This is a genomic window from Vibrio vulnificus CMCP6 (assembly GCF_000039765.1).
GTDB lineage: Bacteria > Pseudomonadota > Gammaproteobacteria > Enterobacterales > Vibrionaceae > Vibrio > Vibrio vulnificus_B.
This window is the reverse complement of record NC_004460.2, coordinates 1,153,430-1,211,100: the sequence shown is the minus strand read 5'-3', so window position 1 is coordinate 1,211,100 and position 57,671 is coordinate 1,153,430. Positions and strand designations below refer to the sequence as shown.

Below are 57,671 nucleotides of genomic sequence, written 5' to 3'. Positions count from 1 at the left end.
ACACGCAAATCGTGATTGGTTTGAAGGGGCAGGCGGAGTTTGAAGTGCGAGGGCAGGGTAATCTTGTTGGACCGGGTCAAGGCTGCATCGTTACGGCCTGCTCTGATCACGCGTTTGGTGGCGTGATTGGTCAGTCGGATATTTTGGTGCTGAATATGCCCGTACCCAATGATGATGATCCGCTGCTGCTGCAAAAAATCAATCAAATTGAAAAATCTCACCTTTATTTTCAATTGGATGCGCAAATTCAAAAGTTGATCCAGATGTTGGTGCATGAAATGCAGTCCAACCCCGAGGATCTTTTATTGAGCCGAGCTTGCAACGATACCGTGATGGCGTTGATGCAACGTCATATGTCGGCGTTCGAGACGCCAAGAAAAGAGTCGCGTTTTGATCTCGATGCGATTGATCGCTATATCGAAACCCATCTGAGCCACAAGATCAGTGTAGCGCAGCTTGCTGGCAGTGTTTTCCTTGGTGAAAGCCAGTTCCACAGCCTCTTCAAAGAGCAAATGGGCATTACACCGCACCAATACGTGCTCGGTAAGCGCATCGATATGGCCAAAGATCTGATTGAAAAAGGCACATTAAGCTTGGGGCAAATTGCCGAGCTGACCGGTTTTTCCGGTCAAAGTACCTTTACCCACTCCTTTACTCGCTTACAGGGTGTTTCACCTTCTCAATACAAAAAGCAATTTGGCGTTAAATAAGTTGCTTTTTACGACACAATATTTTGCCTAAATTCGTGTAATCATGTAGTTGTTTTGTTAAAAAAGCGAGTTTTTAGCAAAAAGCTCGGAGTTTTTGACAAGTAATCCTCTCAGGCTCAAAATACACTGCCAGCCATTGTGTAGCCCCGAAGCGGTTTTCGGGGATGAGATTGAGGAAAACGCATGTTTACAGCAACAGATGTGTTAAAGCCGGAGTTTGTCGCGCAGCCGCTCGATAAGCTATGGGCATTGATCTCCCCATTGTATATGGTGGACGAATCTCAATGGCTGGAGCAGCTCCTGCCACTGGCAACCCCTTCAGCGGAAGAAAAGCAAGCGATCGCCAGCCGAACGACTCAGTTAATTGAAGCGATTCGCGCCGACAAGAAGTCGATTCAATTGATCGATGCACTGTTGTTGGAATACAGCCTAGACACGCACGAAGGCATTTTGCTGATGTGTTTGGCAGAAGCGCTGATGCGTATTCCGGATGCGGCCACGGCTGACGCTCTGATCAAAGATAAAATGAGCGTGGCAGATTGGAAATCGCATCTTAAAAATTCTGAATCTGTGTTTGTCAACGCCTCGACATGGGGCCTCATGCTGACAGGTAAAGTGGTGGGCTTGGGTGATGATGAAACGCAAAGTGCTAGCCAAGCGCTCAATCGCTTAGTGAACAAGCTTTCTGAGCCAGTGATCCGCAAAGCCATGTATCAGGCAATGAAGATCATGGGTCATCAGTTCGTTCGTGGTCGCACCATCGAAGAGGCGCAGAAAAATGGCCGCCCGATGCGCGATAAAGGCTTCACTTACTCTTTTGACATGCTGGGTGAAGCGGCGCTGACCACTGCGGATGCCAATAAATACTTCAAAGATTATTTGATGGCGATTGAAGCGGTGGGTCGTGAAACGTATGGTAACGACACCAGCCCCGCGCCGTCGGTATCGATCAAGCTCTCTGCCTTGCATCCTCGCTATGAAGTGGCCAATGAACACCGCGTGATGAGCGAGCTGTTTGATACGTTAGCACAACTGCTTAAACGTGCTGTCGAGCTAGACGTTGCGATTACCATTGATGCGGAAGAAGCCGACCGCCTAGAGCTCTCTCTCAAACTGTTTGAAAAACTCTACCGCAGTGAAACGGTCAAAGGCTGGGGTAAGTTTGGCCTGGTGGTGCAAGCGTATTCCAAACGCGCTCTGCCGGTGTTGGTGTGGCTCAATGCGCTGGCTAAAGAGCAAGGCGATTTGATCCCGCTGCGTTTGGTGAAAGGCGCGTATTGGGACAGCGAAGTGAAGTGGTCTCAGCAGCGCGGTTACGATAACTACCCGGTTTACACTCGCAAAGAAGCTACCGATGTGGCGTACTTAGCGTGTGCTCGCTTCCTGTTAAGCGATGACGTGCGCGGCAACATCTTCCCGCAATTTGCTAGCCATAACGCGCAAACCGTTTCCTCGATCGCCACCATGGCGACTCACAGTGACTACGAGTTCCAACGTCTGCATGGCATGGGCGATTCACTTTATAACCATGTGATGGAACAGTATCGTCAGCCAGTACGAATTTACGCGCCAGTGGGCAGCCACAAAGATTTGCTGCCATACCTAGTGCGTCGTCTGCTGGAAAACGGTGCCAACAGTTCGTTTGTACACCGTTTGGTTGATGCGCGCTGCCCAGTGGCAGAGCTCACCAAACATCCAGTAGAAGCACTGACCTCATTTGAAACACTGAACAATACCAAGATCCCATTGCCAGCGGCGATTTTCCCTGAGCGTAAAAACTCCTATGGCGTTAATGTGGATATCGAAAGCGAAGCCAAGCCGTTTGAAGCACAGGTCGAGTCCTTCTTGAGCAAGCAGTGGTTAGCGGGCCCAATCATCAATGGCGCTTCGCTGGCCGAAAGCATGATCAAGGACGGTCAAGCGGAAAGTGTCACAGCGCCGTATGATCGTCGTATCCAAGTGGGGCAAATTGCGTTTGCTAACCTTGATCATGTTTCCCAAGCGATCGACATCGCACAAGCGGCTTTTGCGGATTGGAATCGCACACCGTTGGTGGAGAAAGCGCGTTGCCTAGACAACCTCGCTGATTTGATGGAAGCCAACTTGGCTGAGCTGGTGGCGCTTTGTCACCAAGAAGCGGGCAAGACACTGCATGACAGTATTGATGAAGTGCGTGAAGCGGTCGATTTCTGTCGTTACTACGCCAAACAAGCGCAAAATCTGCAACCTTTTGAGTTAGAAGGCTTTGATGGCGTGAAACGCGTTGCCAGCCGTGAAGGTTTGGGGGTATTCGTCTGCATTAGCCCGTGGAACTTCCCACTGGCGATTTTCCTTGGTCAAGTGACCGCGGCGCTCGTGGCGGGCAACACGGTCGTAGCGAAACCGGCGGAACAAACCAGTTTGATCGCGGTGCGTGCGGTAGAGCTCATGCTACAAGCAGGTTTCCCAGCAGGCGTTGTTCAACTGATCCCTGGTCGTGGTGCGGATATTGGCTCGGCGCTCACCTCTCACCCAGCCATTGCAGGGGTGGCGTTTACGGGCTCCACCGCCACGGCGCAACGCATCAACGTAACTTTGGCACAACGTGAAGCCAAACCGGTGCCGTTTATCGCCGAAACCGGTGGTCAAAACGCGATGATCGTTGATAGTACTGCGCTGCCAGAGCAGGTGGTGCGTGATGTGATTCGTTCTGCCTTTGCTTCTGCAGGTCAACGCTGTTCAGCACTGCGTGTGCTGTTTGTTCAGCAAGACATTGCCGATCGAGTGATTGGCCTGATCCAAGGGGCAATGAATGAACTGAGTGTTGGTGTGCCGCATCGACACAAAACCGATGTGGGGCCAGTGATTGACGCGCGCGCGAAAGAAAAGCTGCTGCTGCATATCGAGCAGATGAACCAAACTCAGAGGCCGATTGCGCAACTGACACTGGCGGACGATTGTCAGCATGGTGATTTTGTCGCACCAACGGCATTTGAAATCTCAGGTATCGACGTGCTTAAAGAAGAGCAGTTTGGCCCGATCCTGCACATTGTGCGTTTCAAAGCGTCTGAACTGACTCGCGTGGTGGAACAAATCAACCAAACGGGCTTTGGTTTGACCATGGGTATTCACAGTCGTAACGAAACCACCTACCGCTGGATCGAAAAACACGCTCGAGTAGGGAACTGCTACATTAACCGTGACCAAGTGGGTGCGGTGGTTGGCGTGCAGCCATTCGGTGGTCAGGGCTTATCGGGGACTGGGCCAAAAGCAGGTGGTCCACACTACTTGTATCGCTTTACCCAAGTGCAATTTAACCAGACTGAGAACGCATAAGGAGCAACATCATGGTTCATCAAGTGACGAGTTTTTCGGATGCTTTCTCAGCATGGGAACAGTGGAATCTGACCAATTTTGATTACAAATGTGAGCACTTGCTTGCATTTAAAGCCGCTCTGGATGGGAAGCATGCGCTGGTTGCCAAGGTGGTTTCTTACCACTTGCAACAAGCCTCTTCGCTATTGGCTGATGCTCACCTTTTGGTTGGGCCTACCGGAGAAACCAACGAGTTGTACACCGCGGGCCGTGGGGTGGCGCTGGTGATCGTTGAAAACGAGCAAAGCGATTCAGAGCAAGCTCTGTACAACGCTTTTGCTTTAGTGACCTGTGCGCTGATTGCTGGTAACAGCGTCATCGTTTGCAGTGATAACTCAGAGTTCAACGGCTTGCTCAGCAGCGCCCTTGAACAGACGCATTTCCCTTCCAACCTAGTACAAATGGTCGCCTACGATGCGCTTTTACAGCTCATCGACCGTGATGTACGCAGTGTCGGTTACGTGGGTAATGCGCAGGTTGAGCATGAGCTCAATCTACAATTGGCCAAACGTGACGGTGCTATCGTCGGTTTGGTTTCTGCAACGGATCAAGCAGGTGCTCTGCTTGCTCATGATCCGCATCTTTCGCTGCGTTTCATTACCGAACGTACGCGTACCATAAATATTACCGCAGTGGGTGGTAACGCAACTCTACTCGAGTTGGGGAACGATACTCACTAACCTTTCCATGCTCCCCCACGCCGTTTGGGGGAGCCAAGGAAGGATTATTATTCTAATGAGGACTATCTAATGATAGAGAGTAGCTTCGCTATTACGGGCACTTTTATTGCCTATTTGATTCTTATGGTGGCGATCGGGGTTTACGCCTATAAGAAAACGTCTAGCTCAAGTGATTATTTCTTGGGTGGTCGTAGCTTAGGTCCATGGCCAGCGGCGCTGTCTGCTGGGGCGTCGGATATGAGTGGTTGGTTGTTGTTAGGCCTACCAGGTTACGCTTACGCCGCGGGTATCGAGTCGTTCTGGCTTGCTGGTGGTTTGTTGGTGGGTACTTGGGCAAACTGGCTAGTCAGTGCCAAGCGTCTTCGTACTTACAGTATTCAAACGGATGCACTTACATTGCCTGAATTCTTGTCACGTCGTTTCGATGACAAATCAAAACTGATTCAGACAATTTCTGCTTTCTTCATTCTGTTGTTCTTCCTTTTCTATACCAGCTCAGGCCTGGTTGCAGGGGGCAAACTGTTTGAAACTGTGTTTGGTCTAGATTACAGCACTGCGGTGATCATCGGCACCTTGTGTGTGGTTTCGTACACCTTGTTTGGTGGTTTCCTCGCGGTTTCTTGGACGGATTTAGTGCAAGGCCTGTTGATGGCGGCGGCATTGATGATTGTTCCTATTGCAGTGATGGAAGGGGGCTTTGGCCAACTGGCGACCGACATGCACAACATTAACCCAGAGCTACTGACGCTGTGGAACGATGCCAAAGGCGAGCCACTTAGCGCAATTGCGATTATTTCACTGGTCGCTTGGGGTCTAGGTTATTTTGGTCAGCCACATATTTTGGCGCGTTTTAAAGCCTCTCGTACTAACCGCGAACTGGGTACGGCTCGTCGTATTGCGGTGGGTTGGACTGCGCTATCGATGGCAGGTGCGATTCTGGTTGGTTTGGTTGGCCTTGTATGGGTTAACGGCCATCCGGGTACTGAACTGGCCGACGGCGAGAAAATCTTCATGCTGCTGGTGAACACCGTGTTCCACCCAGTGATTGCCGGTATCTTGTTGGCGGCGATTCTAGCCGCGGTCATGAGTACTGCGGACTCTCAACTGTTGGTTTCGTCTTCAGCATTGGCGGAAGACTTCTACAAGCAAGTGATCAAGCCAGACGCAAGCTCGCAAGAAATCGTGATGGTGGGCCGTATTGGTGTGGTGGTGATTTCTATCATCGCGCTTATCCTCGCCATGACACCAGATAGCTCGGTATTGGGCCTTGTCTCTTACGCTTGGGCTGGTTTTGGTGCCGCCTTCGGTCCCGCTGTTGTGCTAAGCCTTTACTGGAAAGGTATGAACCGCAACGGCGCGCTGGCGGGTATCCTGATTGGTGGTATCACTATCGTGGTTTGGAAACAATTGACTGGCGGTTGGTTTGACGTGTACGAAATCGTACCGGGAATCATCTTCTCAACCATCGCGATTGTTGGTGTGAGCAAACTCACTGGTGGCGCTGACAACACCGTTTTAGAGCAGCACCGTGAGTTTGAGAAAAAGTTGGTTGAGCTAGAGTAATCTTGATCTCGTGTTCAACAAGAACGAACACGATACTCAATTTACATTGTAAATAATCGAGCCCCTCGCTGGTGATACTGGTGAGGGGTTTGTTTTTTAACTACCGACAGAATCTTTTCTTGCCGCTAACAAATCCACGAAATGTTTGCTTTATTCTTGCGTTCAATCCGCACGGCATTGGGCGACAAAGATCGCAATTTGTTGAAGTTGCAGAACTATTTTTTGTACCTAGAGCACAAAAATTAAAAAGCGCTTTTTGAGTGTGGAATTAATTTGGTCAAAATGTGTCAATTGTCATTAGCAGCATTCGTACATCAGGGGAAGGGTCATGCCAGAAATCTATTGCTCAGCGTGTAAAAAAACAACCGCACACAAAGTCGTTATGCGTCGTTGTCAGACAGAGCAGAGTGATACGTTTTCAAGTCGGCTACAAAGTTTTACCCAACTGATGACTAAGTTTGTTTCCGGTGAGCACTATTACCACATGGAACCTCAGCATTTCTGCCGTTACTGTAATACGCAGAATACAGCAACGGTGAAATCCCTTTCACCGCAAATGGTTCAACCGATCGGTTAGACCTTCTTACTTAAGCGAAATCGCTTTCGAGCTCAGTACACTCACGGTTGACCTCTACAGGCCAACCGTAACTCATATACTCTTTCTCTAGTGCGTTCGCCACATCAGTGGAAACGTAAAGGGTCGTCCACTCGCCGATGCCAAAAGGCTGGTATTTAATCATGACGGTTTGCATGCTTTCTCCTGTGTTCAATCGCTTTAAAGTGCCGGTTGAAACTGACGAGTAAAGTAGATTGACAGCAGCTTGAGTTGTTATAAATATTGCTGCGTAAAAACGACATGGGAATATCATTCTGTATAATGCATTATGATTCATATCGTCTGCCTGCATTATCTCTGTTTAGAATAAAGACTCTTTTCTTTCTGGCTCATTAAATTCATCGAGAAGTTCAATAACTGACAGAAAAATAAGAAAAAAATCTTATTAACCATCGAAAAATATCTCTACTGAATAACTCCCTACATTTCATTAAACTCTCAGCTATTGATAGCGAACTGGGTTAGCCAGTAAACTGGCAAAAAAAATGATAAGGGACGAAGGATGTCTGGTTACCCGTTGGATCGCATCGATCTGCAAATCTTACGCATCTTGCATTTAAAAGGCCGTTTGCCGGTGGTTGAGCTGGCTAAGCAGGTCAACTTGACCACCTCACCGTGTTCTGAACGAGTCAAACGTTTAGAGAAAGAAGGGTACATCAAGGGGTATCACGCTGAACTCAATGCCGAAAAGTTGGGCTTGGATGTTCAGGTGTTTATTCATATTCGTCTTGATCAAACCAGCTTTTCCATCTTTGAAAAGTTTGCCAAAGCCGTCGCCGATATGCCGGAGATTGAAGAGTGTTACTCATTGTCGGGCGATTTTGACACTATGATCAAAGTGCGTGTCAAAAGCATGAAGGCGTATCAAGAGTTTATGTCGAGCAAGCTCGGTACTCTGCCGGGGGTGATTCAAACGCGTAGCGAAGTGGTGATTGAGGAGCACAAAACGGGCTTTGGTGTGAACCCAGAGCTGTTGTCGACCTTGTACCAAAAGTAACGCGACAGGTCAGCGGTGCGGGATATACCCCAGTGAGGGGGCAAGTCAGCGCCAAAATAGAAGAGGGAAGCACTGGGCTTCCCTCTGTTGTTTCTGCTGCGGTCAGTGGCTAAGCAACGACGGAAGTGATGACACCAATCAGGCCGCCAAACACGCCACCCCAAACCACAAGCCAGCCCAAATGCTGTTTGATCATCTTCTGCACCATCTCTTTCACCAACTTAGGCGTCAACTCGTTAAGACGCTGATCAATGATGTTTTCAATGTTTTGTTGGATCTCTTCCATCATCGCGGGCGCTTCGAGTTCTTCTTTCAATGCCTGCTTGATGGTGTCGCTGTGGCTGAGATCCACCATGGCTTGCTGCATCTTCTCGACAAATGGTTGTTTGAGGGGAATCAAGGCTTCTGTGCCGCCAAACATCGCCAACATGCCCCCAAATTGCGATTGGGCGATAACATCAACCAGCGAGTCGAACGTTGGGTTGAAATCGACTTTGGCAATGATGGGCTCAAGATTGAAGCTCTTGCCACCGGCCATCTCTTTGCTGAGAAACTTATCGATGTTCTCGCTGGTAAAAAACTGTTCCATCATTAGGTTTTTGATCGCCGCTTTAAACTCCTCAAAGCGCGCAGGAATGACGCCTGAGCCGTATAACCCCGGCACTTTTTCAAACAGCATATGAATCGCTAGCCAGTTGGTAATGGCGCCAGAGAAGGCAAACAAGCCAGCATAAAGAAGGTAGTCGTTTTTCAGCGCGAAACCTGCTGCCAAAGCCGCTAAGGCAATCACGTTGGTCAATAAGCTTTTGTTCATTTTATCGTGTTCGTTTTTATCGTTGGTTATTCGGATGGCGGAATTCTAATCCTAATTGGTGCTGGTTGCCACAGGGTTGATGCGGATGACGTTGTGGCTGTTAGTCGTTAGAGTTGGTTGAAAATTATTCAATTCATTGCATTTGTATTGGCGATATTTTGAGATCGGAACTTTATTTTTATAAATATAAAATTGCGTTTTATTTGAGCGAGCGTAGGGTGGCTCTTATTAATAATTATCACAACAACAATAACGTGGCTGACAAATGATCGGCCATTCCCCTACACATCCACCCGACAGAGGACCTGTTAATGAAAAAAACCACGTTTCCTTCTTCCGTTCCGTTTTTCCTGCTTTGCTTGCGGCTCCTATGAGTCTGGCGAATGAAGTGATGACCTTATCACAGCGCGTTGCTCCAGATTTCGCCCAGCAAGCATCTCGCAACGCAGACAATAAGGGCCAGACGCTTTCTGGGCTGGCAACGCAGTATCGCGATGCCTTGTTGGCCGACGGAAGTTGGCCAGACATCGACTATACGATCGTGGCGACGGATGAGAAGCCGATCCGAGAGCATTTAGATCGCATTCGAGTGCTGGCCGCTGCCGAACATTTGTTTCCCCAAACGGGTTACGCGCAAGCAGCGATTGAGGCGATGTATTATTGGTATTCCGCCGATCGAACCAATAAAAATTGGTGGTGGAACGAGATTGGTAAACAACTTCGTTTGGGGCCTGCTGCGCTGATGTTAGGCAGTGCACTGCCGAGTGATTTAAAAACGTTAATTCAAGGCGATATGCCGAGTGCGCCGTACAAAACGGGCGCCAATCGAACCGATCTTTCCAAAGCGGTCATTTTTGGTGGTTTGCTGGCGAATGATGCTGCGCAAGTTCAGCGTGGTTTAGAGGGGATTGCGGAAACCATAGTGATCACCGAAGCCGAAGGGGTACAAGCGGATTACTCATTCCAACAACATGGTGCACAGTTGTATACCGGTGGTTATGGGGAAGTGTTTTTTGATACCGCGTCATTTTGGGCTTATCACGTACGAGATTTGCAATGGAAGTTCTCTCCAGAGCAAATTGATCTGCTCAGCGATTATTTCTTGGAAGGGGTCCGTTGGATGAACAGCCACGGAACGTTAGACTATAACGCCCGTGGTCGAGGAATCAGTCGTGTTCAAGTCGTGGACAAATCGACGTTGCAGCAGCAAAGTCAGTATATTGCCGCTTTGTCACCTCAACGTGCTCAGGAAGCGGAGCAGTTTCGTCGTCATGTTGCAGGAGAGGGGGCTGGTTTCGAAGGCTTTAAGCAATTTTGGCGCTCTGACTATGCAAGCAAGGTTGGGGAAAATCACTTTATTGGCGTAAAGATGAACTCATTGCGTATAGAGCCAACGGAAGCGGGCAACAATGAAAACTTATTGGGCAATTGGCTCGGCTTTGGCAGCATGTTTATCATGCAAAGAGGTGATGAGTACCACAATCTCTTTCCCGTGTGGAACTGGGCTTTGGTTCCGGGTGTGACTGCCCCTCAGTTTGCGGAGAAACCCGCCGACTGGGGAAGCATCGTGATGAACACGAGCTTTGTTGGCGGCGTTTCTGATGGTCGTTATGGCGTTGCAGTGATGGACATGAATGCCTATGGCACGCAAGCGAAGAAAGCGTGGTTTAGCTTCAAGGATGAAATGGTGGCGCTAGGCGCTGGCATAGCCTCAACGAGAAATGAGTATGTCAATACATCGGTCAACCAAACTCGATTAAAAGGACCGGTGACGGTCGACGGTGCGGTGTATGAAAAAGGCAGTCGCGCCTTGGTCAATGCGTCTTGGGTGCATCATGACGGCATTGGCTACGTTTTCCCTGCGTACTGGTACGGGCATATGAACAACCAAACCCAATCGGGTAATTGGTACGACATCAATCGTGGTCAGGCGAATGAAGTGGTGTCCGATGAGGTGTTTATGTTGAGAATTGGCCACAGTTGGCAGCCAACAAACGCCAGTTATCAATACATCATTGTGCCGAACCGAACGGCATCTCAAGTGGAGGCTTACGCACAGCAATCCCCGATCGCGGTACTGAGTAACAGCAACACTCTGCAGGCGGTGCATCATCAAGGTTTGAACGTCACCGGCGTGATTTTCCATCAACCCGGGAGTATCAATTTGCACGACGGTTCGACCTTGTCGGTCAGCCAAGCTAGTGTGGTGCTGATTGATCAATCGGCCGCGGATCCGGTCGTGACCTTATCAACGCCAGGGCAAGGCACACAGGTACAAGTGAGCTTTGACAAGGGAGGAGTGAGTAAACACACCACAGTGCAGACGTCTTCAGAGCCAAGATGGATGGGCAAGGGCGTGTTGGTCGACTTTTCCGCTCCTGTCTTACCTACACCTCCTCAAACGGTGATGGTTTCACAAGATGCGTTTGTCCGCGATGGTCAATATGCCAGCCAATCTTTTGGCAGCAACAGTTATCTTGTGGTGAAGAAAGACGGCACGGGTTACAACCGAAAAACGGTGCTGCAATTTGATCTGAGTGGACAAGGGATCGACTCGACCACCAACGCGACGCTGCGATTGCATGTGCGTAATGTCAATAGCGATGTGGAGCGAACGGTGACAGTCTCACGCTTGGCGAGCAGCGACTGGCTCGAGTCCAACATCAGTTGGGCATCGTTACCCGCTAACGTGGCCACGGGTCCGAGCGTTGGCATCACCCCCGCAGATATAGACCGCTGGGTTGAGCTTGATATCAGCGCGTTGATGCAATCTGGGGTTGTGAGTTTGGTGCTTGAGAATCTTGGTAGCGCCAGTGGCAAATCTGATGTCAGTTTCTCCAGTCGAGAAAGTGCCCAAGCGCCACAACTGGTTCTGTCGCGCTCGCAGTAGTCGCAGGTTCAGTGATTTATTTCGATAAAAGAAGAGCCCGATGTTTTCATCGGGCTCTTTGGTTTAGTGCGGTTATTTAACGTGTACGCGGGGCTGTGATATGACGCTCCAGCGCTGCGGCGAACTCGGTGACTTTTTCTGGATAGAGTTCGGCAAGGTTATTTAACTGCCCCAAATCATCGTGCAAATCGTACAACTGAGGGCGAGAGAGGTTGCCTTTTTCATTGCCAGTGTACTGGCAGATGAAGTCGTCATCATGTGGCGGGATATAGGCATAACGTTGGTCTCGGAAGACTTTCTTATATTGCATGCCTTCCAGCACCATTTCGCGGCGTCCTTGGTGTTCTTTGCCCAGTAAGGTCTCGAGCAGCGGTTTGCTATCAGGCGCTTCCTGCTCTTGCAACTCAATGCCGGTTAGCTGCGCAAAGCAGTGGTAGAGGTCCACTTGGTTGAACAGGGCATCCGTTTCTCCATCGACAATGCCATTGGGCCAACGCACGATAAACGGCACCCGAGTCCCGCCTTCAAACAGGCTGTATTTGCCACCACGCAACGGCCCTGCCATGCGGTGCTCACCATTGAGCTCTACCGCTCGGTCTTTATAACCGTCGTTGAGCACGGGTCCGTTGTCGCTGGAGAAAATCACCAACGTGTTCTCTTTGAGTCCGAGCTGCTCAAGTTTGTCGAGCACTTGGCCAATGCACCAATCCATTTCGACAATCACATCGCCACGCGCGCCGTGAGGGGTAACGCCACGAAAGCGTGGGTTAGGTATGCGAGGCACATGCGGCTGATGCAGTGCGTAGTATAGGAAAAAGGGCTGATGTTGGTGTTGTTCGATAAACGCCATGGCTTTTTGCGCGAACTCTTCCCCCATGGTTTCATCGTTCCAAATGGCGGACTGCCCACCACGCATATGACCGATACGGCTGACCCCATTGATGATGGTGCCATCGTGGCCGTGATCGTACATCACATCCAACAGTTCAGGGTTATGGCGACCATTGGGGACATCGGCAAAGGCGTGCTCCCAATCGTATGTCACTTCAATCGGATCGGTAGGGTCTAAGTTTTCCACCTGACGATTGTGAATGTAAACACAAGGTACGCGGTCATTGGTGGCGGCCATGATGAATGAATCATCAAAACCGACATCATTTGGCGTGCCTTGAATTTCTTGATTGAAATCGAGATCGCCATTGCCGAGTCCTAAGTGCCATTTGCCAACGATCCCCGTGCGATAGCCAGCCTTTTGGAACATCTTTGGCATAGTGGCATCAGAAATGGTGATGATCTGTGGTGCATCACCGGGCAGCACGGCTGCCTTCGGGTTGCGCCACGGGTAAGAGCCCGTGAGCAAGCTATAACGAGAAGGAGTGCAGGTCGCAGCAGTGGCGTAGCCTTGATGAAACTTCAGCCCTTCTTGGGCCAACTTATCGAGGTTGGGGGTTGGGATGTCATTGGCGCCGTAGCAACTCAAGTCGCCAAAGCCAAGGTCATCGGCGTAGAGAATGATAACGTTTGGGGGCGTGTGGTCTGTCATGAAAATTCCTTATTGATGCCAACCTGAGTAAACAAATCATAGGGAAGAAGGTGAGCAAGCACTTGCTCCTCTGCCCACGGATCATCCACTCGAACCAGTTCTTGAGCCATGGCGTGCAGTAAGCGACGCACGACAGGATCATTCGGGTCAAAGTGGCGGTTGTTGGTTTGATAGGGGTCTGTTTGATTGTCGAAAAATTGGCTCTCGCTGAGTTGACCAAAGGCGTCAATGTGCAGCGCCAACGAGTAACGCTCGGTTTTTATCCCTCGCGAGACGGCAAAGTAATCGCGGATCTTGCCATCCGCGCAGGGTGGGCTATCGATGTTTTTTAAATAGAGGGCGCAAGTTGGGCCCACCGCGACAGAGGGGGAGCGAAACACCTCTGCTAGGTTGCGACCGTGAATGTCATCGGGGCACAAATCGCTTAGCCCCATCAATCCCAATACGGTGGGCATGATGTCTGCGCTGCTCAAAAACGCAGGGTGTTGCTGCGCTTGGTTTTGCATTGCGTCTTTCAGTAAAAAGGGGACACAGAGGGATTCGTTATAAATGCTGTTTTTGGCGTCGGTCACGCCATGACTACACAAGGTTTCACCGTGATCACTGGTAAAGACCACAATGGTGTTCTCCCATTCGCCCAGCGTTTTTAATGTGTCGACCAAGCGACCAAACTCTTGGTCGACGCCCGTCACGTTGGCGAAATAGAACGGGGCACTGTGCGCTTTTTCCATGTGATGGTCGGCGTTGTCTCGCGTGAGTAACGACGTTAAAGGTTGATCGCAGTAACGCTGCCAATCCGCTTCACGGCAGTCATGCAAACTCGAGTATGGGCTGTGTGGCGGGTTCATCGACACAAACAAAGCAAAGGGCTGCTCTGGTCGTTGCTGTTGATGACGCGTAAGAAACTCAATCGCTTTGTCGGTTTCATGTTCTGCCGACCACTTGCGCGGTTCATGGCGCTGCCCAATGGTGTCGTAGTAGTGCGGATTGCAATGTTGATCGAACGTGCCATAGCCATACCACTCATCAATGCCGTGGCGACGGTTTGGCTCGGTGTAGGAGTCCCACGCGGGGCGTTTACTATCCACATACTGCCCAGGATTAGCAGGGTCGTTTTCCGTTGGCCAATCAAGGTGCCACTTTCCAATGTAGCCTAGGTAGTATCCGGCATCGCTGAGCACATCGGTAAAGCAGCGTGCCTTTTCAGGCAGTTGGGAGGAAACGCGATCGGAATGGCAGTTGAGCGGCACTCCGCTTTTTGACGGAAACTGGCCGGTGAATAAGCTGCCGCGATGAGGGCTGCAAACCGGGCAGTTACTGACGGCATTGCTGAGCAAGGTGGCTTGCTCGGCAAAGTGGTCTAGGTTGGGTGTCAACACGGGGTCGCCCTTGCCTGGCAGCAGCGATTGATAGTGTGGGTCTTGCCATATGCCAAGGGACATCAGCCGAAACTGATCAGGAAAAACATAGAGTAAGTTCGGTTTTTTCATGGTGGTTTAGGGGCCATATTATGCACTTTCTATATGGGCATTTATTATATTGAAATGATGTTTCAAAAACCTGTCATTGATCACAGTGATAATAAAATAAAAAGATGTTTTAAAAAAAATAAGTAAAATTAACAAAGTTACTTACTTGTTGAGATAGGCGAATGCAACCAGCACACATCCCCGTTACCAAGCCACGAGCAAAACGCCCGTTCCATGTTCTTGCCAAACCGATTGGTCCGGTTTGCAATCTCGATTGCGATTACTGCTTTTACCTAGACAAAACCGAGTATTATCCGCAAACCAAGCGCTTTGACATGAGTGATGACGCTTTGGAAGCGCACATCAAAAGTTATATTGAAAGTCAGCCTGCGGGGTGTGTTGAAGTGACTTTTGGTTGGCAAGGCGGTGAGCCGACGCTCAGAGGCGTCGAATTCTATCAACGCGTGGTGGCGTTGCAGCGCAAACACGCGCGGGCAGGCATGCAGATCGTCAATACCTTACAAACCAATGGGATACTGCTGGATGATCAGTGGGGGGATTTTCTTCGTCGCCACCACTTTTTGGTGGGCATTAGCCTTGATGGGGATAAAGAGTTGCATGACCACTATCGCAAAACACGCAGTGGCAAAGGTTCTTATGATCAGGTGGTGCGCGGCTTGCGGGTATTGCAAAAGCATCAAGTCGAATTCAATGTGCTGACGGTGGTGCAAAACCACAATGGTGCGGATGGCAAAAGGGTCTACCAGCACTTAAAAGCATTGGGCGCACGTTTTATTCAGTTCATTCCTATTGTCGAGCCGGTCAAAGGTGAGGGGGTCTCTTCGCGCAGCGTTTCCCCCGAGCAATTTGGTCAATTTATGATTGATGTGTTTGAAACTTGGCGTCAGTACGACATGGGGGAAGTGTTTGTCAGTCATTTTGATAACGCTTTGGGCATGCAACTGGGGATGCCTTCATCCATTTGTGTGCATGCACCGCAATGTGGCGATAATCTGGTAATTGAACACAACGGCGATGCGTATAGTTGCGATCACTTCGTCTACCCTGAATTTAAGCTGGGCAATGTGCGCGAGCGAGATTATCCCGACTTGATTGAAACCCCCATTCAGCAGCAGTTTTCTCTGCGCAAACCCATGGGAAGCCAACTGCATTGCCAAGGGTGCAGCCAGCGTCATTTGTGTCATGGGGCTTGCCCAGCCCAACGTATCGATGACAATGGCGAGCTGTCGTTAACGGCGAAACACTACCTCTGCGCGGGGTATTTTGCCTTTTTCTCGCATATCCAGCCTTACCTTCGCGCAATGGGAGAGTGCCTGCGTCGTCAATTGCCTGCTTCCTCTTACCGTCAGTTTTTGCGCCAGAGTGAACAATGATGTCACTCTGGCCTGACGGTGACTAAATCACCGCCTTCATGCGATAAAACCACGTGCACAACGGATCGTGGTAGCGTTGCATTTCCGCATACATGGCCTCAATCATCGATTGTTTGATCTCGCCATAGTTTGGATCATCAATCAGATTGTGCATCTCCTGCGGATCGTGGCGCAGATGATACAACTCACTGCGGCCGCTGGCATTAAACACCAGTTTGTACTCTTTGGTGCGCCACATGCGCTGTGGGTAGGGGGTGAAATGGCCATTTTGCTGAGCAAGAATGCCCTCACGAACGGGCACGCTTTGCCCTGCTTGCTGGCGTAAGATCGGCAGCAGAGATTGGCCATCGAAACTCTCCGGCACCTTGGCGCTGGCGATGTCGGCATAAGTGGCGGTGAGATCGTGCAGGTAAACCAAATCATCATAGTGAGCGCCGATCTGGCTTGCATTGGGGTCTTTGATGATCAGCGGCACACGATAGGTTTGATCAAACATAAACTCGCCTTTTTCGATCATCCGATGTGCACCCATCGCGTCGCCGTGATCGGCGGAGATGGACAAAAACAGCCCATCGTAGAGATCGTGTTGTTTGAGGAAGTCGAGCAATTGGCCGATGGCGTCGTCAATCAGCGTAATGTACCCCCAATATTTGCAGACAATGTGTCGCCAGATTTCTTCGTCTAGGCTCCATACTCCCCACATTTTGGCAATGTTTTGGTAGTGCTCCGGTTTGCCAATCAAAGGATGGTAGAAGCTTTCATCAAAGGTCACTTGTTCAGGTTGGTACATTGAAAAGTAGGGCTCTGGGATGATGCAAGGCGTGTGCGGGCCCCAGAAATTCATCCACAAGGTGAAGGACTGATTTTGCTGCAGACACTTTTCAATGTGGCTGATGGCTTCATCCACCAAAAAATATGGAATCGACGCTTCAACGGGGGCATGGAGCAAACCATAGAACTCTTGGATTTTCAGATTGGGGTTGTTACCGAAGGTGCAGTCGCTAACTTTGGGAAGGGCAAATCCTTTCTCATGTAGCCATTCTTGGTAACGGTTGCCGTTGAGTGGCACGCTATCAAAGGCCAGATTTTGGTAAACACCACTACCAGGGTAGGCATAGCCATCAAAATTGTGACCAACGAAACCGTATTCTTGCGGCAGTTTTTGATGGCCGATGTGCCATTTACCAATGTAAATGTGCTGGTGGTTGGGCAACTCACTGATCAGGTTAGCGTCCTCAAGCGGTACGTCACATTTGTCGCCCTCTTTATCCGAGTTACACATCACGCCGTGGTGAGAGGGCATCTTGCCAGTGAATAAAGAGGTTCTTGACGGCGTGCAGACAGAAGAGGCGCAAAACGCTTGTTCAAAGCGTGCCCCCGCCGCGGCAATGCTGTCCATATTGGGGGTTTGGACCACAGGATGACCATAACAACCAAGCATATCCGCTCGGGTCTGGTCCATGAGCAATAGAGCAAAATTCACACGCAACTCCCATTAAATGAAATGATGGTTCAATTATATTGTCGAATCTTATCTATTTTTGTGAACTATGTATGCATTGAATATAAAAAATGAAACAGAGTTTTGATCTTCATATCATAAATATAAAAAAGCGTTTCAATAATTAGTGGTGATGAGTTCTAATTGCGACATTGATGAATTTGTTGATAAGTGAGTAGCCCGTGGCCATCAGCCTCAATCAATTGGTGAAGCAGGATGTGACATTTAGCCGTCGAGCGGAAACGCTGCAACTGTTGAATGAGATTGTGCAGCGTCAACTTCCGGTATTAACCGAGCAGAGTGGTGATCGCCCGACGTACAACAGTGCCGCGCATTACCCCACCGAAGTGGCGAAGCTAGAGCACCTTTGTCGGTTGCTATGGGGCGCGGCACCTGCAACGCATGAGCTCAACCAAGCGCATCACACCTTACGTCAGATGGTGGTGGCGGGTTGCGATCCAGATTCAGAACACTATTGGCAGCAGCCGAAAAACTATGATCAACGTGTGGTGGAAATGGCCTCCATTGCCGTTGCGCTGGTGGATGCAAAGGAGTGCTATTGGCTGCCTCTTTGTTCACAAGAAAAGCAACACTTGGTGGATTGGCTGCGCGCGGTGACGGATTTACAACTCCCTCCGAACAACTGGCGTTGGTTTCGTATTCTTATCCTCAGTGCCTTGCAGCAGTTGGGCGAACAGATTAACGAGCAAGTGCTGGCCGATGATCTCGCCTTTGTTGATGCGCTCTATCTCGATGATGGTTGGTATCAAGACGGCGAAGGCGGTGCGCTCGATTATTACAATCCGTTTGCTTTTCAACTTTATGCATTGGTGTATGTGCGTTGGCAGCAAGGCGAAGGTGATTTGTGCCAACGCTTGTTGGCGCGAGCGGTGGCGTTTTCCCATGGCTACCAGTATTGGTTTGGTGATGACGGACAGCCGCTATGCTATGGCCGCTCGCTCAACTACCGTTTTGCAGGCGCCGCTTTTTGGGCAGAGCTTGCCCGACACGATCACCCAGACATGGATATCGTGACGGCCAAAAACTACTGGATGCAAACCATGCGTTGGTGGGCAAAGCAACCGATTTGCGATCAACAAGCGCAATTGTTGCCCGGTTTTGCTTACCCGAATCTCTTAAGCAGTGAGTTTTACACCAGTTATGCATCACCGATGCTGGCGCTTAAAGCCTTTAATGCCCTCAATCTTGCTGAAGAGCATCCGTTTTGGCGTGCAGCCGAACAGCCTTTGGCCAGTCAGTTACCAGCGACTTGGATTGGCGAACACCATCAAATGGTACGGCGCCAAGGCAGCTATCTGCTGACCAACGCAGCTCCAGCCAATGAGCTGCGCCACTGTGAAGACAAATACAGCAAGTTCGCTTATAGCTCGGCGCATGGTTTGTGTGTCGAATCAACCCGTTGGCTCGATCAAGGTTGGGCGGGTGACAACATCGTCGCATTTGCCCATCCGCAGACGGGGCAATGGTTTAGCCGTCACCGCAACACTGACAGTTATCGAGATGGTGATGCCTTGGTCTCGCTGTGGCAACCATTTGAAGGTTGCGTGGTGAAAACGCGTCAGCAGTGGTCTGAACGAGGTGAAATCCGCCGCCATGAGATCACCACCGACATCGAACTGAATTTTGTCATGACGGGACACGCGGTGGATTGCTGGTCGGCGTGGTTTAGCCATCAGGTGATTCAACCAGCGAAGGTGAGCTCAGAACGATTGTTCAGTGAAATGATTTTATTACAAGGTGAAGGACAAACGCGCGTTTACCCATGTGCGCCGAACACCAATTTGCTTTATCCCCACGCCAGTGTTCCTGCCATCACAGGGCGTATCGAACCCGGTACGCACCAGTATGTGATTGCGGTGAATGCAGGCAAATGGCCTCGCTGAGCTGGATGGCTCGTGCGAAGCAGAAAAATTTTACCCATAATTTGTAAATCACATCAGGGAGTGACTGATGAACTATAAGAATAGCTTACCTCTACTTGGCAAAGTCGCGATCGCCGTGGCAGCGTCTATTTCTTTCTCAACTTGGGCTGATACCTACAATGAAGCCCCACAGTTAAAAGAGCTCGTTGCGGCTGGAAAATTACCGCCAGTGATCGAACGTTTACCGGAAAATCCGCTAGTGGTTGAACCGTTTGAATCGGTAGGGCAATACGGCGGCACGCTGAACTTGGTCGGTAAAGTGGTCGACAACGGTCACCGCGCGCGTACCATCGCTTACGACAATCTGTTTAATTTCGATGTTTACTACTCAAAAGTGGTGCCAAACCTAGCCACTGGATTTACTTCCAATGAGGCAAATACCGAGTACACCATTACTTTGCGCAAAGGGGTGAAGTGGTCTGACGGTACACCATTTACCGCAGACGACATTGCGTTTTACATCAATGACATTGTGGGTGATCCAGAGCACGCAGGCAACCGTCCACTGGCTCTACCGACTCACGATGCCGCGAAAGCGGAAGTGCTAGACAAGTACAGCGTGAAAATCACCTTGGCCAAACCAAATGGTTTGTTTATTCGCAGCTTGGCCACCGTGGATAGCGAAAGCTTCACCGCCTATCCAAAACATTACTGTGAACAGTTCATTCCAAAGTTCAATCCAAAAGCGGCAGAAATGGCGAAGGCGGCTGGTTTTGACTCTTGGCGTCAGTACGCGTCGACCAAATGCAATGCCCACTACTTCATCGAGCACTACAACAACGTTGATCGCCCTGTCTTGACAGCATGGAAAGTGAAAGTGGCGCCAGGTCCAAACGCGAGTTTTGCCGAGTTTGAGCGTAACCCGTATTACTGGCAAGTCGATACCGAAGGTAACCAATTGCCTTACTTAGACAGCGTTCGCTGGCGTTACAGTGAAGACCAAGAAGAGATGGTTCTGCGTGCCGCTGCGGGTGAAGCAGACTTCCAACATCGTCACATTGGTCAGCCAAGTTACCGTCCAATGCTGATCGATAACGAGAAGAAGAGTGGCTACACCTATGAGTTCCGTCCAAATACACGAAGCACGGAACTGGCCATCGCGCTAAACCAAACGGTGAAAGATCCGCTGAAACGCGAACTGTTCCAAAATAAAGATTTCCGTGTTGCGCTTTCTCATGCGATTGATCGTGAAGAGATCAGCGAAACCGTCTTCTCGGGTGCGGTCGGTCCACATCAAGCGGCACCGATTGAAATCTCGCCATTTTTTGATGAAGAGATGGCCACTCAGTACACGGAGTTTGATCTCGCCAAAGCCAATAAGTTGTTGGACTCGCTTGGTTTGACGCAACGTGACAAAGAAGGCTACCGTTTGATGAAAAACGGTGAGCGTCTGCGCATCGAAGCGGTCTCTAAAGTGAACGACAAAGGTGTGTTGGCCGATTCACTGGAACTGGTGAAGAAGCAGTGGAAAGCGGTGGGTGTGTTCTTAGATATTCGCGTTCTGGAAATTAACCATGTCACCAACATTCGCTTAACCAACGACTTCGACATGATCCCAATCGTTGGCGATGGTGGTGTGGGCATCATTGATGAAGCGCGTCACTACATGCCATTTAGCCCGGAATCAACTTGGGGCTTAGGTTACTACTTGTGGGCTTCAGAGCCGGGTAATGAATTTGCCGTGGAGCCACCGGCGCATGTGAAGAAGCAGTTGGAGTTGTGGAACAAGATCCAAAATACCTCTTCGCAAGAAACGCAGTTTAAGTATATGGAACAGATCCTCGACATCGCTAAAGAGCACTTCTACGTGATTGGTACAGTAGAAGCGCTGCCGGTGGGTGTGGTGGTGAACAACAAACTGCAGAACGTGCCAGAAAACATGCCTCAGTCTTGGACTTTCCCAACCCCTGGGCCAATGCGCATGAGCCAGCTATGGAAACAGCAGTAATCCACGGCGAGTTTCTATAACGCAATATCGTTAGGCCCAGTGTTCAATACTGGGCCTTATTTTATTTATGAAAATAAGAATCTGATGAGAAATATAAGGCTAACCTTGCAAGACAGTTCGCGTTGTTTTTATTTAAATACCTGAATTTTAATTGTTTCTAGCCAAAAATAACAACGGATTTTACGCAACTTGGTGAGGGTGAACACATCATCGGATTCTTTATTTCCCTTCGTTGTGATGGTTTTTAAGTCATTTTGTCACAGGGCCATGGTGGTGCTGAATATTTGTTGAATGATTGCGCACATCACGATGCGAAATATGGCGATAAAACAAGCAGATATTTGCAACACCTTCAGGGCCGCACAACGCCTTCTAGACGCAAGTTCTCGCCTCTTTATTGGCAAAGTTGCTCGACGCTCGATTGACTCTCTTCTGACCCTCTTGAGAGGCGTTGATGCTCGCTCTTTTCATCGGCTTAGGCACTAAGGCCTTTTTCGATAAGGTCTGAGCGTATGTTCGATTTGTGATGAATTAGAGTAATTTGACTAACACGTTACTGCATCGTTTACCCCACACTTGATTTTTTTCACCCATTGGTGGTGGTCTTCTTCAGTTTTTTTCCAGCGATACGCTAAGCAATTTGTGTCCAAATGGCGTGGCAACTTTAATTATCTGTAAGGCGAATGGTTAATTAAAAGTAAATTTGCAATGCAAATAATTTGGCTTCGATCACGCTTCAACGCTTTGGTGATGATCTTGTTATCATAAAACTGAAAAAGCGTTTTAAAAATAACTAACGATGCGTTCTAATAAAAATGAATATAGGGTTGAGTTATTAAATTGGTTGCACTTAAACGGTTTTAATTACCAATTTTCTTCACTTAACAGCGAAGGTTCCGGCCTTCATCAACCAGAGTAAATATTCCGAATAGGATTGGGATTAAGGAACAACAATGAGCAGTTTTTTTCTGTTTATAGGTAAGCGATTGATGTCGATACTGGTGACATTATTTGCCGTATCTATCGTTATTTTTGCGGTGATCGATTTGCCGCCGGGAGATTTTGCTTCGTCCAAAATCGCGGAGTTACAGTCAATGGGGCAAACCGTCGACCCACAAATGATTTATACCCTGCGTGAGATGTATGGTTTGGATAAACCACTGCTTGAACGTTATTTCGACTGGATCGGCGGCTTGTTGACCGGTGATTTAGGCATCTCCCTCACCAACAACCAGCCAGTGTGGGAAACCATTGAACCGCGCATTTGGCCAACTGTCTCTCTTGCTGCTGCGGTCTTTCTTTTTCAGTTCTTGATTGCCATTCCTATCGGTATGTATTCCGCGTTGCGTCAATACTCTTGGGGCGATTACGTGGCGACAGTTTTTGGTTTTATCGGCATGGCGACGCCCAACTTTGTGATTGCGATTCTGGCGCTGCTGATCGGTTACTACAGCTTTGATACGGTGGTCTCAGGGCTCTACTCCGAAGAGTTTCTAGACCAGCCTATGTCGTGGGCAAAATTCCTCGATGCAGCATCTCGCAGCTGGATTTATATCTTGGTGGTGGGTACGGCGGGCCTTGCAGGCATCATCCGTATCATGCGCGCCAACTTGCTCGATGAGCTGAAAAAGCCTTATGTAAAAACCGCGCGAGCGAAAGGGCAAACCGAAGCCAAATTGATCATGAAGTACCCCGTGCGCATCGCCATTTTGCCGATTGTTTCCACCATTGGTTGGATGCTGCCAGCCCTGCTGGGTGCGGACATCATCGTCAGCCAAGTCATGAACATCCCCACTTTAGGTCCATTGATGCTTTCCGCATTGCGGGCTCAAGATATGTATGTCGCGGGGGATGTCCTGCTCATCATGTCCATTCTCACCATTATTGGTACCTTGATTTCAGACCTATTGCTCTACTGGGTTGATCCCCGTGTGCGTGTTGGTGTAGCGAAGGAGTTTTAGTCATGACGACACAAGCAATTCATCTATTTAATCGACTGTTTGGTCGCAAAAAAGCCACGCTTGATTTAGCCACCGCGACCCAATGGCAGCTCATCGGACTCAAAATGCGTCAGCATAAACTGGCGTGGTACAGCATGTGGTTCCTCGTGTGGGTTTACTTTATTGCCATTTTTGCTGAGTTTTTTGCTCCGTTTGATCCCAGTGATAACTGGCGCCGTTACACCTATGCGCCACCACAAGCGGTGAGCTTGATTGAATCCACGGAGGATGGATGGCGTTGGGCGCCACACCTTGAGTTTTATAACAGCAAAACCGATCCACGCACGTTAAAACGTCACTACACCCTAAATGAGAACAAAAAAGTGTATTTCTCCTTTTTCGGTGAGACTGAGCGTTACTACTTGCTGGGCTTTATCCCGATGAATCGCAAGTTTGTGGTGCCACATGATCCGAAGCAGCCATTTTTTGTGCTCGGCTCTGACCGAATGGGGCGCGATATGTTGTCTCGCCTGATTTATGGTGCACGCATTTCTCTCTCGGTCGGTTTGATGGGGGTATTCACCACCTTTGTGCTCGGCATTGTCATTGGCGGTATCTCTGGCTACTTCGGTGGGGCGATCGATAACTTCATTCAGCGCAGTATCGAGTTTATGAAGTCCATTCCAACCTTGCCTTTGTGGATGGCCCTTTCGGCCTCATTGCCAGCGGAATGGAGTTCTCTCACTAAGTATTTCTTGATCACCATTATTTTAGGTTTGGTCTCTTGGCCAGACATGGCGCGAGTGGTGCGCAGCCGCTTTATGTCATTGCGCAGCGAAGAGTACGTCGCGGCAGCGTGGCTCGATGGCAACACACCGTTTGAAATCATCCGCCGTTACATGGTGCCGAACTTCCTGAGCCACATTATTGCGGTGGTGACCTTGGCGATTCCCGCGATGATTCTGGGTGAAACCGCACTGAGCTTCCTTGGTCTTGGTTTACAGGCGCCGATGGTGAGTTGGGGCGTACTGCTGCAAGAAGCGCAAAACATCCGCGCATTGGCGGAAGCGGCTTGGCTGTTGATTCCTGCCGCGGCGGTGATTGTGGTGATTTTGGCAATGAACTTTGTGGGCGATGGTTTACGTGATGCTTGTGACCCATACCACGATCAGGGAGCGAAATAATAATGAAACAACGCATTCTTCAAGTAAAAGATCTCAACGTAAGCTTCCCGACCAGTACGGAACATTTTCACGCAGTTAAAGGGGTCAGTTTTGACCTCTATCGCGGCGAAACATTGTCGGTCATTGGTGAGTCAGGCTCTGGCAAATCGGTGACGTCGTCCGCCATCATGCAGTTGTTGGACAAACCGGGCCGTATTGATTCGGGTGAAATCCTTTACCAAAACGAGCAAGGGCAGATCATCGACATCGCGCAAATGGATCCGCGCAGTAAAGAGATGCGCTACATGCGCTGCTTCAACATCTCCTTGGTATCGCAAGAACCGATGGCGGCGCTCAGTCCAGTGCATACTGTGGGTGACCAAATCAAAGAAGTGCTCTGTTTGGTTGAGCCGAACATCACCAAAGAGCGAGCGCACACACGCACGTTAGAACTGCTATATCAAGTGCAAATGCCAGAGCCGGAAAGTTTGATCAACAAGTACTCGTTTGAACTCTCCGGGGGGCAGCGTCAACGTGTGGTGATCGCTATGGCGATTGCCTCCAATCCAGATATCTTGATTGCCGATGAGCCAACCACGGCGCTGGATGTGACCACACAGGCGGAGATTCTCGACCTGTTTGCCGAGCTGCAACAGCAATTTGGCATGGCGATTCTGTTCATTACCCACGACTTGGGTGTCGTGGCACAGATTTCCGATCGCGTCGCGGTGATGGAAAAAGGCGTATTAGTGGAGTGTGGCGAGGTACGGCAGATTTTTGAGAACCCTCAACACCCCTACACGTGCAAGTTAATGGAAGCGACGCGCGCTTTGGAAAAACCGTCCAAAGTGAAAGTGCCGTTTGCGCTGGATGTGAATAATGCGCCCCGTCCGATTTTGGATTTGAGTGGCGTGAGCAAAATCTTTGAAAAACCCTCGAAGATGTTCCAGAAAAAGCGTTTTATGACGGCGGTCGATAACGCCAGTTTAACCCTTTATCCGGGGGAATCTTTAGGCATCGTTGGCGAATCGGGTTCCGGAAAAAGTACTTTGGGCCGTGCGATTTTGGGCATGTCACCAGCGAGCACGGGTTCGATCCAATACGTGGATGAGGACTCAGGGCGTGAAATTGAACTGTCTGATTACAAGCGTCAGAAACGCGATCCTTTGTTTGCCGATCTGCGTTTGATCTTTCAAGACCCATGGTCATCACTCAATCCACGCATGACGGTGTTTGACATCATTGAAGAGCCGCTTTTGAAGCTACGCACCGAAATGAGCAAAAAACAGCGTGAAGAGCGAGTACGCAACATCATGAAATGGGTTGGGCTTCCGCCAGAATTCTCCAGTCGCTACCCGCATGCTTTCTCAGGCGGTCAGCGCCAGCGCATCGTGATTGCACGCGCTTTGGTCACCATTCCTAAAGTGGTGATTGCCGATGAAGCGACTGCAGCACTGGATGTATCGCTGCGTTCTCAGGTGTTAGATCTGCTGATTGAGTTCCAAAATACCTATGGCACGGCGTTTATCCTCATCACCCACGACATCGCAACCGTGAAATATTTCTGTGATCGCCTGCTGGTGTTGCAACATGGCCATATTGTTGAGCAAGGAAGCGTTGAGCAGGTCATTTTCAACCCGCAGCAAGCCTATACCAAACAACTGATTGCGGCGGTGCCTGTCGCTGAGCTCCCACCGGAGGAAGCGGCAAAAAAGATTGCATAGCTCCGTGTTAATCATGGGGCGTCACCAACAAACAGCCTCCTGTCACCCAGGAGGCTTTTTTGTCTGAGCAAAACGGAAAAGGATCTACATCATGGGGAAGAACACCTCTATCATTCGGCGTATTCAACTGTTGGTAATACTGTTAACGCTGGTGCTTATTTCGGTCTGTGGTTTATCGATATGGCAGGGAAAGCAATTGATTCATCAACTCGATCAGTTGTCTGAACATACGATGCGACAAATGCAGCGCCAAGCGATGAGCTTAAGTTTAGTCGGTAATATTGAAAATCGAATTCTTTCTATCCCAGCCGCAGAGTCGCTGGAAAACGCATCATCGGAACTGTTGCAGCCGATGTCGACGTTGCAAGAGCGTTTGTCTTCCCATTCTTTCTCAAGGAGACATACAGAAGGGTTGCTGGATGAAACCCAGCAGCTATTGGATAAAGCGCTTTTAGGCTCTGGAATGCGTGCTGAGTTAGAGAAAAAACGGCAAGCGCATCAACTCGCCATCACCAAAGTGAAACGTAAAATTTACGCTTTGGCCGTCAGTTCGGACGACATGAACACTACCATGCTGGTAGACAGTGTGAGCAGTGATATTGATGGCTTGAGTTTTAATATTAACCGCGCATTAACCAGTGACGATCCCGCTGCCATCAGTCAGTTAAGAGAGAAGAATCGCGCGCTAGCTCGATCGATAGAGGAGAAGAGTAAGCAGTTAAAAACGCGCAGTCGCCAATATGGTCAACGCGATGCCGCTTTGGTCAGCAAAGTACTGTTGGATGCGTTTGAATCCTCGGGGGTGGTGTACGCTCAGCTGCTGTTGGCTGAAAACCAAAAGCAGGTTCAGCAGCAAGCTCAGCAACTTGCCCACCGTTTATCTAAGGTGGGAGAGCAGCTTGAAGTGGCCAACCAACAGCTGTTGGAAGAGGTCGCGCTGAGAGTTGAAAATGCGCAAGCTGATCAAGCGCTTTATCACGTTCAATTGATTGGCTTTGTCTTACTGATTGGCGGCTTCAGCTGTGTCATAGCGATCAATGTGTCGAGTACACTCAAACGTAGCCTGCGGTTACTGATTGGTACGATTCAGCGGATGGCGGAGAGTGATCTGACCCAATCGGTGCCCAACTCATTGCCTGCTGAGTTTGGCCGATTAGCCCGCCATTTAGAGCAGTTGCGTCAGTCTCAACTGGCGATGATTGACACCCTCACCCACAGTTCTACGAAATTAAACCAAGTCATCCAACAGAATGGCCAGCGAACTTCAGGCCTAACTCAGGCGTTGCAACAGCAAGCCGAGCGAACAGCGAGCGTCGTTCATCACACACATCAACTCACGCAGTTTATTGGCGATATTGATGATGAAAGTGAATCCGGAGCACGTCAGGCGACACTAGCAAGCCAAGAAGCGTATAACGGTTCTTTGAACGTCAATGAAAATATTGAGCGTCATTTGGCGTTAGAACACAAACTGCAATTGGCGGTAGAGACCATGCATCGTCTAAAGCAGAGTGCCGCACAGATAAATTTAGCGATGAAATTCATTGATGAAGTCGCCCAGCAAACCAACTTGTTGGCGTTAAACGCGGCAATTGAATCCGCGAGGGCAGGCGCGCATGGGCGTGGGTTTGCGGTGGTGTCCGATGAAGTGAGAACCTTAGCCGAGCGCACCTCAGGCTCGGTGGTGGAAGTGCGTGACATCATTGATGTGCTTCATCATGACGTAGACACCGCGGTAGTGCAGATAGAGCACTGTAATCGAGAGATGCAGGATTCGATGAACAGTGCCAAACAGGCCGTCGAATCGGTCAACCGCGTGAAAACGTGCCTAGATCTGAGCAGTCAAACTGCGCAATCCATCTCAGCAGCAACAAAGCAGCAGCGCAGCTTAACGCGGAAAATCGCGGCGAAAATTGCCGAAATTCAAAGCGATTCACAGACCAACTTAGACCAAATCAGCCATTTGGTGACGACTGGAAACGAGTTGCAAACCATGGCTGCCCAGCAGCAAAAATTGGTCGCTCAATACGTTGTGTGACAAGGCTTAACGGCAAGTTAAGCTTCATCTCCTGTTACTTCAAATAGCAAAATATCAAAGGGGCGATCTGCCCCTTTGTTGTTACTTTCTCGTCGACTAAGCGTAGGTTTTGAGGGATTTTTGCATTCCCTTGCCGATCACTACGATGATCACTGCTCCAAGTAGAACCGGAGTCAGTAAAAAGTACCAATTTTGCCCTGTCATCATAATCAGCAACGGATTCGCACCCGCAGGTGGGTGCGTAGTTTTCGTCAGCAGCATTGCTGAGACGGCGAGGCCGCTCGCGAGCGCCAAGCTTATAGGATTTACCCCTATGTAGTGAGCGAAAAGAGCCCGACAACGCGGTGATTGCGCAATGCTTAAACACCCTCAATCGACTGCAACGATGAGGCATAATTGGCTGCGATGACAAAAAAGCCCGGCGTTGAGCCGGGCAAATACAGTGGAATGAGAGGTTAAATTATTTGAGTTTTACGCTGTATGAAATCAGCACTTTTGTATCGTTACGATCCGCTTTGTGTACGATGTCGTTGCCACGGAATTTGCTGCGGAAGGTGCGAATATTTAGGCCTTCCAATGCGCCATCCATGAACTTGTAGCCGATGTTCCAATCGAAAGAGTGCATAGAGCCATCGTATTCTTTTTCAGTTAAGCTTGAGCGAACATTGGTACCGTAGTTACCACCGATACCCGCGGTCAGCTCTGGCAGATCCCAGCTGGCAAAGTTGTAGTTCACCGCCAATTTAACCGCTTTGGTACCGTCAGCGTTGTAGTCATCTAGGCCAGAGGTGGTTTGCTGGAAGTTACGGTTGTCCGAGTTTGCCCAAGGGGTAAGGCGGAAGTTGTAGCTAAGCTCTTGACCACCGGTGTCGGTGCTGCTGACGCCCGCAATCCACGTAAAGCCGCCGTGCTTAATGTTGGCACCAAGGCCAAGATAGCTTTGTGCTTCCTCTTTGTTGCTCACTACGTTGGTAGTTAAAGCACTCTTTTCTAGAATCGAACCGTGGTAGAACGCGCTTAGGCCCACTTTGGCCGAACCTAGATCGAAATTGTATTTCCCTAGGGCTTGCCAGTTTTGACGGTAGTCTTTACCCACACCGTAACCGACGTCAATTTGGCCTTGGTCGAACTTATAGATCGCACCGAGTGTTTGAATGTGGTCGATCACCGTGTTGGTGGTGTCAGCGCCTTTCAATTGGTTTTGGTGCCATTTGGTGGTCATTGGCAAAAACTCTTTGCGCCAATCGTTCTTAAATTGGTCCGCAATTGCGTAGCCGACAATCAAGTTACCAAAATGCGCTTTGGCTTCAAGACCACGATAAGCGTGTGGGTTCAGGCCCCAGCTAGAACGAATGGTACCAATGTTAATTTGTGTGTAACCACCACGCAGAGCAAGGCCAACATCCTCGTTACCAAACTTCGCTTTTAGTGCGGCGACTGAGAGTGCAGCATAAGACTTCTCACACCCCTTGCCATCGTAGGCTGGGTTGTTTTGACACTCATGATCAAAGTAAAGGATCTCCGACATGCCAGTGGTATTGCCAAGTTGCAGGTTGGTGTTCGCCCAGATATCCAAGCCGATGGTGTCTTTGAAATAGCCTGATTTGTAGTCCCATGCCAGTTGCAGAGTTTGGTTTTCAATGTTTGGCGACCATTCACCCGTGGTCATGTTTTTCTGCTCGCGGTCACGAATGTATAAGAATGAGTGTAGGCGAGAGGTCGAGCCATCATAAAAAGCCTGTTTGGCTTCAGTGGCTAGGTCAACTGCAGCGGCACTCTGGTTACGAATATCGTTTGGGTCGACATCATTGGCGAAAGCAGTACCGGAAGTTAGGGCGGCCAGTACAGCGGTAGAGATCAGAGAAAGATTGATTCTATGTTGCATATCCATATATTCCATTTTTATGTAGAGGAGAATTCTATTTGCAATGTGAATATTATTGATATTTGTGATTATTTAAACTGAAACATCGTTTTGTGTTTTAAAAACCGGATGTTCATCAAAAATAAAAGAGTATTGTGATTTGTGTTTATGTGTTTTGTTTCTTATGCGGTTTTCTATTTAAAAGTCAGAGAATAAAACACAGTAGAATATGGAAATGAGGGGCGGTGAAGCTTGTGTGTAATGATGGATTGAGTAGGAAGTCGAGTGTTTTTTTGCCGATAGTGGGCCGGGTGAGGGATGAGATTTTCATCTAATTATTTGATTTTAATATTGTAAAGTAAATTTTATTTCTTTTTTGAATGTGTGTTGTGGTGAGAGTTAGGGGATGGGAAGGTGGAAGAATAAGAGCCCCATAAGGGGCTCTTAAAGATTGCAAACAATATCTTGGAAAACTAACAGCTATATCCAATTTTCACTAATAACTACTTTCGTAGGGCCAATATCAATGAAAATTCGCGTGGAGTTATCGACGATTTTTATTTGCAAAATTTGAATAGAGTGATTGCTCTTCAACGTTTTCACTATCACGTTTAAATAATCAATATGCAATACCTTTTAATTAATTGTGTGATTTCATATTCAATTTACTGCTGAATATTTTTTCACGGATTTCAATTATTCTGTTATCTAGTCATTCTATTTCTCACAGATGTTAGCATTTATCTATCCATTCAATCTATTTTGAAATGATGTTTTATAATCAAAATCACATAATTTAAATCAATTAATCATTAAAAATGAAAAGCTGTTTTGTTTCTATTGATTGCGTTATGTTGGTTGTTTATAGTGCTGGCATTCATGTTGTTTATGTATCTTTGCCCAACTTAACGCAGCAGTTTCAAATGGTTTGGGTGTATGAACGCACGAATAAAACAAGCCAACGGTGTGGGAACGGCCATGACCGCGGTTTGAAGTGATGATTAACCGCTTTTAAGCATGCCTCTGCTGCCAGCTAAGCAGCGTAATAACGGTGTTTTGTGAGGACCAACCAATGGTGTCAGAGGCCACTGCTTGACGGTTAGCAAGCGGCGCTTTTTAGTTAAGAGCACGCCATCATCTTCCCATTTGAAATCGACAGTTGTTAGAGGAATAGTGATGCGCGCTGTGAAACACCGCCAACTATCGCTGCTTTTTCCCTTTTTAAAGTGGTTACCAAGCGTCAACGCTCAATCTTTGCAAGCCGATTTTTGGGCTGGCCTGACTGGGGCGATTATTGTTCTGCCGCAAGGGATTGCTTATGCGATGATTGCAGGATTGCCTGCGGAATTTGGTTTGTACACCGCCATCATTCCGGCGATTTTGGCCTCATTGTTTGGTTCTTCCCATCATCTTATTTCTGGCCCAACGGCGGCACTTTCGGTGATCGTCTTTACCACGGTTAGCCAGTTCGCAGAGCCGAGTACACCGCTTTATATCCAGCTCTGTTTCACCTTGACCCTGTGCGCTGGCGTTATTCAATTGCTGTTTGGTTTGCTGCGTTTTGGCGCAGTGGTGAATTTTGTGTCCCATTCGGTGGTGCTGGGTTTTACCGCTGGGGCGGCGATTGTGATTGGAGTGAGCCAGTTAAAACACGTACTGGGTTTGCAGTACAACTCTGGCGAAACCGCGATTGAAAACTTGCTGCTGCTGGGGAGCCATGCCGTTCATTTTAATGCCAAAGAGCTGTCAGTCGGTATGGTCACCATATTGGTGTGCATAATGTGCAAACGAATTTGGCCGAAGCTCCCCCATATGCTATTGGCGACGCTAGCCTCAATGGCTTTTGCCTTGTGGATGAATCAGGCAGGATACCCGGTTTTGATGGTGAGCGAGGTGAGCAGCAGTTCTCTCAGTCTCTCCTCGCCATTTGCCGGATTGAGCCATGTTGAACCCATGCTGGGGGGAATTGTCGCGGTGGCGATGCTCGGTTTAGTCGAAGCGATTTCAATCAGCCGCTCAGTCGCGCTCAAGTCACGTCAATCACTGGACAGCAACCAAGAATTTGTTGGTCAAGGCCTCTCCAACATTGTGGGATCGTTTTTCTCTTGTTACGTCTCTTCCGGTTCGTTTACGCGTAGTGGCGTTAACTACAGCAGTGGTGCGAAAACACCATTAGCAGCGGTATTTGCTGCGCTTTTGTTGTTGGTGATCATGCTGTTGCTTGCCCCTTATGCGGCTTACATTCCCATCGCGGGGATGGGCGGTTTACTCTTGGTGGTTGCTTGGTATTTAGTCGATGTTCACCACATTACCACCATCGTCAAACACGACAAAAAGGAAGCGGTGGTGTTGGTTGCCACCTGTTTGGCGGCGCTGTTTCTTCATCTTGAACTCTCCATCTATGTCGGCGTTGGTGCTTCGCTGTTTTTTTATCTACGTAAAACCTCGCGCCCAGCGATTGAACGGCTGAGCCACGATGAGCTGAACCTTGAGCAGCAGGACGACATTGCGGTGATCCGTATTAATGGCTCGATATTTTTTGGCTGCGTGCAATATCTTCATCAAGAGATGCAGAACGTCAGTGCTAAGCATCTGATTATTCTCGGCCGAGGCATCAACTTTATTGATCACCTTGGGGTGCAAATGCTCGATGACTATGTCTCCACCAGTGGTCGCCACGTTTATTTCTGCCGTTTTAAAGCCAGCGCCAAAGCGTCATTGCTCAATGGCGCAACGTCGGTGCGTGAAGAGCATTTTTCTGAACGGTTGACACCACTGTTAACGCTAATTTGTAAGGGATAATTATGAAAGTACTTGTGACGGGGGGCTGTGGCTACATTGGCAGTCACGCTTGTGTCGCTTTGGTCCGCGCGGGGCATCAGCCGATCGTGCTGGATAACTTCAGTAACAGCCACCCCAATGTGGTGGCACGAATCGAAACGTTGATTGGTCAACCGTTGGTGGTGTATCAGGGCGACATTCGTGACCGACTGGTGCTGGATGCTATTTTTGATCAACACGAGATTGGCGCCGTGATGCATTTTGCTGGCTTAAAAGCGGTCGGGGAGTCGGTCGAAAAACCGCTGGAGTATTACGACAACAACCTGGCCGGGACGCTGAACTTGCTTGCCGCGATGCGTGTGGCGCATGTTTATCGGTTGATTTTCAGCTCATCGGCCACCGTCTATGGCGACCCCAAAACCGTGCCCATTACGGAGGCGGCCCCAACGGGTGCCACCACCAATCCTTACGGCACCAGCAAACATATGGTGGAACGCTGCTTAAGCGATTTTTCCGCCGCCAACCCCGACTGGAGCATTACCTTACTGCGCTATTTTAACCCTATCGGTGCGCACCCCAGCGGCTTGATTGGCGAAGACCCAAGCGGCATACCGAACAATCTGATGCCCTTCATTACTCAAGTGGCGATTGGTCGCCGTGAGAGATTGTCGATTTTTGGCGACGATTACCCAACAGCGGATGGCACCGGCGTGCGCGACTACATTCATGTGCAAGATCTGGTGGAAGGGCACGTGGCGGCACTGGAAAAGCGGGGGAATGTCCGCGGTCTGCACACATACAATTTAGGTACTGGAAATGGGGTGAGTGTGTTGCAGATGGTGGCCGCGATGAACCGAGTGTTGGGGCGCGAACTGCCAGTACGCATTGAGCCACGCAGAGCCGGTGATATTGCCCAATGTTTTGCCCAAGCCGACAAGGCCGCGCAGGAACTGGGCTGGAAAGCACAGCACGATTTAACGGATATGGTTGAGCACAGTTGGCACTGGCAGCAGCGCAATCCAAACGGTTACCAATCTTAGTTTGAAAGGAAACAATATGTCTCACGTATTTGATGTCGCCGAGCATCCACATCGTCGTTATAACCCCTTGATGGGGGAATGGGTGCTGGTGTCACCACACCGAGCGAAAAGACCTTGGCAAGGTCAACAAGAAACCCTCAATGTTGAGTCATTGCCCAGCTATGAAAAAACCTGTTTTTTGTGCCCGACCAACACGCGCATTAGCGGTGATGTCAACCCGGATTACCAAGGCACCTTTGTCTTTAAAAACGATTTTGCGGCGCTGACCGAGCACACGCCGGATTCTCCGGTGAGTGACGACCCGCTGTTCCAACTGCACAGCGCCAAAGGGGAGAGCCGAGTGATCTGTTTTTCACCGGATCACAGCCGCACCTTGCCAGAACTGGCGCTGGAAGAAATTGAGCAAGTCATCACCACATGGATGACGCAAACGGAAGAGCTTGGCCAGCGTTACCCTTGGGTTCAGGTGTTTGAGAACAAAGGCGAAAGCATGGGCTGCTCTCAGCCCCATCCTCATGGGCAGATCTGGGCTAACAGCTTTATTCCCACTATTGTGGAGAAAAAAGATCATCATCAGCAGCGTTATTTTGAACAGCATCGCTCTCCGTTATTACTCGACTACATTGAGCGTGAGTTAGCAAGCGGTGAGCGCATCGTCGTAGAAAGTGACTTTTGGGTAGCATTAGTACCGTATTGGGCGGCGTGGCCATTTGAAACGCTGCTGTTACCGAAAGTGAAACTGAGCCGGTTGACCGAGTTGACCGATGAGTTAAAAGCGGATCTTGCGAAAGTCATCAAACAGCTCACCATTAAATATGACAACCTTTTCCAGTGCTCTTTCCCTTATTCCATGGGCTGGCACGGCGCACCCTTTGTGGCCGGGGAGCCGGAAGCTTATTGGCAAGTGCACGCGAGTTTTCTCCCCCCTCTACTGCGTAGCGCAACGGTGCGCAAATTCATGGTGGGATACGAGATGTTGGCGGAAAGCCAACGCGATCTCACTCCAGAGCAAGCGGCCGAGCGGCTGCGCAATGCAGCCGACATTCACTACAAGCAAGGTCACGACAAGCAAAGTTGATTTTTCGCGGGCAGATTTGCCGCGCAATGCGCAAAAAATTTTCGCCTGAGAATGGGATGAAAAGTGGTTTTGATTTATTTGAAGAGGTTTTCTTCTTTTTGAAGGGAGCAGAATAAAAAGGAAAGGAATAATGATTTTAGAGGCGTTCAATTTAGACGGTAAGGTGGCGCTTGTCACAGGGTGCAATACAGGTCTTGGTAAAGGCATGGCAGTGGCGCTGGCGCAAGCGGGTTGTGACATTGTTGGCGTGAACTACGCTGGGCCGGATGAAACCCCCGCATTGATAGAAGCCACAGGCCGCCGTTTTTACTCGATTGTGGCGGATCTCAGTGATGCCTCTGTGATTGCATCCGTAGTTGATCGTGCGGTTACCCAAGCAGGACGCATCGATATTCTGGTCAACAACGCGGGCATTATCCGTCGTGAAGATGCGATCAACTTCAGTGAGCAAGATTGGGATGACGTGATGAACCTCAACGCCAAGAGCGTGTTCTTCTTAGCTCAAGCGGTGGCTCGCCAGTTTCAAGCGCAGCAGTCTGGCGGCAAGATCATCAACATCGCTTCGATGCTCTCGTTCCAAGGCGGCATTCGTGTTCCCTCGTATACTGCGTCGAAAAGTGCCGTGATGGGCATCACTCGTTTGCTGGCTAACGAGTGGGCATCGCAGGGGATCAATGTCAATGCCATTGCTCCAGGCTATATGGCCACCAATAACACGGCGGCGCTCAGAGCCGATGCTGAACGCAATCAAGCGATTTTAGAACGCATTCCGGCGCAGCGTTGGGGATTACCCAGTGATCTTGCTGGCCCTGTCGTGTTCTTGGCATCGTCCGCTTCTGACTATGTAAATGGTTACACCATCGCTGTTGATGGTGGTTGGTTAGCCCGTTAGTGGGTTGCAAGAAAAAGCTGCTAGTCAGCTTTTTTTTTGAAATTAAAATTTAAATTGAAAAGGTGTTTTGAAAAATGTGAGCAATCTATGCGTTTATATAAAACTATCACGGTAAACTATAGATATATCATTGAGCATAACACCCACTTTGTACGACAAAGGTTTTGAGAGATTTCGGTATGAGTGAAGCGATCACGCTGCGTCCATTGCCAAGGGCGCTAGACGAAGAAAAAGTAGTCAACCATTTATCCACGGTGGTGGCAGCGATTAAACGAAACATTCCAAAGATTGGAGAACGTAACCCCAAGATCGGTACGGCGAACAATCAGTGGGAGTACTGTGGCCAGTTCGATTGGGTTTCTTCATTTTGGACAGGCGAGTTGTGGCTGTGCTATCAAATGACGGCTGAGCAATCGTTCAAAAACAGCGCCAAGCTGCGTAAACGTTACTTTGCAGACATGCTGCTGGACCCGTTTTGGTTGGATCACGATCTGGGTTTCCAATACAGTTTGAGCTGCGTGGCGGATTACAAGCTGACTGGTGATGAAGAGTCGAAAATGATGGCGATTCGCGCGGCCGATCATCTGATTCATCGCTTTAGAAAAATTGGTGGTTACATTGTGGCGTGGAATGATACCCATCCGCTCGGCCCTGAAATTACGCAAGGTAAATCGATCATCGACTCGCTGCAAAATACCGCTTTGTTGTTCTGGGCATCGCAAGTGACCGGTTCTCCGGTTTATGCACAAGCGGCCACGCGCCACAGCGAAACCTTGGCGAAACATATTGTGCGTGAGGATTTCTCCACCTATCACTCGTTTAACTTCCACCCTGTGACTCAGCAGCCAATCAAAGGCGAGACCTTCCAAGGTTTTGCGGATGATTCGTGCTGGGCGCGCGGCCAATCTTGGGCGATTCACGGCTTTGCACAAACCTATCTTTACACCAAAGATGAACAGTTTTTGACTCTGGCGAAAAAGCTCGCGCGCTATGCGGTAGAGCAGATCACCGATGATGGTGTTCCCGTATGGGATTACTCGTTGCCCGCGGATGAGATCCAGTACAAAGACAGCTCAGCCGGTGCGATTACCGCGGCGGGCTTGCTGCTGATTGCGCAGTGCATTGACGATGCCGAAGAGGCCAAGCAATACCGCGATTGGGGCTTGTATCTACTGCAAGGCTTAATGCAGAGCTGCGATTTAACCGCCGATGAGCAAGCCCTTGGGCTTTTGGCGCACGGCGCGTCGTTTGTCAAAGTGGGTTTGTGCGACAACATGTTGCCCTACGGCGATTACTACTATCTAGAAGCCCTAATGCGCGCTAACGGCTACCAGAGCTTCTTCTGGTAAACCGAACTCAATAACTCATTCGGGGGAGCCCTTTCCCCCGTCTATCCCAACTTTTTGGAGCCTATCATGACCCAATTTGCCTCTCGTAAAGGTCATATGACCCTGCCTGTTGAAGAAGGACAGGAAGACGTCGTGCTGGATTTATATCAGCGCTGGCAAGCCGATGCACTGCGCGATAGCGATGGTACAACCATGCCAGATTCATTGGCCGAGCAAGACAGCGATATCTATTCTGTGATGTGTTTGGTGCGTGCGGATCAAGCGTATGCCAATCAACATCCAGAATACCTACACCGTAAATATTTGATGTCATTCCCTGTCACCGCGATGAGTGATCGCGTGGCGATTTTTCCACTCGATGGTTACAGCAAAGACAAGTATGAACTGGACGATGACAGCGATCCAAAACAGTGGTGGGAAGTGCGAAATCGCACTTTGAACAAAGTGATCCCGACGGATAAGTGGACCTTTGACGCACAATATCAGCGTATTGATATTGAAGATGCGATCCCGTATCACGAATACACCATCACTTTCATGGCGCGCCAAGTGTGGGACAGCGTGTCGATGTACAACGCGCTGACCAACGATTGGAAAGGGCCGCGCATCAAGAGCCTTGACCCGTACCACCCAGAATGTCGCGCGCATCTATTGCAGCACTTCGCCCATTGGTTGGAGACGCACCCAAATACCACCGTGGTGCGTTTTACCACCTTCGCTTTCCTATTCGTGATCGATACCGGTGAGAAGAATCAAGACATCTATCGCGACTGGACCGGCTATGGCGAAACGGTTAGCCCACGCGCATTAGAAGATTTTGAACAACGCTTTGGCTACAAGCTTTCTCCGGAAGACTTTGTTGATGCGGGTTACTACAACGGTACCTATAAAGTACCTTCTCAGCAGTACCGCGATTGGATGACTTTCGTGCAAGATTTCGTGGTCGAATTTGCCGCCGAGTTGGTCAGCATGGCGCACCAAGCGGGCAAGAAAACCGCGATGTTCCAAGGCGATCACTGGATTGGCACCGAACCGTTTCTTGAGAGTTATCAGAAGATTGGCATCGATATTAACGTTGGTGCGGTGGAAGATGGTGTGGCGCTGCGCCGTTTAACCGATTCCGGTGGCGATCAAATTCGTGAAGCACGTTTTTATCCCTACTTCTTCCCTGATGTGTTCCGCGAGGGCAACGATCCTGTGGTGGAATCGATGTCGAACTGGACCAAGATTCGTCGCGCGATGTTGCAAAAACCGTTGGATCGCATTGGCTATGGCGGCTATTTGTCACTTGCAAATCAGTTCCCGCATTTTATCGACCATGTGACGGATATTTCTCGTCAGTTCGGTGAGTATCTCGACAATACGCAACGCAGTGAATCGCAAAAACTGCCGGGCAAAGTGGCGGTGTTGAGCGCTTGGGGAACGGCGCGCAGTTGGCTGCAAAACCAAGCACGAGACCAGCGCTTTTACGTGCCACCACGCCCTGATGTGATGGAGCTGGTCGGCAATAATTTGCTGGAGTGTTTGTCTGGTCTGCCATTTGAGGTGGAGTTCATTAGCTTCGATGACATCGCTGAGAAGGGCATCGATCCGGACATCAAAGTGATCATTAACACCGGCGATGCCAACTCGGCTTGGAGTGGTGGCGATTGTTGGGATGATCATAATGTCATCGTGAAACTGCGTCAGTTTGTCGCAGAAGGCGGCGGTCTACTTGGTGTGTCCGACCCTTCGGCGTGGCAAAAAAATGGCCGCTATTTCCAGCTGGGGGATGTGTTTGGGTTAGAAAAAGAGACCTCTTTGACCATGGGGCGTGTGGCGATGCCGTTGCAGATCGAAAAGCATCACTACCTCAGCCAGTTTATTCAGGGCGATGAAGACTTCGGTAACCCAAGCTATGTGTACCCGCAAGCGCAAGACCTTACCGTTCTGGCTGCGCAGGGGCAACATTTGGCGTTGACGGCGCGTGGCTATGGCTCTGGCCGCGCGGTGTACTTGGGGAATCTGCCATTTAGCATGGAAAATGCCCGCCTGTTGCAACACATTTTGTTGTGGCTAACGCAGCAGGAAGAAACGGCACATGCCTGGCTGTCCAATAACCCTTATGTTGACGTAGCGTTCTACCCGCAAACCAACAAAGCGACAGCGGTGAACTTTACCGATGAGACTCAGAAGGTGACGGTATTGAACACCGATGGTGAGCCACAATCGATAACGCTGAAACCCTATGAATGGCGTTGGTTCGATAACTAAACCAAGCAAAGAAGGTAGAAGGTGCTGTCAAAGCACCTTCTTTTCATTCCGATAGACTCACCAAGGAGATGATTCGCATCATGCACTCGCAACATTTGATGCAGATCCGCAGCAAACTGTCACAATCCATCGTCGAGCTACAAAGGGGCATGCTGCACGAGCACGATTGGCATCAAACCATCGCTCAATACCAAAACGCATTTTCTCGCCAAACAGGCTGGCTCGATGCGCCGCTTGCAGACGCTGAGCAAGACGGAGAGCGTATTTTTGCCTATTTGCAGCGCGTATTGCTGCTCGCTTGCCAACACTACCAACGACCTTGTTCCTCGATTTTGGAAACGATTGAACAAGCGTTGGCGCACTGGTATCGACACAATCCGACCCACTGGAACTGGTGGTGGAATCAAATTGGCAAACAGCGGCTTCTGGGGCCGATTGCTTTGCTGCTCAGCGATGCGCTCTCGCCAGCATTGCAGCAAAAATTGATGGATGATCTGCCCGCCCAAGCGAGCATGACGGGGGCGAACAAAGCCGATCTGGCGAATGGGGTGGCGTATCGTGCATTGCTTAAAAACAATCAAACTCGCTTTGCCCAAGCCATGGCCGATATCGCTGACACTATCGTGTTGACGCAAGAGGAGGGCATACAAGCCGATTTCTCTTACCAACAGCATGGGCCGCAATTACAAAACGGCGGTTATGGTGAATCTTTCCTAAATGTCGCTTTGCCGTGGGTGTATGCGGCGGCTGACACCTGCTTTCGCTTTTCAAGTGATCAGCAACGTTTACTGCTCAGCTATTTCTTACAAGGTTCGATGTGGATGACGCGTACCGGTCGCTGGGATTACAACGTGTGTGGCCGAGCCATCGCCAAGCCCGATTTGGAGAAACCGCACAGTCGCGCGTCTTTGAAAGTGCAAGTGACCATGCTGATGGCGCTGTTTCCTCAACATCGCTTGCCACTCGAAAGTTACCTCGCGCACCTTGATGGCCGTGCGTATCCCTTTGCGGGATTTAAACACTTTTGGCGCTCAGACTATTCTGCCATGGTGAACCATCGCTTTTCGGTGACGGTGAAAACCAATTCACGCCGCACCAAGCCGATTGAAACGGGCAATCAAGAGAACTTACTTGGTTTCTGGCTCGGTTTTGGCAGCATGAACATCAGCGTGACGGGCGACGAATACCACGATATTTATCCTTACTGGGATTGGGCAAAAATCCCTGGGGTTACCTCACCCAGCGTGGCCATGCCCGCGCACGAATGGGGGCGCATCGAGCAAAACACCGAGTGGACTGGCGGCGTCAGCAATGGTCGATGGGGGATAGCCAGCTTTGAGTTGGATGTTCAGCAAACTCAGGGTTTGAAATCGTGGTTTTTCTGTGGTGATGCCATTGTGGCGCTGGGGGCTGGCATTCGTTCTGAACATCAAAGCCCCATCGTCACCGCGATCAATCAATGCCATGTGCAAACGCCTGTTTTTCACCAGAATGAGAATGGGGTGGAGCGGTGTGATGCTGTTGCCGTTCAAGGTTGGCTTCATCATGCCAATGTCGGTTATCTGCTTGGCGAGGGTAAGGCGTATTTGCGTTGTGATGAACAACAGGGCAGTTGGCAGAAAATTAATGCGCATTTGAGTGATGAAGAAGTTGCTGGCAAGGTGTTTAGCCTGTGGATTGAACATGGCGTACAGCCGCACGACGCCGGCTATCACTACACACTGTTACCGGGAGCGACACTGGCGAAAACCCAACAGTATGCCGCTCAACCCGAAGCGCAAGTGCTGCATAATTTGCCTCAGTTGCAAGCGGTTCAGTTTCGTCATGAAGTTGGCTGTGTGTTTCGCCAAGCCGGCCGCCTAGAGCTGGCGAGCTTCACTCATCAACCCGCTTTTGCGTTGGAAGTGGACAAACCCTGTTTGCTACTTTGTGAGCGCACATCGGTTGGCTTTCGTTTGGCTCTGTCGACGCCGGGCAGAGCCGACAAGGTGCAGATCACTTTGCATCAAGGCGGTCAAGCGTTCGCAGTGACCATCGAAACCTCGGCGCTGCCTGATAAGTTGGGCGAAAGCGTGCTGGTGGATATCGAAGCGGAACCGAGTATGGCACGCGATAGCTGAGCCGAAAACCAGACAAAAAAACGCCCTGTGATAAACAGGGCGTTGATTTGATGGTATTTAACGGCGATTAAGCGATTTGGCTCTCTTCCATTTCTGGGCAGTCGTCGGCAAGAAAGCCGCCGGTTTGGTGTGCCCACAACTGCGCATAAATACCGTTGTTTTGCAGCAGTTCTTGGTGCGTGCCTTGCTCAACAATATTGCCTTTATCCAGCACGATCAGGCGATCCATCTGTGCAATGGTCGACAAGCGGTGAGCAATGGCAATCACGGTTTTGCCTTGCATCAGCTCGTTCAAGCTTTCTTGAATGGCCGCTTCCACTTCCGAGTCGAGGGCTGAGGTTGCTTCATCCAGCACCAAGAGTGGTGCGTCTTTGAGCAGCACACGAGAAATCGCAATGCGCTGACGCTGACCTCCCGAGAGTTTCACCCCGCGCTCACCCACTTGCGCATCGTAGCCGACGTTGCCAAACGGGTCGGTGAGGGTTTCGATAAACTCATGCGCGTGTGCTTGCTTAGTGGCGCGCAACAGCTCTTCTTCACTGGCATCTGGATTGCCGTAAAGAATGTTCTCGCGAATCGAGCGGTGCAGCAGCGAGGTGTCTTGCGTCACCATACCAATTTGCGCACGCAGCGAATCTTGCGTCACCTCAGAGATGGTTTGGCCGTCGATCTTGATCTTGCCGCTCTCCACATCGTGGAAACGCAGCAGCAGGTTAACCAGCGTTGATTTGCCCGCGCCAGAGCGCCCCACTAGGCCAATTTTCTCACCCGGTTTGATGTGCAAATTGAGATGGTTAATCACGCCTTTGTTTTCACCGTAGTGGAAACTCACGTCGTCAAACTCAATGCCGCCTTGTTTCACTACGAGCTCAGTGGCCTGTGGTTTGTCTTGAATATCAATCGGTTTGGACAGCGTTTTCATGCCATCGACCACCGTGCCCATGTTTTCAAACAGTGAACCCACTTCCCACATGATCCACATCGACATCCCGTTGATACGCAACGCTAAACTCACGGCAATGGCAATCGCGCCAATGCTGATCGCACCGCCTAACCAAAGGTGGATGGAGAGCGCACCAATCGAAAACACCAGCACATAGTTGGTTACCTGCACCGCGATATTGAAGCCGGTTACCAAGCGCATTTGACGATGAACCGTGTCTAAGAACTCGCGCATGCCGCTTTCGGCATACTCAGTCTCGCGTTTGCTGTGCGAAAACAATTTCACCGTTTGGATATTGGTGTAGCTGTCGACAATGCGGCCGGTCATGGTAGAGCGGGCGTCCGCTTGCGCTGAAGCAACATCTTTGAGCTTAGGGACAAAGTAAACTTGAATGCCGATGTAGATCAGCAGCCAAATCACCATCGGCACCATCAAACGCCAGTCGGCCGCCGCGAGCATCACAATGATGCTGGTGAAATAGACGGACACGTAAACAAACACGTCCATGGTTTTCATCACCGATTCACGCACCGCCAGCGAGGTTTGCATCACTTTGGTGGCGACACGCCCTGCAAAATCATCTTGATAGAAGTTCAAGCTTTGATTAAGCAAATAGCGGTGCGCCAGCCAGCGGATCGACATTGGGTAGTTGCCCAGCAGACTTTGATGCACCAGCAGTGAGTAGCCAACGATCAGGGTTGGCATCACCACTAAAAGTATCACGCCGTAATAAATCAGCTCACTTTGGTTTTGCTCAAGGAACGTTTGTGGATCGCTGTTGCTCAGCCAGTCGACAAGTTGTCCCATAGCACCAAATAGCGACACCTCGACAATCGCGACGATGGTGGACAGCAGTGACATCAAAATCAGCGGTTTTTCAAACCCACGAGTGTAGTGGCGGCAAAAAGCCAGTAACCCTTCAGGTGGTTGTTCCGGCGTTCCGGCCGGAAACGGATTGGTAAAGCTTTCAAATCGTTTAAACATAACGCTTCCTAAAAATAACAACGCCCACACTGCCAGAAGGTGCGGGTAAAAAAAGAAGTGGTGGAAGGGCGAAAAGTAGTCTAACGGATTGATGGGCTAAATGTAACCAGTTGGTTATCACTTTGCGGCATATCCTAAGGGATTTCTCAGCCTTATCGCAATGAAGTGTGCAGTGAAGTTGCAATAGATAGCAATGGTGACCATAAAAATTACTGACAAATGCCTTTTATGCGGTAATTATTACTTTCCCCCGTGTCGGGAAAGCTGAAATTCAGTAAAAACAGAGTTAACAATAAATTTACAATCTGCCTTATCTAGTGATAAGGAATGAACAGATGCTGTTACCGAATGAGACAATACGACCTCAGCTTGATGCGACCCAAAATGCAGACTGTGTGGTAATGGTGCCGCCAAAAGAGTTTCGCTTTAATGAAGAAACCGCGCGTGACAACGAATTTCAGAATCAGATCGCCCTCTCTCAGGAAGAGGTGAGAAACAAAACATTGGCCGAATTCCGCGCAATGGTGAGCAAACTTCGTCAGGAAGGGGTGCAAGTGGTGGAGTTTGACTACCCTGAATCGGACATTGCGACTCCCGACGCGGTATTCCCCAACAACTGGTTTAGCACCACGGCGGAAGGGGGCTTTTATACCTTCCCGATGGCGTGTGAAAACCGCCGCGAAGAAGTGCGTCCACAAGCTTTGATTGAAGCACTGGCCGCCGCTGGCCGCGAAGTACATCGCCAAGATTCGTTGACCGATTACGTGACGGAAGAGGCGTTCTTAGAAAGCACAGGCGTGATGGTGATTGACCATCTGAATCGCACCATTTATGCCGCATTGTCGCAGCGTTGTGATCGCCTTGTATTAGAAGAGTACGCCAAACGCATCGGTTACGAGCGTGTGATCTCCTTCCAAACGCTGTTGCCATCGGGAAAACCGATTTACCACACCAACGTAATGATGGCGATTGGTGAGCAATTTTGTGTGATTTGCGATGAAGTGATCCCTGAGTTTGAGCGCCGTTTCGTCTTGAAATCACTGGCCAAAGACAAGCAGGTGATATCCATTTCTATTGAGCAGATGAACCGTTTTTGCGGCAACATCCTGCAACTGGAAACGGTCAATGGCAGCAAAGTGATCGCGATGTCGCAATCGGCTTATGATGCGTTTTCAGAAGCGCAGCGCAATCAACTGGCAACGCACGGTAAGCTGCTGCCGTTTGACGTGACGACCATTGAAGACATAGGCGGCGGCTCAGTACGCTGCATGCTTGGGGAAGTCTTTTTACCCAAACGCAAAGCGGTGTTGTAACGACGCTGTTTCGCCATGAAATACACGTTATCATGAACGAAAAAGGGAGATGGCTACATCTCCCTTTTTTCTTAGGAAAGGATTGTTTACGCACTCATGATTTGGGCAAATTTGCTGTATGTGCTGACTTTGCCATTAATGTATTCAATGCCGCAGTGAATGTTCTGCTCTTTGTTTCCTACGATTTGATACTCGACAATAAACTCGCCACTGATCACCTTGATAAACAAAAAACCGTCTATGACTTTCCAAAGTCCCTGAAGGGCTTTTTCACTGAAGAGATCTTTTTCCACCAACGTGCCATTGGGTCTGAGATGTAATGTGGAAGAAAAGCCGTCGACATTCACTTTTAACCAAGCGTGTTGATGCACTTCATAGCTCAGAATTTTGCGGCGAGTTTTCGCCCACTCACGCAGCTCTTTTTCTTGCGCAGGGGTAAGAATGGGGAGGTCTTCCATCTCCAATAAGGTGTGATGTTTTTCGTACCAGAACAGTTGTAGATGGAGTAATTTCATTAAAATCAACAGAGTTTCATAAGGCGTGATCGCCACTGTGCGCTAAGCAAAATAGTAAGTCAACCAATCAGATGAAAGAGTGCAGTTTTCTACGGGGGGCAAAACTGCACGTTCCCAGAGTGGGAAAAATCGGCGCTCACTCCATGAACGCCGAAACAGAAAAACGATATTAGGGTCTGTTGGTCTTTTGAGATGATTTTTGCCGCCGTTTGTGGCGTTGAACTAAGCGGCAAACAACCGAGGTAAATCTGCGTGGTCACAAGCTCGGTTTAAGCGTTGCTGCGCAGTATGAATGTGCGCACGCCAATCTTCGTCTTGTGCCCACATTTCTATCACCAATGGCACCACACAGTCGGTCTCTTTTAAGGTTTTAAAGATCGCATCAAAGTTCACTTCGCCATCTCCAATCACTAAGTCTCTGAACTGCCCTTGCGAGTCCGGTGTCACGCGGTGCGTATCTTTGAGATGGATTTGTGTAATGTGGGGCTTACTCAGTTTCAGCTCGGTACACACATCGTAGTTCCAGCCCGAGATGTTGCCGACATCCGGATAAGCGGTGAAATACGGTGAGTTTACTTCACGATTGAGCACCTCAAACTTGCTGAGTGAATTCAGGTAGTCGGTATCCATGATTTCAACCGCCAGCATCACGCCAGCTCGCTCAGCCAGTTTGGCTGCCAGTTTCATCCCCTCAATAAAGCGCAGATGGGTAGCTCGATTCGCCGGTTCGTAGTAAACGTCGTAACCCGCCAACTGAATAGTGCGAATGCCGAGCTTATAAGCCAATGCAATGGCTTTTTCCATGTGCAGCAACGCTTGCTCACGGATTTTTGCGTCGGCCGAGCCAAATGGAAACTTGCGGTGCGCGCTTAAACACATGGAATGCAGCGGCAGTCCGTAGCGTTCGCATTGGTGACGCAATGCGTAGACAGTGGCGTTATCCCAATCAAGGCGGCTGCGTCGTTCGTCCGATTCATCCACAGAAATCTCGAGAAAGTCAAAACCAAGCTCTTTGGTGACGCTGAGTTTTTCTTCCCAGCTCAACGAGTTTGGCAGCGCTTTTTCATATAAGCCGACGCGATGGCGTTGTAAGTTCTGATACATACCTCCCCCTAATTCCAGTAGCGGTTGATTTGTGCTTTCAGTGCTTCTGCGGTTTGCTGCCCTTGTTCGCCTGCGAGTGCACGCCCAGCAATAAAGGTTTTTGCTTTGATGCCTTCAAACAGGTAGATATCTTCAGGCACGATGCCGCCTGTAATCGAAAGCTCAAGGCCCAGTTGAGAAAGCTGTCTCATTTTATTTAGGTCGGCTTCTGTCCAACCCACGCCGGCCAGTTCAGCGTCGCGAGAGCGGTGGTAAATCGCTTGAGTGATACCAAGATCTACCCACGCTTGCGCATCTTGCATGGTCCAGTTGCCATAGATCTCAATTTGGATTTCACCATTGAACTCGTCGGCGACTTTTTTACACGCTTCAATCGTCGCAATGTGCGCCGCGGCTGAAACCGTTATCCAATCGGCTCCAGCTTCAAAGGCCATGCGAGCTAAAATTGCGCCGCCGTCAGTGGTTTTCATGTCGCAGACCAGAATGTGATCAGGGTGGTTCTCACGCAATGTTGATACGGCGTTCATCCCTTCGGCAAACGCTAAAATGGTGCCGACTTCAATCACATCGACATAGCTGTGAACGTTGCTCGCCACGGCAATGGCATCGGTAAGATTGGTTTGATCGAGGGCGATTTGGATCATTGGTTTAGTCATGATGCTTATCCTTGAATTTTTTCACGTATCAGACGGGCTAATCCGTCATGGTTGTTATCGGTTTCGCAAACCAAGCGAGCGTTAGCACGCACCGTCTCGTCTGCGTTATTCATGGCAACGCCTAATCCGGCGTAACGGAGCATGGAAATATCATTGTGGTTATCCCCCACGGCAATGACATGATTCGGGTGATAACCCAGCTCAGAAACGTATTCCGCCAGTCTTAAGCCTTTGCTGTTGCCTTTTGCTGCAAAGTCGATGCGATTCGACCAAGAGCGTTCGCCGTTAAATTTTGCGCTGACCCATGGGTTCTCGAGTAAGCGTTCAACCGAGCTTGGCAGCCCTTCCACCACAAATTTCCAGACATATTCCGTGTCACGAACTTGATCGCTGAATGAGTCGATTTTGTAGATCTTCGGCTGGTGGTGTTTCGGGGCCGTTTTGGCCCACTTTTCCAGCGCTTCCATATAGTGAATAGGGTTGTAGTTGGAGTAGGTCATCGCATCGGTCACGTACATCACCATCTTGACCTGAAACTCTTTCGCCAGCGCGATGAAGGTCAGTGCGTCTTCTTTGTTGATTGAGTTGTGTTTCAATACTTGGTCATTGTGGTAGTCGTAGACATAAGTGCCGTTGCAGCAGATGATCGGCGTGGTCAAGCCCAGTTCATCGTAGTACGGACGCGCCGCAGTATGATGGCGTCCAGTAACGATCACCACGTGACACTTGTGTTTTGCCTCCATAATCGCGCTTTTTACTTCCGGATGAATGCTGTGATCATCGGTGAGCACAGTTCCGTCTAAATCTAACGCAAGCACTTTGTACATCTTGTTACCTCTGTCCGTAGTAGGCGTTTTCACCGTGCTTACGCAGGTAATGTTTGTCTGACAGTTCTGGCTGGATCTTGATGCCGCTGTTGAGCGAGCGAGTGGCGAGAGCCATGGCAGAAATCTCTTCCAGTACCACTGCGTTGTGCACCGCATCATCGGCATTGCTACCCCAAGAGAAAGGTGCATGACCTGCGACAATCACGCTTGGGACAGCCATTGGATCGATACGACGATGACGAAACTCTTCCACAATCACTAACCCGGTGTTCTTCTCGTACTCTTGCGCAATCTCGCTTTGCGACAGTTTTCGCGTGCAGGGAATGTCGCCATAAAAATAGTCGGCATGAGTGGTACCGAGTGCCGGAATGTCGATCCCTGCTTGTGCCCAAATCGTCGCGCTGCGTGAGTGGGTATGAACCACGCCGCCAACGTCTGGAAACGCTTTGTAGATTTCGAGATGCGTCGCGGTATCGCTGGATGGGTTCAGGTTGCCCTCAATGATGTTGCCATCGAGATCAACGACAACGATATGTTCTACCTGCATTCCCTCGTACTCAACGCCTGATGGCTTAATCGCGATCACGCCGCGTTCACGGTCAATTTCAGAGACATTGCCCCAGGTAAAAGTGACCAAACCGTATTTGGGCAGTTTGAGGTTGGCTTCGAGCACGCGTTGTTTCAGTTCGCTATACATGATTCCTCCTTAGGCTGTCATAGCCAGAGCGTCATCTATGACGTTGAAGACATCGCTGAGGCTGCGGCAGCGGCGAAGTTTATCCAGATCAACGCCAGTGTCGCTCTCTTCGTCATCCAAGACCTGGGTCACTTCCATTAGCCCTTCCATGTGTTCGTCAGAAGAGCTGCCCGCGAGTGTGATCAGCACATCGACAGGTTCGTCTTCACCTTCGAAGTAGATGGGTGTTTCTAGGGTCACGAGTGCAAAAGCGGTGCGATTTACGCCGTTTTCTGGACGTGCGTGTGGCAAGGCGAGGTTAGGCGCGATGCAGATGTAAGGGCCGAGCTCTTCAACGCTGCTGATGATCGCGTCATGGTAGCAAGGCTCAATCGCGCCAGAGGCAATCAGCATATCTGTGCCAATCTTGATCGCGTCGCGCCAGTTAGACGCTTGTGCTTGCAACTTGATTGAGTTGTTCTCGATCAGTGATTGTTTTAATCCCATTGTTCTATCTCCAGGTTGGGTGCCAGCTTTACTGGCACCTCGTTTGTTATAAGTAATTGAGTAACTATGCTTGTTGAATAACTACGCTTGTTGAGTAACTAAGCTTATTAAGTAACTAAAGCTTATTGAGTCATTAGGGTTATTTAGCCGAGACAAAGTTCTTGTTGATGATGTCGAGCAGCTCATCGCCAAACGAATTCGGGTTCAGCATGTTTTGCACCCCAAGAACAAATTTGCCTTCGCCAGGTTCCATCTCAGCAGATAAGTGCTTAGAGGAGACGATGATGTCGGTGCTGGCCAGTTTCGACTTGTAGTCAGAGACGGCGCATGAATCCATCACATGAGGAATGCCTTTTTTCTCTAGATATTTGCCGATCTTCATCTTCATCATCATCGAGGAGCCTTGACCGTTACCACACACGGCAAGAATGCTGACCGGGCGCACACCATCACTGGCTTTGATGGCTTGTTCTACCGCTTCAATGACGTCAGGCTCTTCACTGACCACGACCGTGCCTTGCGCATCTTCTTCTGAGCGCAGCTTGCGTGATGCAAAGAACATATAAACCAGAGAGAGGCCAACCAAGACAAAGAAGAACATTTTCGATGCAGAGAGACCTTGCATGATCGGTGGGAAGACCAGTGCCCAGTCTGCCATCCCCATCCAACCATTGAATTCGGTGCCTTGTTGGTTAAAGAGGTGGATAGCCCAAGCAGAGCCGACGACTTCGATAATGCCCATGACGAAACAGATCTTCATCACCGCTTTCCAGCCACCGAAGTGGTTGGCAAAAACACCGATGGTCGCGTTGGAGAAGAACATTGGGATAAAGCCTGGGATGATCATGATAGGCGCATCGAAGGCCAACATGGCCAGCACGGCGGTAAACTGACCCACAGCACCCCACATGAAACCAAACACCATTGCGTTAGGAGAGAAGGCGTAAATAGCAGCACAGTCAATCGCCAGTACGGCATTGGGGATGACCCGTTCAGAAATGCCTTTAAACGCTTCAGACAGCTCAGCCACGAACATGCGCACACCTGCCACGATGACTTGAATGGCAACCGCAAATTTCAAACCGGTTTCGAGAATGTAGATGCTCCAGTGGGTGCCGCCCGCCATGGCTTGCAGGTTATCCAAACCAAAAGACAATAAAATGATGCCGAAGAAGACGGTCATGACGATAGCGGTTGCCGCGATGCTGTCGTGGAAAATGTGCAGCCATTTCGGCAGTTCTAGATGATCGACGCTGTCATTTTTGTCACCCAGTTTGGGCGCTACTTTGGTGGCGATCCAAGAGGCTACTTGTTGTTGGTGACCAATCGAGAAGCCTGCGCCACCCGTCACTTCCTCCGTGGGTTTAAACATGATGTTGGATGAAATGCCCCAGTAGAGCGCCATCAGCACTGCCGAGTAGATGATGGTTTCCCACATGCTTGTACCAAGCACAAAGTAGAACACCGCAATCAAGCCCGCTTGCTGGAACATGATGTGACCAGTCAGCATGATGGTGCGGATCCCCGTGTAGCGACGGAACAGCACTAAAAGAATGTTGATACCCAGTGCAAGCAGCACCGTATAGCCAACCCAAGAATAATTGTCGCCCATGGTTTCCATGGTGGACATCATCGATGTGTAGGGATCGATGACAGAACCCGTTAGTCCATGAAACTCAGAAAGTTTGGAAATCACAGGTTTAAAGCCAGCGACGAGGGTACCCGCCCCAACTTGAACCAACATGAAACCGACGATCGTTTTGATCGAACCTTTGATGATGGTGGTGGTGTCTCTTCTTAGCAGCCAGTAGCCAATTAATGTCACTAAGCCCAGTAGCAACGGGGCTTTGGTCATGACTTGGCTGTAAAAAATATAGAAGATGTCGTATAAGAACTCCATATCTTTACCCCTTGATGGATTTGTATTTGTAATCGTTTGTAGGTCAGAGAGGATTCCTTTGTAGGGTAAGAATCTACTCAGTTATTGCTCACGAAATAAACTTTAACAATCAAAAGTAATCATGCAATGCTCATTTGTGATTATTTTGATTTTTGTCAATTTCGCCGCTTGGAAAAGGCAATAAATGGTATTTTGATCACATTGAAAAACATAAATGCCTTTAAATACAGTGGCTTAATAAAAATTGTGATGAGTTCGATATTTTATGAATACCTTGATTTGACAATCAAGAGCGTGATTAATAGAATCAAAATAAATCACAGGTAATCACCATGTAATCACTAGATAGACATTTCGGTGAATTTGAATTGAATAAGGTGATAGTTATGAATGAAGTGCAAAGGCACAACGGCATTCTCTCTCTGCTTGAAGAAAATCAGACGATTAACGTTGCGCACATCATTGAACGTTTTAATGTGTCGCCAGCGACGGCGCGACGCGACATTTCGAAGTTAGATGAGCTAGGCAAGTTACGCAAAGTACGTAATGGCGCAGAGCGTGTTGAAGCGAAAAAGAGAAAGTGGTCACCACTGAACATCAATAGCACTGAGCATTATGAAGAAAAGTCGCTCATTGCCATGCAAGCGGCGGAGCTCTGCCAACCGGGCGATAGTGTGGTGATCAACTGCGGTTCGACCGCATTCCTACTTGGGCAAAGGCTCTGTGGTCAGGATGTGCAAATTGTGACGAACTACTTTCCTTTGGCCAGCTATTTAATCAACGAAGATCATGACGACGTGATCATCATTGGTGGCCAATACAATCGCTCGCAAAACATCTTTCTTAATCCTGCGCCGAACTCGTTAGGCGGTTATGCGGGCAACTGGATGTTTACTTCTGGTAAAGGCCTGACGGAAGCGGGGTTATACAAAGCCGATATGCTGACCGCGGTCGCAGAGCAACAAATGCTAGAGCAAATCGACAAGTTAGTGGTGGTGGTCGATAGCTCGAAAGTGGGGCAGCGTACAGGCATGCTGTTCTGCCCAGCAGAGAAAATTGACATTTTGATCACCGGTAAAAGCGCGAATCCCGATGTCATCAAAGCGATAGAAGCAAAAGGGACGAAGGTCATTTTGGTGTAACGCGACCTCGTTTCTTTCTCAAATCACGAACACAATTCTGCTCAGTGCCTTAATCACCCATTAAGGCGCTTGGCTCCCTACATCCTAAATTTAATAAAAGTTGTGAAACAAGAAGGTGTTGCTATGAGTAAAGTAAATGAAATTACACGCGAGTCATGGATCCTAAGTACCTTTCCTGAATGGGGAACTTGGCTGAACGAAGAGATCGAAAATACAGTAGTAGAGCCGAATACATTCTCCATGTGGTGGCTGGGTTGTACTGGTATCTGGTTGAAAAGTGAGGGTAACACGAATATTTCCATCGATTTTTGGTGTGGAACGGGCAAAAAAACGCAAAAGAACGCCTTTATGAAAAACCAGCACCAAATGATGCGCATGGGAGGCGTGGAAGCACTGCAACCGAACTTACGTACAGCAATCTTCCCGCTTGATCCTTTTGCGATTAAAGAGATTGATGCCGTGTTGGCATCTCATGATCATGGTGATCATATTGACGTGAATGTCGCGGCGGCGGTGCTGCAAAACTGTGGTGAACACGTGAAGTTTATCGGCCCGCAAGCGTGTGTTGATCTTTGGATGGGATGGGGCGTGCCAGAAGATCGCTGTATCGTGGCCAAAGTCGGCGATGTGTTGGAAGTGGGCGATATGAAAATTCGTATCCTCGATTCGTTTGACCGCACAGCACTTGTGACCCTTCCTGAAGGCGTCTCTTCTTACGATAAAGAGATCTTAGATGGAATGGATAAACGTGCGGTGAACTACCTGATTGAAACCAGCGGTGGCTCCGTTTACCACTCGGGTGACTCTCATTACTCCAACTACTACGCAGCGCACGGCAATGAATACCAAATCGATGTGGCTTTATTGTCTTTTGGTGAAAACCCACGTGGTGTGACCGACAAAATGACCTCATCCGACATTCTACGTGCAGCGGAGTCGTTAGATTGTGAAGTCGTGGTGCCATTCCATCACGATATTTGGGCAAACTTCCAGAACGATCCGCGTGAGATTGAAGTGCTATGGAACATGAAAAAAGACCGCTTACAATACAAGTTTGCGCCGTTTTTCTGGCAAGTCGGTGGTAAGTACACCTTCCCAACCGATAAAGGCCGTATGCATTACCAACACTTCCGTGGCTTCAGTGACATCTTTAAAAATGAACCTGAGCTGCCTTACAAAGCGTTCCTCTAAGCAATCCAAACAAAGGGAGATGGCCACATCTCCCTTTTCGTTCACTCACACATGCAAAGCGGTGTAATCTGTATAACCTCGTTCATCGCCGCCAAACAGGGTTGCTCCATCCAGTTCTGCCAGAGGTTGTTGGTGCTTTAAGCGTGCCACCAAATCTGGGTTAGAAACAAAGGGGCGGCCAAAGGCCACTAAATCCGCATAGCCTTTCTCAAGTACCTCATCGGCTCTTGCTTGGGTGTAGCTGCCCGCAACGATGATGGTGTTGGTGAAGTATTCGCGCAGTTCGATGCGGAAACTTTCTGGAATCTCGGGTGCATCTTCCCAATCTGCTTCAGAGAGATGCAGATAAGCGATATCACGAGCTTGCAGTTGTTTTGAGGCTTCAAGAATGGTCGGCACGATGTCGGGGCAGTTCATGTCTTTAAAAGTGATAAAGGGTGCGAGCCTGACCCCTACTTTGTCGGCGCCGATGGCTTGGCTCACTGCATCAACCACTTGCAATAAAAAGCGAATGCGGTTTTCGCGTGAACCGCCGTATTGGTCTGTGCGGTGGTTGGAGTTGGTGCGTAAAAACTGGTCAATCAAATAACCGTTGCCGCCGTGGATCTCCACCCCGTCAAAACCCGCTTCAATCGCGCGTTTGGCGGCGTAGGCAAAATCACTAACAACACGGTCAATATCATCTTGGGTCATCGCTCGTGGCTCTACACAATCGACCATATTGCCGTTGCCTTGCTCATCGGCGATCCACACTTTAGTCTCCACTGGAGCAAGCGCAGACGGTGCGATGGGCTGTTCACCTTTTTGGAACACTGGGTGTGATACACGGCCTACATGCCAAAGCTGGCAGAACATGGCGGCGCCTTGTGATTTCACCGCTTGAGTGACTCTCTTCCAACCGGCCACTTGTTCATCGGTATAAACGCCGGGTGTGAACGAGTAGCCTTGTGAATCATCGGAAATCTGGGTCGCTTCAGAGATGATCAATCCCGCGCTTGCGCGCTGCTTGTAGTAAGTAGCCATCATTGCGTTGGGAATATTACCCGGTTGACTGGTGCGGGCTCGGGTCATCGGCGCCATCGCCACACGGTTTTGCAGATCAAGGTGTTTTAGTTGAGTTGGTTCAAACAGTTTGCTCATGATCGGTTCCTTATTTGAGTAGCGGTACGTGGGTTTTGTCGCTGACAGATTCCATCCAATCTTTCACAACGCTGTCCCATTGGATTTCTGCGGCACTGAAGAAGCCGCGTAAAATAGAAAACACAATCGCCTCATCAACCAAAGTAGCGTGCTGGTAAGAATCGAGATTCAACACGCTTTTCGCACGCTCGATGAGCGCTTCTACCTCTGTGGCAATGTTTGGTGTGTCTTGCAGAAGTGCATCCAAATTGAGTGCGTCAGTTTCCTTTTTCATCCGCCAAGCTTGGCGTGCAGACTGAGTGGCAAACTCTGGCAAATCCATATTTGACCAACGTGGGTAGCCGATTTTTTGCAGTGGAAGAAAGGCGCTTCGCTGCCAATCCAGCACCGATTCAGACGGTTGATGGCATTCTGACGATTGAGCGAGCTCGATAAAGTAAGCAATGATGTCCAAGCTTTCCGCGAGGGCTTGGCCGTCATTTTTAAGTAACAGCGGCACTTGTTTGGCCCCAATCAGATCGTTGGTGGTCGTGTCATCGTCGTAAGCGAGGTTTATGATCTCAAGTGGGATGTTGAGCATGCCCGCCACGTAGCGAACGCGAGCACAAAATGGGCAGTGTTGATAGATATAGAGTTTCATGTTTGTGTCCTAAAGAATATTGAGTGAATGTGGCCTAACCCAGCAGTGCGCCGCCATCGACATCAATGACGGTGCCGGTCATATAGCTGTTTTGAATGGCAAACAGATAGGCCATCGCGATGTCGCTGGCTTCACCGACTTTGCCAACGGGTAAATGGCTTTGTGTTCGTTGATACATGGCATCGCGGTCGTCGGCATTCATGCCTTTGTACGCCTCGGTTTTGGTTAAACCGGGGCTGATGGCGTTGACGCGGATCGGTGCCAGTTCTTTTGCCAAGACTTTCGTTGTGGCTTCAATGGCCGCATTGATGGCGGCTTTCACATAGGTGTTCGCCACCACTTTGCGTGACAACATGCCGGAGGTGAGAGTGATCGAGCCACCTTGTTTGAGGTAGCGAGCGCCATGTTTGGCAGCGAGCACGGCACCCCAGAATTTGGTATCAAAGGCATATTTGGCTTGGGTGACTTCAACATCCACGACCTTACCTGCTGGCGCGTATGAGCCCGCAGTGACGATTAGGTGGTCAAAAGCCCCGATAGTTTCGAAGTAGTGATACACCGATTTTTCATCGCTGATGTCGAGGCCAGTTTGGCGGCTGGCGACATGCACGATGGTGTGATCACTTTCCAGCTGTTTTGCCAACTCGGCGCCAATGCCGGAGGTGCCACCGAGCACCACATAAACGGTTTTGTCTGATCCCATCATTGTTCTCCCATTCGTTTCGATGGGCTCAGTATATTGATTAGACTTATTTTGATAATTGGTTAATATTTGAATTCATTGTTCATCTGAGCTGAATAATTGGAATAAGGGAGAGGACGTGGATAAGTTTTCCGATATGACGTTGTTTGTCAGCATCGTCAAAAACAAAGGGTTGGCTGCAGCAGGTCGAGAGCTGGGTTTATCGCCGGCCACCGTCACCGCTCGCTTGCAAGCCTTGGAAGATCGCTATGGGGTAAAACTGCTTAATCGCAGCACTCGTCATATTTCGTTAACCGACTCTGGCGCGATGTATCATCAAGCCTGTTTAGACATTATCGATAGCGTTATAGAGACCGAAAACCTGCTGCAAACAGGCAGTAAAGAAGTGCGGGGCACATTGAAAATCTCGGCCCCAAGGGACATCGGAAAGCAGCACATTAGCCCGATTATTTCTGCCTTTTCACAGAAATATCCGCAAGTTGTGCCCTACCTTTACCTCAATGATAACTTATCCAATTTAGCCGAATCTGGCTTGGACATTGTGATCCGCTATGGGGAACTGGCCGACAGTAACCTGATTTCGCGTAAGTTGGCGTCGAGCCGCCGCGTGTTGTGTGCTTCTCCGGCCTATTTGGCAAGAAAAGGCACACCATTGACGCCGCAGGATCTCGCTCATCACGACTGTTTAGCCATGGTGCGCAGCAACGAAGAGATGAAAACCTGGCACTTTCAAGATCACGATCAGCACAATGTGATTACCGTGGTGCCGAAGCGTTTTTCCGATGATGGGGAAGTGATTCGTCAATGGGCGCTGGATGGTGCTGGCATTGCGTTAAAGTCCGTGCTGGATGTGCAAGATGACATTGAGCAGCAGCGCCTTGTCACGCTGCTCAATGGTTACATGAAAAACTTCAACGCTTCCACCTCATCTGCTGGGGCGGATTTGAATGTGATTTATCTTAGCCGCCAGTACCAACCCAAGCGGATTCGATTGTTTATTGATTTCTTGCTAGCGCAGTTTCAAGCGCGATTTCCCGCCTCGTGACGCTGGGCCGTGCGTTGTTGGAACAAACGATAAATGGTGAACAGGTTGGTGACGATAAAGGTGCTCTCAACCAAGGAGCCACCGATTGAGCCAAGCCAAAGGTTGTGGCTCACCCAACAAAATGAGTTGAATAAAATTAGGCTGCGCAGGGCGATGCCTTGTTTGGAAAACAGTGCCCAAGTGGCAACGGAGGAACCAAACACGGTGATGAATTCAAAAAAGTGGCTCATGTTTGGCAGGGTCATCAGCCACATAAGAGCAATGAAGAACCACATCACTTTGCGTGATTGGGTTTTGATTGAGGCGAAACTGCGAATGCCATTAATGACCACGCCAATGGCCGCCACGGTTGCGCCCAGTAAGGCGAAATGAACGCCCATGATGAAACAAAACGCCATCATCTGATAGCGAAAGCGCAGGTCATCTTTCTGCCAGAAGGCCATCACGCCAACCAAAAATGCGATGCCGCCAATGCCTTGTGCTAACCCATTTTCCATCTAGGTTCCTTAACCACGTGAGTGAATGTGAATGCAAACGAATCAGCCCTCCACCGAGGGAGGGCTGGGCACTTTATTCAATCGCTAAAAGCGATTACTCATTTACAAGCGCAACCGCTTCGCGAGTTAGGCGTGCAAGCTCTTCCCAGTTACCTTCTTCGATCAGTTTCTTGTCTACCATCCAAGTTCCGCCACAGGCCAACACGCGTGGAATCGCTAAGTAA

At 49.5% G+C, this 57,671-nt stretch carries 44 protein-coding genes and 1 pseudogene (2 of these 45 running past the window's edge); 25 read left to right on the top strand and 20 right to left on the bottom strand.

Translation table 11 applies throughout. The annotated features are described in order from the left end of the window. The 5 genes from VV1_RS20350 to VV1_RS24125 form a co-directional block, all read left to right on the top strand. A protein-coding gene (locus VV1_RS20350) for an AraC family transcriptional regulator (protein ID WP_011082016.1) crosses the window boundary here: on the top strand, window positions 1-710 show its 3' portion. 109 nt of this gene lie to the left of the window's left edge; the window shows 710 of its 819 coding nt (coding positions 110-819); its start codon lies off the left edge, out of view; it ends in the stop codon at window positions 708-710. 183 nt (window positions 711-893) lie between these two features. Further along, window positions 894-4,025 carry a bifunctional proline dehydrogenase/L-glutamate gamma-semialdehyde dehydrogenase PutA gene (putA, locus tag VV1_RS20345; protein WP_011082015.1) on the top strand — a complete coding sequence of 1,044 codons (3,132 nt, stop codon included), beginning with the start codon at window positions 894-896 and terminating at the stop codon, window positions 4,023-4,025. Window positions 4,026-4,036: 11 nt separating this feature from the next. Continuing rightward, the gene (locus tag VV1_RS20340; RefSeq protein WP_011082014.1) at window positions 4,037-4,744 is read left to right on the top strand and encodes a 1-pyrroline-5-carboxylate dehydrogenase; all 708 of its coding nucleotides are present in this window, start codon (window positions 4,037-4,039) and stop codon (window positions 4,742-4,744) included. Window positions 4,745-4,813: 69 nt separating this feature from the next. Further along, window positions 4,814-6,307 (top strand): sodium/proline symporter PutP, encoded by a 1,494-nt coding sequence (putP, locus tag VV1_RS20335; protein WP_011082013.1) that lies wholly within the window; start codon window positions 4,814-4,816, stop codon window positions 6,305-6,307. 328 nt (window positions 6,308-6,635) lie between these two features. Further along, on the top strand, window positions 6,636-6,884 hold the full coding sequence (locus tag VV1_RS24125; protein WP_011152832.1) for a hypothetical protein: 249 nt from the start codon (window positions 6,636-6,638) through the stop codon (window positions 6,882-6,884). Between the two features lie 10 nt (window positions 6,885-6,894). On the opposite strand, the gene VV1_RS25015 is transcribed toward VV1_RS24125, so the two are convergent. Beyond that, entirely contained in the window at window positions 6,895-7,059 is a 165-nt protein-coding gene (locus VV1_RS25015; RefSeq protein WP_015728451.1) for a hypothetical protein, read from the bottom strand. 366 nt (window positions 7,060-7,425) lie between these two features. Between VV1_RS25015 and VV1_RS20330 the strand changes: the two genes are divergently transcribed. Next, entirely contained in the window at window positions 7,426-7,920 is a 495-nt protein-coding gene (locus VV1_RS20330) for an Lrp/AsnC family transcriptional regulator (protein WP_011082011.1), read from the top strand. A 109-nt stretch (window positions 7,921-8,029) separates the two neighbouring features. On the opposite strand, the gene VV1_RS20325 is transcribed toward VV1_RS20330, so the two are convergent. Further along, a complete protein-coding gene (locus tag VV1_RS20325) occupies window positions 8,030-8,734 on the bottom strand; it encodes a DUF445 domain-containing protein (protein ID WP_011082010.1) in 705 nt (234 codons plus the stop codon). Between the two features lie 370 nt (window positions 8,735-9,104). On the opposite strand from VV1_RS20325, the gene VV1_RS20320 reads away from it, so the two are divergent. After that, window positions 9,105-11,624 (top strand): polysaccharide lyase family 8 super-sandwich domain-containing protein, encoded by a 2,520-nt coding sequence (locus VV1_RS20320; protein WP_011082009.1) that lies wholly within the window; start codon window positions 9,105-9,107, stop codon window positions 11,622-11,624. Window positions 11,625-11,700: 76 nt separating this feature from the next. Here the strand turns inward: VV1_RS20320 and VV1_RS20315 are convergent, their stop codons facing one another. Both VV1_RS20315 and VV1_RS20310 read right to left on the bottom strand, forming a co-directional pair. Continuing rightward, complete coding sequence (locus VV1_RS20315) at window positions 11,701-13,167, bottom strand: sulfatase family protein (protein ID WP_011082008.1); 1,467 nt, start codon at window positions 13,165-13,167, stop codon at window positions 11,701-11,703. Then, window positions 13,164-14,657, bottom strand: coding sequence for a sulfatase family protein (locus VV1_RS20310; RefSeq protein WP_011082007.1), 1,494 nt, complete (start codon window positions 14,655-14,657; stop codon window positions 13,164-13,166). Before VV1_RS20310 ends, VV1_RS20315 begins: the two co-directional genes overlap by 4 nt. Before the next feature lie 161 nt (window positions 14,658-14,818). Between VV1_RS20310 and VV1_RS20305 the strand changes: the two genes are divergently transcribed. Beyond that, window positions 14,819-16,030 carry an anaerobic sulfatase maturase gene (locus tag VV1_RS20305; RefSeq protein ID WP_011082006.1) on the top strand — a complete coding sequence of 404 codons (1,212 nt, stop codon included), beginning with the start codon at window positions 14,819-14,821 and terminating at the stop codon, window positions 16,028-16,030. 22 nt (window positions 16,031-16,052) lie between these two features. On the opposite strand, the gene VV1_RS20300 is transcribed toward VV1_RS20305, so the two are convergent. After that, window positions 16,053-17,513 carry a sulfatase family protein gene (locus tag VV1_RS20300; protein ID WP_043921192.1) on the bottom strand — a complete coding sequence of 487 codons (1,461 nt, stop codon included), beginning with the start codon at window positions 17,511-17,513 and terminating at the stop codon, window positions 16,053-16,055. Between the two features lie 200 nt (window positions 17,514-17,713). Between VV1_RS20300 and VV1_RS20295 the strand changes: the two genes are divergently transcribed. From VV1_RS20295 to VV1_RS20270, 6 genes are all read left to right on the top strand, one after another. Continuing rightward, window positions 17,714-19,435 carry a DUF2264 domain-containing protein gene (locus VV1_RS20295; protein WP_011082004.1) on the top strand — a complete coding sequence of 574 codons (1,722 nt, stop codon included), beginning with the start codon at window positions 17,714-17,716 and terminating at the stop codon, window positions 19,433-19,435. 67 nt (window positions 19,436-19,502) lie between these two features. Further along, on the top strand, window positions 19,503-21,422 hold the full coding sequence (locus VV1_RS20290; RefSeq protein WP_011082003.1) for an ABC transporter substrate-binding protein: 1,920 nt from the start codon (window positions 19,503-19,505) through the stop codon (window positions 21,420-21,422). Between the two features lie 953 nt (window positions 21,423-22,375). Then, a complete protein-coding gene (locus VV1_RS20285) occupies window positions 22,376-23,383 on the top strand; it encodes an ABC transporter permease (protein ID WP_011082001.1) in 1,008 nt (335 codons plus the stop codon). Window positions 23,384-23,385: 2 nt separating this feature from the next. Further along, complete coding sequence (locus tag VV1_RS20280; protein WP_011082000.1) at window positions 23,386-24,546, top strand: ABC transporter permease; 1,161 nt, start codon at window positions 23,386-23,388, stop codon at window positions 24,544-24,546. A gap of 2 nt (window positions 24,547-24,548) precedes the next feature. After that, entirely contained in the window at window positions 24,549-26,249 is a 1,701-nt protein-coding gene (locus VV1_RS20275) for a dipeptide ABC transporter ATP-binding protein (RefSeq protein WP_011081999.1), read from the top strand. A 91-nt stretch (window positions 26,250-26,340) separates the two neighbouring features. Further along, a complete protein-coding gene (locus tag VV1_RS20270; protein ID WP_011081998.1) occupies window positions 26,341-28,287 on the top strand; it encodes a methyl-accepting chemotaxis protein in 1,947 nt (648 codons plus the stop codon). 96 nt (window positions 28,288-28,383) lie between these two features. Here the strand turns inward: VV1_RS20270 and VV1_RS20265 are convergent. Then, window positions 28,384-28,614: pseudogene (locus tag VV1_RS20265) on the bottom strand (HPP family protein); the annotation flags it as partial. Window positions 28,615-28,747: 133 nt separating this feature from the next. Further along, window positions 28,748-30,187, bottom strand: coding sequence for an OprD family outer membrane porin (locus tag VV1_RS20260; RefSeq protein WP_011081996.1), 1,440 nt, complete (start codon window positions 30,185-30,187; stop codon window positions 28,748-28,750). Window positions 30,188-31,327: 1,140 nt separating this feature from the next. Here VV1_RS20260 and VV1_RS20255 point away from each other — a divergent pair. The 7 genes from VV1_RS20255 (at window position 31,328) to VV1_RS20225 (ending at window position 41,664) form a co-directional block, all read left to right on the top strand. After that, a complete protein-coding gene (locus VV1_RS20255; protein ID WP_011081995.1) occupies window positions 31,328-32,953 on the top strand; it encodes a SulP family inorganic anion transporter in 1,626 nt (541 codons plus the stop codon). A gap of 2 nt (window positions 32,954-32,955) precedes the next feature. Further along, window positions 32,956-33,972: a UDP-glucose 4-epimerase GalE gene (gene galE, locus VV1_RS20250; RefSeq protein WP_011081994.1), complete on the top strand. Its 1,017-nt coding sequence runs from the start codon at window positions 32,956-32,958 to the stop codon at window positions 33,970-33,972. Between the two features lie 16 nt (window positions 33,973-33,988). Further along, entirely contained in the window at window positions 33,989-35,050 is a 1,062-nt protein-coding gene (locus VV1_RS20245; protein ID WP_011081993.1) for a UDP-glucose--hexose-1-phosphate uridylyltransferase, read from the top strand. 130 nt (window positions 35,051-35,180) lie between these two features. Beyond that, a complete protein-coding gene (gene kduD, locus VV1_RS20240; protein ID WP_011081992.1) occupies window positions 35,181-35,942 on the top strand; it encodes a 2-dehydro-3-deoxy-D-gluconate 5-dehydrogenase KduD in 762 nt (253 codons plus the stop codon). Between the two features lie 179 nt (window positions 35,943-36,121). Continuing rightward, window positions 36,122-37,291: a glycoside hydrolase family 88 protein gene (locus VV1_RS20235; RefSeq protein ID WP_011081991.1), complete on the top strand. Its 1,170-nt coding sequence runs from the start codon at window positions 36,122-36,124 to the stop codon at window positions 37,289-37,291. Window positions 37,292-37,357: 66 nt separating this feature from the next. Further along, entirely contained in the window at window positions 37,358-39,544 is a 2,187-nt protein-coding gene (gene gnpA / locus VV1_RS20230; RefSeq protein WP_011081990.1) for a 1,3-beta-galactosyl-N-acetylhexosamine phosphorylase, read from the top strand. An 80-nt stretch (window positions 39,545-39,624) separates the two neighbouring features. Next, a complete protein-coding gene (locus VV1_RS20225; RefSeq protein WP_243742166.1) occupies window positions 39,625-41,664 on the top strand; it encodes a polysaccharide lyase 8 family protein in 2,040 nt (679 codons plus the stop codon). Window positions 41,665-41,731: 67 nt separating this feature from the next. Here VV1_RS20225 and VV1_RS20220 read toward each other — a convergent pair whose 3' ends face one another. Beyond that, window positions 41,732-43,591: an ABC transporter ATP-binding protein gene (locus VV1_RS20220; protein ID WP_011081988.1), complete on the bottom strand. Its 1,860-nt coding sequence runs from the start codon at window positions 43,589-43,591 to the stop codon at window positions 41,732-41,734. Between the two features lie 335 nt (window positions 43,592-43,926). Here VV1_RS20220 and VV1_RS20215 point away from each other — a divergent pair, with 335 nt between their 5' ends. Next, window positions 43,927-44,904, top strand: a complete 978-nt coding sequence (locus tag VV1_RS20215) for an arginine deiminase-related protein (protein ID WP_011081987.1) — start codon at window positions 43,927-43,929, stop codon at window positions 44,902-44,904. 86 nt (window positions 44,905-44,990) lie between these two features. On the opposite strand, the gene VV1_RS20210 is transcribed toward VV1_RS20215, so the two are convergent. The 7 genes from VV1_RS20210 to VV1_RS20180 form a co-directional block, all read right to left on the bottom strand. After that, window positions 44,991-45,419 (bottom strand): hypothetical protein, encoded by a 429-nt coding sequence (locus VV1_RS20210; protein WP_040111258.1) that lies wholly within the window; start codon window positions 45,417-45,419, stop codon window positions 44,991-44,993. Between the two features lie 222 nt (window positions 45,420-45,641). After that, window positions 45,642-46,523, bottom strand: a complete 882-nt coding sequence (locus VV1_RS20205) for an L-ribulose-5-phosphate 3-epimerase (protein ID WP_011081985.1) — start codon at window positions 46,521-46,523, stop codon at window positions 45,642-45,644. An 8-nt stretch (window positions 46,524-46,531) separates the two neighbouring features. Next, a complete protein-coding gene (locus VV1_RS20200; protein WP_011081984.1) occupies window positions 46,532-47,179 on the bottom strand; it encodes a 3-keto-L-gulonate-6-phosphate decarboxylase UlaD in 648 nt (215 codons plus the stop codon). A 5-nt stretch (window positions 47,180-47,184) separates the two neighbouring features. Then, the gene (locus VV1_RS20195) at window positions 47,185-48,006 is read right to left on the bottom strand and encodes a Cof-type HAD-IIB family hydrolase (protein WP_011081983.1); all 822 of its coding nucleotides are present in this window, start codon (window positions 48,004-48,006) and stop codon (window positions 47,185-47,187) included. 4 nt (window positions 48,007-48,010) lie between these two features. Beyond that, window positions 48,011-48,703, bottom strand: coding sequence for an L-ribulose-5-phosphate 4-epimerase (locus VV1_RS20190; protein WP_011081982.1), 693 nt, complete (start codon window positions 48,701-48,703; stop codon window positions 48,011-48,013). Between the two features lie 9 nt (window positions 48,704-48,712). Further along, a complete protein-coding gene (locus tag VV1_RS20185) occupies window positions 48,713-49,189 on the bottom strand; it encodes a PTS sugar transporter subunit IIA (RefSeq protein WP_011081981.1) in 477 nt (158 codons plus the stop codon). 139 nt (window positions 49,190-49,328) lie between these two features. Then, window positions 49,329-51,089: a PTS ascorbate-specific subunit IIBC gene (locus VV1_RS20180; protein WP_011081980.1), complete on the bottom strand. Its 1,761-nt coding sequence runs from the start codon at window positions 51,087-51,089 to the stop codon at window positions 49,329-49,331. A gap of 386 nt (window positions 51,090-51,475) precedes the next feature. On the opposite strand from VV1_RS20180, the gene ulaR reads away from it, so the two are divergent. Then, window positions 51,476-52,231, top strand: coding sequence for an HTH-type transcriptional regulator UlaR (gene ulaR, locus VV1_RS20170; RefSeq protein ID WP_011081979.1), 756 nt, complete (start codon window positions 51,476-51,478; stop codon window positions 52,229-52,231). Between the two features lie 123 nt (window positions 52,232-52,354). Then, the gene (gene ulaG / locus VV1_RS20165; RefSeq protein WP_011081978.1) at window positions 52,355-53,422 is read left to right on the top strand and encodes an L-ascorbate 6-phosphate lactonase; all 1,068 of its coding nucleotides are present in this window, start codon (window positions 52,355-52,357) and stop codon (window positions 53,420-53,422) included. 45 nt (window positions 53,423-53,467) lie between these two features. Here ulaG and VV1_RS20160 read toward each other — a convergent pair whose 3' ends face one another. The 3 genes from VV1_RS20160 to VV1_RS20150 are packed head-to-tail and all read right to left on the bottom strand — an operon-like array spanning window position 53,468 to window position 55,905. Beyond that, window positions 53,468-54,562, bottom strand: a complete 1,095-nt coding sequence (locus VV1_RS20160) for an alkene reductase (protein ID WP_011081977.1) — start codon at window positions 54,560-54,562, stop codon at window positions 53,468-53,470. 10 nt (window positions 54,563-54,572) lie between these two features. Next, window positions 54,573-55,202 carry a GrxB family glutaredoxin gene (locus VV1_RS20155; protein WP_011081976.1) on the bottom strand — a complete coding sequence of 210 codons (630 nt, stop codon included), beginning with the start codon at window positions 55,200-55,202 and terminating at the stop codon, window positions 54,573-54,575. 34 nt (window positions 55,203-55,236) lie between these two features. Next, on the bottom strand, window positions 55,237-55,905 hold the full coding sequence (locus tag VV1_RS20150) for an SDR family oxidoreductase (RefSeq protein WP_043921190.1): 669 nt from the start codon (window positions 55,903-55,905) through the stop codon (window positions 55,237-55,239). A gap of 118 nt (window positions 55,906-56,023) precedes the next feature. On the opposite strand from VV1_RS20150, the gene VV1_RS20145 reads away from it, so the two are divergent. After that, a complete protein-coding gene (locus tag VV1_RS20145) occupies window positions 56,024-56,950 on the top strand; it encodes a LysR family transcriptional regulator (protein ID WP_011081974.1) in 927 nt (308 codons plus the stop codon). On the opposite strand, the gene VV1_RS20140 is transcribed toward VV1_RS20145, so the two are convergent. Further along, a complete protein-coding gene (locus VV1_RS20140; RefSeq protein WP_011081973.1) occupies window positions 56,926-57,447 on the bottom strand; it encodes a YgjV family protein in 522 nt (173 codons plus the stop codon). The two genes, VV1_RS20145 and VV1_RS20140, sit on opposite strands and share 25 nt — an antisense overlap. Window positions 57,448-57,541: 94 nt before the next feature. After that, on the bottom strand, window positions 57,542-57,671 hold the 3' portion of the coding sequence (locus tag VV1_RS20135) for a bifunctional 4-hydroxy-2-oxoglutarate aldolase/2-dehydro-3-deoxy-phosphogluconate aldolase (RefSeq protein WP_005477517.1). 500 nt of this gene lie beyond the right edge of the window; 130 of the gene's 630 nt are visible here — the last part of the coding sequence; its start codon lies beyond the right edge, outside the window; it ends in the stop codon at window positions 57,542-57,544.

Bases quoted from the DNA above. Each gene is read 5' to 3' on its own strand.
- putA (WP_011082015.1), top strand. From the start codon at position 894: ATGTTTACAGCAACAGATGTGTTAAAGCCGGAGTTTGTCGCGCAGCCG.
- VV1_RS20340 (WP_011082014.1), top strand. From the start codon at position 4,037: ATGGTTCATCAAGTGACGAGTTTTTCGGATGCTTTCTCAGCATGGGAA.
- putP (WP_011082013.1), top strand. From the start codon at position 4,814: ATGATAGAGAGTAGCTTCGCTATTACGGGCACTTTTATTGCCTATTTG.
- VV1_RS24125 (WP_011152832.1), top strand. From the start codon at position 6,636: ATGCCAGAAATCTATTGCTCAGCGTGTAAAAAAACAACCGCACACAAA.
- VV1_RS25015 (WP_015728451.1), bottom strand. From the start codon at position 7,059: ATGCAAACCGTCATGATTAAATACCAGCCTTTTGGCATCGGCGAGTGG.
- VV1_RS20330 (WP_011082011.1), top strand. From the start codon at position 7,426: ATGTCTGGTTACCCGTTGGATCGCATCGATCTGCAAATCTTACGCATC.
- VV1_RS20325 (WP_011082010.1), bottom strand. From the start codon at position 8,734: ATGAACAAAAGCTTATTGACCAACGTGATTGCCTTAGCGGCTTTGGCA.
- VV1_RS20320 (WP_011082009.1), top strand. From the start codon at position 9,105: ATGAGTCTGGCGAATGAAGTGATGACCTTATCACAGCGCGTTGCTCCA.
- VV1_RS20315 (WP_011082008.1), bottom strand. From the start codon at position 13,167: ATGACAGACCACACGCCCCCAAACGTTATCATTCTCTACGCCGATGAC.
- VV1_RS20310 (WP_011082007.1), bottom strand. From the start codon at position 14,657: ATGAAAAAACCGAACTTACTCTATGTTTTTCCTGATCAGTTTCGGCTG.
- VV1_RS20305 (WP_011082006.1), top strand. From the start codon at position 14,819: ATGCAACCAGCACACATCCCCGTTACCAAGCCACGAGCAAAACGCCCG.
- VV1_RS20290 (WP_011082003.1), top strand. From the start codon at position 19,503: ATGAACTATAAGAATAGCTTACCTCTACTTGGCAAAGTCGCGATCGCC.
- VV1_RS20285 (WP_011082001.1), top strand. From the start codon at position 22,376: ATGAGCAGTTTTTTTCTGTTTATAGGTAAGCGATTGATGTCGATACTG.
- VV1_RS20280 (WP_011082000.1), top strand. From the start codon at position 23,386: ATGACGACACAAGCAATTCATCTATTTAATCGACTGTTTGGTCGCAAA.
- VV1_RS20275 (WP_011081999.1), top strand. From the start codon at position 24,549: ATGAAACAACGCATTCTTCAAGTAAAAGATCTCAACGTAAGCTTCCCG.
- VV1_RS20270 (WP_011081998.1), top strand. From the start codon at position 26,341: ATGGGGAAGAACACCTCTATCATTCGGCGTATTCAACTGTTGGTAATA.
- VV1_RS20260 (WP_011081996.1), bottom strand. From the start codon at position 30,187: ATGGAATATATGGATATGCAACATAGAATCAATCTTTCTCTGATCTCT.
- VV1_RS20255 (WP_011081995.1), top strand. From the start codon at position 31,328: ATGCGCGCTGTGAAACACCGCCAACTATCGCTGCTTTTTCCCTTTTTA.
- galE (WP_011081994.1), top strand. From the start codon at position 32,956: ATGAAAGTACTTGTGACGGGGGGCTGTGGCTACATTGGCAGTCACGCT.
- VV1_RS20245 (WP_011081993.1), top strand. From the start codon at position 33,989: ATGTCTCACGTATTTGATGTCGCCGAGCATCCACATCGTCGTTATAAC.
- kduD (WP_011081992.1), top strand. From the start codon at position 35,181: ATGATTTTAGAGGCGTTCAATTTAGACGGTAAGGTGGCGCTTGTCACA.
- VV1_RS20235 (WP_011081991.1), top strand. From the start codon at position 36,122: ATGAGTGAAGCGATCACGCTGCGTCCATTGCCAAGGGCGCTAGACGAA.
- gnpA (WP_011081990.1), top strand. From the start codon at position 37,358: ATGACCCAATTTGCCTCTCGTAAAGGTCATATGACCCTGCCTGTTGAA.
- VV1_RS20225 (WP_243742166.1), top strand. From the start codon at position 39,625: ATGCACTCGCAACATTTGATGCAGATCCGCAGCAAACTGTCACAATCC.
- VV1_RS20220 (WP_011081988.1), bottom strand. From the start codon at position 43,591: ATGTTTAAACGATTTGAAAGCTTTACCAATCCGTTTCCGGCCGGAACG.
- VV1_RS20215 (WP_011081987.1), top strand. From the start codon at position 43,927: ATGCTGTTACCGAATGAGACAATACGACCTCAGCTTGATGCGACCCAA.
- VV1_RS20210 (WP_040111258.1), bottom strand. From the start codon at position 45,419: ATGAAATTACTCCATCTACAACTGTTCTGGTACGAAAAACATCACACC.
- VV1_RS20205 (WP_011081985.1), bottom strand. From the start codon at position 46,523: ATGTATCAGAACTTACAACGCCATCGCGTCGGCTTATATGAAAAAGCG.
- VV1_RS20200 (WP_011081984.1), bottom strand. From the start codon at position 47,179: ATGACTAAACCAATGATCCAAATCGCCCTCGATCAAACCAATCTTACC.
- VV1_RS20195 (WP_011081983.1), bottom strand. From the start codon at position 48,006: ATGTACAAAGTGCTTGCGTTAGATTTAGACGGAACTGTGCTCACCGAT.
- VV1_RS20190 (WP_011081982.1), bottom strand. From the start codon at position 48,703: ATGTATAGCGAACTGAAACAACGCGTGCTCGAAGCCAACCTCAAACTG.
- VV1_RS20185 (WP_011081981.1), bottom strand. From the start codon at position 49,189: ATGGGATTAAAACAATCACTGATCGAGAACAACTCAATCAAGTTGCAA.
- VV1_RS20180 (WP_011081980.1), bottom strand. From the start codon at position 51,089: ATGGAGTTCTTATACGACATCTTCTATATTTTTTACAGCCAAGTCATG.
- ulaR (WP_011081979.1), top strand. From the start codon at position 51,476: ATGAATGAAGTGCAAAGGCACAACGGCATTCTCTCTCTGCTTGAAGAA.
- ulaG (WP_011081978.1), top strand. From the start codon at position 52,355: ATGAGTAAAGTAAATGAAATTACACGCGAGTCATGGATCCTAAGTACC.
- VV1_RS20160 (WP_011081977.1), bottom strand. From the start codon at position 54,562: ATGAGCAAACTGTTTGAACCAACTCAACTAAAACACCTTGATCTGCAA.
- VV1_RS20155 (WP_011081976.1), bottom strand. From the start codon at position 55,202: ATGAAACTCTATATCTATCAACACTGCCCATTTTGTGCTCGCGTTCGC.
- VV1_RS20150 (WP_043921190.1), bottom strand. From the start codon at position 55,905: ATGGGATCAGACAAAACCGTTTATGTGGTGCTCGGTGGCACCTCCGGC.
- VV1_RS20140 (WP_011081973.1), bottom strand. From the start codon at position 57,447: ATGGAAAATGGGTTAGCACAAGGCATTGGCGGCATCGCATTTTTGGTT.